The organism is Cryobacterium zongtaii (assembly GCF_002909375.1).
GTDB lineage: Bacteria > Actinomycetota > Actinomycetes > Actinomycetales > Microbacteriaceae > Cryobacterium > Cryobacterium zongtaii.
In genome coordinates this window covers 1-53,523 of sequence record NZ_PPXD01000030.1, presented here as the reverse complement: position 1 = coordinate 53,523, position 53,523 = coordinate 1, and the positions used below count along the sequence as shown (strand labels likewise).

Here is a 53,523-nt window from a genome sequence, read left to right as displayed (position 1 = left end):
GTTCTTGGCGGCGCGGGCGATGTCCAGTTCCTCGGCGACGGCGACAAAACGCCGGAGCAGTGTGGTGTCCACGGGCATCCTCTCTGCCGCACGCGCGAGTCGCGTGCCTCAGTACAGGCTACGCGGTCGTGACGGCCTTCACTCTTCGGGTCAGACGAAGAGCAGTACGATCCCCAGGATCGCCGAGCCGAGGCCGAGGCTGGTCAGGATCAAGCCGGTCAGCCGCAGGGCCTTGCCGTCGTGGTCCGGCGAATGGGTGCGGCATCGTTCAGGGGCCCTGGCATTGAACCACAGGGTCACGTCGTCGCCGGGCTCCAGGTGCACGGTCTCGTGGCTGTCGGCGCGGGCTTCGTGCACCTCGCCGGTCGTGTCGAACCAACGGATCACCGGGCCGGACGTGGTGGCCGCGACGACGCCATCCGCCTCGACCCACCGGCCGCCGAAGCCGCGCACCGATAGGCCGATGATGTAGAGCGGAACGCCCACCAGGAGCCCGACGATGGTGAAGATCTCGCTGAGCATCGAGACGATGTCGTGAAGGTCCACCCGTGCCGCCGTTTCCCGTCGTCTGCCTAGGGTGAAATGTTAGCGCGCGCGGCACCCCCCTGGGTCAGCGTGGAGCAGTCGCCTCGACGACCGCGATCTCGCGGGTGGCCGTCTCCCGGTCGCGGTCCTGCCGTGCCGCGTCGGCCTTCGCCGTGACGATGCGGATGGCCGAGGTGAGCGGATGGCCGTCGCCGCGGTGCCGCACGTGCAGCCGCGCGGTGCGCGGTGAGGTGCGGGGGCGGATGCGGACCCGCAGGCGCTGGTACCTGATCATCCAGAACAGCACCGCCGCCGCCGCGAGGAGGCCGGAGACCGCGGCGACGCCGATGGCCCAGCGCGGGCCGTACTGGTCGGCGACCCAGCCGACCAGTGGAGCGCCGAGCGGGGTGCCGCCGGCGAAGATGGCCATGTACAGCGCCATCACCCGGCCGCGCATGGCCGGCTCGGTGGTGGTCTGCACGTAGGCGTTCGCGGTGGTCATCAGGGTCAGCGAGGTGAGGCCCACGAAGGCGAGCGAAATCGCGAAGGTGATGTAGCTGGGCATCACGGCGGCGATGGCGCAGGTGAGGCCGAAGAAGAACGCGCCGCCCACCACCAGGCGCATCCGGGGTCGGCTGCGCCGGGCCGAGAGCAGGGCGCCGACCACGCTGCCCACCGCCATGATCGAGCTGAGCATGCCGAACTCGCTGGCGCCCATACCGAACTCCACGGTGGCCATGGTGGAGGTGAAGATGGCGAAGTTGAAGCCGAATGTGCCCACCAGGAACACCGTGATCAGCACCGCGACGATGTCGGGCCGATGCCAGACATAGCGGAAGCCGGCCATGAGTTGGCCCCGTTCCCGCGGTGCGCGGGGCTGCTTGCGGAGTTGCTTGGTGCGCAGCAGCGTCATGGCGGCGACGGTGAAGGCGAAGGTGACGGCGTTGATCATGAATACCCAGCCGGCGCCGACGGCGACGGTGAGGAGGCCGGCCGCGGCGGGGCCGATCAGCCGGGCGCCGTTGAACGAGGCCGAGTTCAGTGCCACGGCGTTCGAAAGGTTGTCGTCCGGCACCAGCTCGGAGACGAAGGTCTGCCGGGCGGGCGCGTCGATGGCGGCAACGACGCCCAGGCCGAGGGCGAAGAGGTAGACGTGCCAGAGCTCGACGACGCCGGTGATGGTGATCAGGCCGAGGCCCAGGGCGAGTGCGCCCATCAGGGCCTGGGTGAGCATCAGCAGCTTGCGGCGGTCGAACCTGTCGGCGATGAGGCCCGACCACGGCATCAGCACCAGCTGCGGCCCGAATTGCAGGGCCATCACGATGCCCACTGCGGTGGCGTTGTAGTCGGTGAGCTGGGTCAGCACGATCCAGTCCTGGGCCGTGCGCTGCATCCAGGTGCCCACATTGGACACCAGGGCGCCGGCGAACCAGATCCGGTAATTGACCACGCTCAGGGAGCGGAACATTGCACTCAACTGTTGGCGAGCTCCTTCATGATTTCGGTGGCGGACGCCAGGATCTGGCGTTGTTCGGGGGTGAGCCGCAGGATGCGCGTGGCTATCCAGTCGTCTCGGCGGCGGCGGGTCTCGCGCACCAGGGTCATCCCGGTGTCGGTGACGGTGAGCACCACCTTGCGGCCGTCCTCGGCGGAGCCGGCGCGGTTGACCAGGCCGGCCTCGACGAGGGCGTTCACGGTGCGGTTCATCGAGGGCGGGGTGACCCGTTCCTCTTCGCTGAGCGCGCTCAGGGTCATCGGGCCGAGTCTGAACACAGCGCCGAGGGCCGAGAACTGGCCGCTGGTGAGTTCGTTGTCGGCCTGCTCCTGGCGCACCCGGCGGGCCAGTCGGCCGTTGGCGAGCCTGAAGTCGTGGCTCAACTCGGCGACGGAGCGGCGCTTGGTGTGCGCGTGCGCCGCCGCGGGGGCCGGCGCTGGTGCGGGTGCGGGTGCGGGGGGACTGGGCGCAATGGGGCTCTCTGACATGATTACTTAGCCTAACAAATTAGCCATGCTAATGATTCCCAGCTCACCGAATCGCCACCGAATCGCCGCAACTGTTCCCGAAGCGGACAATTGCGCCGGGTGCGCCGGCCGCAAATGTCCGCACGGGCAACAGGTACGGCAGAATAAGCCCGTGCCCACCTTCATCGATGAACACGGCGTCCCGATCGTCTACTACGCCTGGCCGGTCGACAACCCGCGCGCCATCGTGCAGCTCGTGCACGGGGTCGGCGAACACGCCCTGCGCTACCGGGAGGTGGCCCGCGCGCTCAACGCGGCCGGCTACTCGGTCTACGCCGACGACCACCGCGGGCACGGCCAGACCGGGATGCTGCAGCACGGTGGCGACGCCGGCCAGCTCGGTCGGCTCGGCGTCGGCGGTCTGCGCGCGGCCGTCGCCGCCGTGCACGCCTTCACCGGCGTGATCCGGCAGGCCACCCGCCACCAGACCGTTGCGCGGGGCGAGGGACCGGCTGCGCAGGCCGGGCAACCGCAGGCACAGCCGGTGCCGCTGGTGCTGCTCGGGCACAGTTGGGGATCCTTCATGGCGCAGATGATCCTCAACCGGTATCCCCAGGACTACCAGGCGGTCGTGCTCACCGGCACCGCCTACCGCTGGCCCGGCTACCTCAACAGCGGGGATCTCAACGCCAGGCACAAGCACCTCGGCTCGACCGGTGCCGAGTGGCTCAGCCGGGACCCGGCGGTCGCGGCGGCTTTTGTTTCCGACCCGCTCACCACGAGCGTGCCGCTCGCCAAGCTATTCGGCCTGCGCGACGCCGCCCGCATCCTCGGTCGCCCCGCCCGGCGGCTCCCCGCGGACCTGCCCGTGCTTATCCAGGTCGGCGGCGACGACCCCGTGGGCGGGGCACGCAGCGCCCGCAAGCTTGTGGACGCCTTCCGGCGCCGGTCCGGCCTGCGGGATGTGCGCCTGATCGTGTACCCCGGCGCCCGGCACGAGGTCCTCAACGAGATCAACCGCGACGAGGTGTTGGCCGACCTGGTCGCCTGGCTCGACGCACATCTCCCGGCCGCCGTCTCCGAGTCCGCTGCCGACGATTAGGCTGATCACATGCATGGTGAATACAAGGTTCCAGGCGGCAAACTCGTTGTGGTCGATCTGAATGTCGTCGACAATCTCATCACCGATTTTCGCCTGGCCGGTGATTTCTTTCTCGAGCCGGACGACGCCCTCGAGGACATCAACGCAGCGGTGAACGGCCTCGCCGCCGACAGTGACGCCGCCACCATCGCGGCCGCGGTGCGAGCCGCGTTGCCGCCCCAGGCCACCCTGCTCGGGTTCTCCCCGGAGTCGGTCGCCGTCGCCATCCGTCGTTCGCTCGCCCACGCCAGCGGCTGGCGGGACTATGAGTGGCAGATCATCCACACCAAGGCCGTGCCCCCGGTCATGCAGATGGCTCTCGACGAGGTGCTCGCGGTCGAGGTCGGCGAGGGCCGCCGCAGCCCCACCCTGCGCATCTGGGAGTGGAATGAACCGGCCGTCGTGATCGGCAGCTTCCAGTCGCTGAAGAACGAGGTCGACCCCGTCAACGCCGAAAAGCACGGCTTCACGGTGGTGCGCCGGGTCTCCGGCGGCGGCGCCATGTTCATGGAGGCCGGTTCGGTGATCACGTATTCGATCTACGCTCCCACCGAGCTGGTGCATGGCATGAGCTTCGCCGACTCCTACGCCTTCCTCGACGAGTGGGTCATCACGGCGCTCAAGTCACTGGGCATCGACGCGCACTACCAGCCGCTCAACGACATCACGAGCCCCACCGGAAAGATCGGCGGGGCGGCCCAGAAGCGCCTCGGCAGCGGCGCCGTGCTGCACCACGTCACCATGAGCTACGACATGGACGGCGAGAAGATGGTGCAGGTGCTGCGCATCGGCCGGGAGAAGCTCAGCGACAAGGGCATCACCAGCGCCGCCAAGCGGGTGGATCCGCTCCGCAGCCAGACCGGGCTCAGCCGCGCCGAGATCATCGACCGCATGAAGCAGACGTTCACGAGCCTGTACGGGGCGAAACCCGGCGACATCACCGATGAGGAATACGCCAAGGCCGCCGACTTGGTGGAGAGCAAGTTCAGCACCGACGCCTGGATCGGCCGCGTGCCCTAACCAGGACGGCCCTGGCGAGCACAGGTCAGGTGCCGCGGATGAGCAGGTCCTGGTATTCGGCGTGCTGGTCGATCCAGTCCGCGACGAACGGGCAGGCCGCCACCACGGTGAGGTCGGTGCGCGTGCGCACGTCGTCGAGCGCCTGCTCGATGAGGATGCCCGCGAGCCCGTGTGCGCGCTTGGCCGGGTCGACCTCGGTGTGGGTGAAGGTCAGTGACTGGCCCGCCAGCCTGTAGTCGGCCAGGCCCACGGGCTCGCCGTCCTGCCACAGCGTGTAGCGCGAGAGGTCCGGTTCGTGCCTGACGTGCGCGGTGCTGTCGGCACGGGTCATCTCTTCACTTGTCATCGGAACAGCGTAGGCCGACTGACAGAATGAGGGAATGCCAAACGCGTGGACTCAGTCCTCTCCCAGCAGGGTCATCGAGGCGGACAACCTGGTTGTGCTGCCGACGCTGCCCGACGGCGCGTTCACCCTCATCTACCTCGACCCGCCGTTCAACACCGGCCGCAGCCAGAAGCGGCAGTCGACCACCTCGGTGCGGAGCACCCTGGCCGACGGCGCCCACGCCACCGGAACCATCACCGGGTTCAAGGGCCAGCGCTACGAGCGCATCAAGGGCGATCTGCTCGGCTACGACGACCAGTTCGAGGACTACTGGGCGTTCCTGGAGCCCCGTTTGATCGAGGCCTGGCGCCTGCTGGCCGATGACGGCACCCTCTACCTGCACCTGGACTACCGTGAGGCGCACTACGCCAAGGTGCTCCTCGACGCTCTCTTCGGCCGGGACTGCTTCCTCAACGAGCTGATCTGGGCCTACGACTACGGCGCCAAATCGAAGAACCGCTGGCCCACCAAGCACGACACGATCCTGGTCTACGTGAAGAACCCCAAGGGTTACTACTTCGACTCCAGCACCGTGGACCGGGAGCCCTACATGGCGCCGGGCCTGGTCACCCCCGAGAAGGTGGCCAAGGGCAAACTGCCCACGGATGTCTGGTGGCACACCATCGTCTCGCCCACGGGCAAGGAGAAAACCGGCTACCCCACCCAGAAGCCGGTCGGCATCCTGCGGCGCATGATCCAGGCCTCCAGCCGGGAGGGCGACTGGGTGCTGGACTTCTTCGCCGGCAGCGGCACGACGGGTGCCGTCGCGGCTGCCCTGGGGCGCAAGTTCCTTCTCATCGACCAGAACCCGGAGTCGCTCGCGGTGATGCACGAGAGGCTCGGCGCCCTGCCCGGCGTGGATTTCGTCGACGCCGAGCTGGAGACAAGACTGGGAGCATGAGACTCCGCATTTTCACCGAGCCCCAGCAGGGCGCCAGCTACGACGACCTCCTCGCGGTCGCGCAGGCCACCGAGACTCTCGGCTTCGACGCCTTCTTCCGCTCAGACCATTACCTCGCCATGGGCGATCACGTCTCGGGGCTGCCCGGGCCGACGGATGCCTGGACCACCCTGGCCGGACTGGCGCGCGAGACGCAGCGCATCCGCCTCGGCACCCTGGTGTCCTCGGTCACCTACCGTCCGCCGGGGGTCCTGGCGATCCAGGTCGCCCAGGTCGACCAGATGTCGGGCGGCCGCGTGGAACTGGGCCTGGGCACCGGCTGGTTCGAACAGGAACACCTGGCCTACGGCATCCCCTTCCCGGCCAAGCGGTTCGGCATGCTCGAGGAACAGCTCGAAGTGATCACCGGCCTGTGGGGAACGCCCGTCGGGGAGACCTACACTTTCGCCGGCGAGCACTACACCCTCGTCGACTCTCCCGCCCTGCCCAAGCCCACGCAGTCCCGCGTGCCGGTGATCGTGGGCGGCGGCGGAGCCAAGCGCACCCCGGCGATGGCCGCGCGGTTCGCCACCGAATTCAACCTGCCCTTCCCCGACTTCGCCGACATCCCCGCCAAGTTCGCCGGGGTGCGCGCAGCCTGCGAGGCCATCGGCCGCAACCCGCAGGAACTGGTCTACTCGACTGCGCTGATCGCGGTGGCCGGCGCCGACGAGGCCGAGTTCGCCCGCCGCGCTGCGGCCGTGGGCCGGGAGCCCGCCGAACTCCGCGAGCACGGGATCGCCGGGACCACCGGGGAGGTCGTCGACAGGCTGGGAGCCCTTGCCGCCGACGGCGTGGAGTGCGTCTACCTGCAGATCATGGACCTGGCCGACCTCGAGCACCTTGATTTTCTGGCCAGAGAGGTTATGCCGCAGCTCGACTGAGCGGATGGCCTGGGCGGCTCAGGCCGAGTCGCGAAAAACTAGGCGCGTCGGCATGAAGTTATGGTGCGGCACGGTCTCGTCGCCGGCGAGCAGGCGCAAGAGCAGGTCCGCCATCGCGAAGCCCATCTCCTTCGATGGCTGGCTCACCGTGGTCAGCGAGATCGGACCGGAGGTGGCGGCCGGGCTGTCGTCGAACGAGACCACCGCGATATCGCCGGGCACCGAGCGGCCCTGTTCGGCCAAGACCCCCATCGTGCCCACGGCCATGAGGTCGCTCGCGACGAACAAGGCATCCACGTGCGGGCTGTGTTCAAGAAGCCGGCGAGTTGCCGCGGCGGCGCCCGCGGCCGTGAAGTCGGCGTGCTCCACGGCATCTGACTCGAGCCCGGCGGCCGCGAGTGCGTGCCGGAAGCCATTGAGTCGGTCGATGCCGGCCGGCATGTCGACCGGTCCGGTGATGGTGCCAATGCGGTGCCGGCCGAGGTTGATGAGATGCTGCACGCCGCTGATGGCGCCGGCCACGTTGTCGACGTCCACGAAGTAATTGTCCGGGCCGGAGTGGTTCGTGGGTCGGCCACCGAAGACCACGGGCATGGTGGTCTCCAGGTTCGCCACGAAATCATCGCCGGTGTGGTGCGAGATGACGATGGCTCCATCGACGTTACCCGAGCGCAGGTAGCGCATGGTCTTGTGCCGGGGGTCGCTCGACGCGACGAGGAGGTTGAGCGTGTAGTCACTCTCGTCCAGGCGCTGAGTGATGCCCTGCACGACGGCGGCGAAGTACGGGTCGCCGAAGAACTTGGTCATGTCTTCCGGCACGACCAGGGCGACCGACTGGGTGTGGTGGCTGGCCAGTGACCTGGCGGCGCGGTTGGGTACATAGTTGAGTTGTTCGATCGCGGCGTTGACGGAATCGACGACCTCCTGCCTGACCTTGGGGGAGCCGTTGACAACCCGGCTGACCGTTGCTCTGGAGACTCCGGCCGCCGCGGCGACCATCTCGAGGGTCGGCTGGGGCGGACGCGCACTCCGGATTCCCATTGTCATGGGGTCAGTCTATTTGCGCTCGGGCCATTGGTCCCGCGTGAATCCGGTGCGCCCGTGCCCAGGCCGCCCTTCAGCGCCCCCGTTCGAGGTCACGACGCGCCGTCAAATCACCGGTGCGTCGTGGTCGTATTGACAAGCCTGCTTCTCCTGCTCTATGGTGACGGTGATTGATGAGAGCGCTCTCACGTTTGAATGAGAGCGCTCTCATTCCCGCACGTATGTCTTGCAATCGCACAAGCACACGCACACAAAGGAGTGAAAGTGAAGTTCTCACAACGCACCAAGGTTGGCGCCGCAGTAGCCTGCGCCGCATCCTTCGCCCTCATCGCCACAGGCTGTTCGTCGGCGGGCACCGACGGCGCCTCCGGCGGTGACATCGAGCTGACCGTCACCACGTTCGGCAGCATGGGTATGGCTGACCTGTACGCCGAGTATGAGGCAGCCAACCCCGGCATCACCATCAAGGCGAACAACATCGACACGGGTGGCAACGCTCGCACGGATGCCTTCACCAAAATTGCCGCCGGCAGCGGCCTCTCGGACGTTGTCGCCGTCGAGGAAGGCTGGCTGGGTTCGATCATGGCCGTCTCCGACCAGTTCGTCGACCTGTCGGAATACGGTGCCGACGACATCAAGGACCGCTGGGTTCCGTGGAAGCTCGAACAGGGCACCGACGCTGAAGGACGCATCATCGGTTACGGCACCGACATCGGCCCGGAGGGACTCTGCTACAACAGCGCAGCCTTCGAAGCCGCCGGGCTGCCCACCGACCGTGCCGAAGTAGCCACGCTTCTCGGCGGCGACGACGCAAGCTGGGAAAGCTACTTCGCCCTGGGCAAGAAGTACCAGGAGGCCACCGGCAAGGCGTGGTTCGACCAGTCCGGCTTCATCTGGAACTCCATGGTGAACCAGATGGACGAGGGCTACTACACCGCCGACGGCGAGCTCAACGTCGTTGACAACGCCGAGCTGAAGGCGGCCTGGACGCAGCTGGCCGACGCCAACGCGGCCGGCCTTTCCGGCAAGCAGGCTCAGTGGGACTGGAACAAGGGCTCGTCGTTCACCGACGGAACCTTCGCGACCTTCATGTGCCCGGGCTGGATGCTCGGAGTCGTTCAGGGCCAGGTCGAGACCGCCGGCGGCGACGCCACCGGCGCGACGGCCGGCTGGGACTTCGCCGACGTGTTCCCCGGCGGAGCGACCAACTGGGGCGGAACCTTCCTGACCGTCCCGACGCAGTCCAAGCACCCGCAGGAAGCCGCGGACCTGGCTGCCTGGCTGACCGAGGCCGACCAGCAGGTCGCCGAGTTCAAGGCCGAGGGCCCGTTCCCCAGCGTCACCGCTGCACAGACGGACCCCGCACTGTCTGAGGCGACCGGAGTCTCCGCGTTCTTCAACGACGCGCCGATCGCTGAAATCCTCACCAAGCGTGCCGACGGCGTGAAGGCCCAGTTCAAGGGTCCGGATGACTCCACGATCCAGGAGCAGGTCTTCGGCCCGTCCGCGATCGCGCTCGACCAGGGTGTCGCGGGTGACAAGGCATGGGACGACGCCATGACCCTGTTCGACCAGCTCATCGTCAACAAGTAGTAGCAGCACCAATCCGCTCTTGCCGGGCTTCCGGCGCCGCGACGCGGCACCGGAAGCCCGGCTCGAAGGCAGAAAGTCACCATGACACGCACACTTGAACCAGAGACCAGCGCTCCCGCGCCTCTCAAGCGTCCCGGCCGCGCGAGCGCCCTCACCTACAAGCACCGGCTGAGCCGCCTGGATGTGAAAGTCTCGCCCTACCTGTACGTCGCACCGTTCTTCGTGCTGTTCGGCCTGGTGGGCCTGTTCCCTCTCGTCTACACCTTTGTGGTGTCCCTGAACAACTGGAATCTGCTGAGCGGGCCGGGGGAGTGGGTCGGCTTCGATAACTACGCCGCAGAGCTCAGTGACCCCTTGTTCTGGAATTCACTGTTCAACACCATGAGTATCTTCCTGCTCTCGAGCATTCCGCAGCTCGTGGTGGCCACGGCCATCGCCGCGATCCTCGACCAGAACCTGCGCGCCAAGACCTTCTGGCGCATGAGCATCCTCATCCCCTACGTCGTGACCCCTGTCGCGGTCGCCCTCATCTTCTCCAGCATGTTCAGCGAGCAGAGCGGTCTAGTGAACCACCTGCTCAGCTTCGTCGGCGTGGACCCGATCCTTTGGAAAACCGATGTGTTGCCCAGCCACCTGGCCATCGCCGGCATGGTGAACTGGCGCTGGACCGGCTACAACGCCCTGATCCTGCTCGCCGCCATGCAGTCGGTGCCGCGGGACATCCACGAGTCCGCCGCCCTGGACGGCGCCGGGTTTGTCCGCCGCTTCTTCTCCATCACCCTGCCAAGCATCCGCCCCACCATGATCTTCGTCATTATCACGGCGACCATCGGTGGGCTGCAGATCTTCACCGAGCCGCGCCTGTACGACGCGACCAGCTCCACGGCCGGTGGCGCGCACCGACAGTTCCAGACCACGGTGCTCTACCTGTGGGAGATGGCCTTCCAGCGCCAGAACTTCGGCAAGGCCTCGGCGATCGCCCTGATCCTGTTCGTCATCATCGTGGCGTTCGGCGTGCTCAACTACCTGATCTCGCAACGGATCGCCACGGCAGACAGCCGGTCCGACGCCAAGAACAACAAACGCGCGGTTCGCCGCACGCTCCGAAACGGCGCGAAGGAGCCCCGAGCATGACCGACACCATCGCCCGCCCAGAAACCACCCCGGAGCTACCGGGTCAGACGGTCACCGTCAAGCGGGGCAAGACCAAGCACAAAGGCCTCGGCATCGACCGTCGTCCCGGCTTCCTGACCTACGGCATCCTGATCGCGCTCTTCGCCGGTGGAACCTACCCGCTCTGGTGGTCGGTCGTCGTCGGTGCGAGCCCGTCGTCTGTGCTGTCCCAGGATTGGCCGCCGCTTCTTCCTGGCGGGCAGTTCTGGACCAACGTCGCCGCGGTCTTCGACACCATTCCGTTTTGGCAGGCCCTGCTCAACAGCGTGATCGTGTCGACGATCATCACCGTGTCCGTCGTGTCGTTCTCGACTCTCGCCGGGTACGCGTTCGCCAAGCTCAAGTTCCGTGGCAGCAACGGGCTGATGGTTTTCGTCGTCGCGACGATGGCGATCCCCACCCAGCTGGGCATCATTCCGCTGTTCATCCTGATGCGCGAGTTCGGCTGGACCGGCTCCATCGGCGCGATCATCGTCCCGACCCTGGTGACGGCCTTCGGCGTGTTCTTCATGCGCCAGTACCTCGTCGACGTGATTCCGGACGAGCTCATTGAGGCGGCCCGCGTCGACGGCGCGAACATGATCACCACGTTCTGGAACGTCGCGGTTCCCGCCGCCCGTCCGGCGATGGCGATCCTGTCGCTCTTCACCTTCATGATGGCGTGGACGGACTTTCTCTGGCCGATGATCGTTTCGCCGCAGAACCCGACGCTGCAGGTGGCTCTCAGCCAGCTGCAGTCCGCACGATACATCGACTACTCGGTCGTACTCGCAGGTGCCGTGCTGGCAACGCTGCCGCTGCTCGTGCTCTTCGTGCTTGCGGGTAAGCAGCTCATCTCCGGCATCATGGCGGGCGCCGTCAAGGGCTGATCCAGCCGCCTCACGTCGCTCCCCTGAATCGGTCAGGGGAGCGACGTGTGTGGTGTCTCAGGCGAAAACGGCCACGGCCTTCGCCACCGGTGTCGGGCCGGAAATGAGGTGCAGCACCGTGTGGCTTCCTGCTCCGGTGCGGAGCAGCTCGGCCAGCACCGCTGCCACATCGGCCCGGGGCACGCTGCCCTGGGTCTCCGGCTGCACGGTTCCGCTCTCGTCGGGTCCCGTGCGCTCAAGCCGAACCGAGCCGATGGGGTCGTGATCGGTCAGGGTGCCCGGCCGCACGATGGTCCAGTCGAGGTCTCTGCCCGCGAGGTCTTCCTCTGCGCCGAGCTTGGCCTGGAGGTAGGCGACGAAGTCGGCGGGGACGCTGTCGGGGGTGGCTCCGTCACGCACCAGATCCGCTCCGGTGGAGGAGATCTGTACGAACCGGCGCACCCCGGCGGATTCGGCGGCATCCGCCAACAACACCGAAGCCCCCAGATCGACCGAGTTCTTACGTGCGTCGCCGCTGGCCGCACCCGCGCCGGCCGCGAAGACCGCGGCGTCGGCGTCGGCCATGACCTCGGCGACGGCGTCGACCGAGCTGTTCTCGAGATCGAGGACAACCGGTTGGGCTCCATCGAGGAGAAGGTCTTCCTTCTGCTCAGCGTTCCTGATCAGCCCGATCACAGTGTGTCCGTCGAGGGTCAACTCCCGGGTGAGGGACCGTGCAATTTTTCCGTGTGCTCCTGCTATAACAATTCGCATACGGGGTGAAACAGACTACGGGGCGCTGGAATTCCCCGGCGGCGATGATGCCGATGCCGGGGAGTGGCGTCGGCGCAGGATATGCTCGGCAGCGTGTCAGTTCAATCGCGCCGGGGGGCGTCGCCGCGCGTACGCCGTCGACGCGCACTCGTCGCGGCCGCCGCCGCACTGCTGCTGGTCGCCGGAGGTGGAGCCGTCATCCTGGGCCAGCACACCGGCCGCGCCGCATCGAGCGAGACCACGCCGACCACATCCGCCTCGCCCGGCCCGGCCAGTACGCCGACCGAACCACCTCGCCCGTCGCCGTCGGCCTCGCCTGACCCGGCTCCGGCGCCCACCTTCGACCGCGCTGCCCGGTCGATCGACGACCCGAACAGCATCTGGGTGGTCGTTGACAAGCTCCGCCCGCTCAACCCCACCGACTACGCTCCCGACGACCTCGTCGAAGTGCCGATCCCGTTCGCGAACCCCCCGCAGTTGCGGCAGGAGGCCTCCGACGCCGTCGTGGCCCTGTTCTCCGCCTTCACGGCCGAAACCGGCCTGGCCTTGCAATCGCAGAGCGCGTACCGCAGCTTCGACGCGCAAACCCGGGTCTACAACAACGATCTCGCGAACCTCGGTCAGGCCGGTGCCGACCTGAGCACCGCGCGGCCGGGTACGAGTGAACACCAGACCGGTCTCACCATCGACATCAGCGCCCAACCCGGACAGTGCTCCCTCAACGCCTGCTTCGCCGACACCCCACACGGCCAGTGGCTCGCCGCACACGCCTGGCGTTTCGGCTTCCTGCTGCGCTACCCCGCCGACAAGACCCCGGTGACCGGCTACGAGTTCGAGCCCTGGCACTTCCGGTACATCGGCATCGACCTGGCCACGGAAATGCACGACCAGGGCGTCACCACGCTCGAGGAGTTCTTCGGCCTACCGGCCGCACCGTCCTACGGCTAAAGGCCTGGGCTGAATTCACTCCCACGCGACCCCCACAGTCTCGGCGGATCGAGAAGACCCTGCCGGTGATGGGGTCTACTATGCCCTGGCACGCTCACGACCCCGCCCGAAGATCGGCGGCCGTTCCGGTCCCAGACTCTTCACCAAATAGTGTGGTTGGCTTGTGGTTTTCACCCCCCGAATAGAGGTAGTTGTGGCTGTAGCTCGACCAGCACGGATCGGCGTCATCGCCCTGATCCTCGGCGGACTCGTCGTGGGAACCGTGGCCCTGGCGACGTCCGGCGCGGATCGAACAGGTTCGGCTCAACGCGGGTCCACTGCGGCGGATGCCGCTGCCACGGCCGAGACCGCGCCACGCGAGACTCCGGCGATAACGGCCGCGCCCGTCGACGTTGACCCCGCCGTGCAGGCTCAGCTGAGTTACGCACTGGCGCACTGGAAGGATTACAACACCGACGAGTACGGTGTGGTCACCGGAAACGACTGCGTGAACTTCACCAGTCAGTCCCTGGTGGCCAGGGGCTGGGCCATGGACGAGACCTGGTGGACCAGCGGAACCGGCTCCGACTTCGAATTCTCCTCGCCTTGGGTGAGTTCGACCGCGTTCATGAACTACCTCGCGGACTCCGGCCGTGCCACCGCCCTGACCGACGACCAGCGCGATCAGGTGAAGCTCGGGGATGTCGTCCAGTTCGACTGGGACAACACGGGTGACCGTGACCACACGGCCGTCGTCTCCCGCATCGAGGGAACCGGCGACGACATCGTGATCTACTACGCCGGGCACACCGACGACACCGACTACCTCTCGGTGGACTTCGCGATCACCGAGAAGCACCCGGGCGGAACCGCGTACTACTGGAGCATCCCGTAGCCCACCGAGCCCGGTGACCGGTCGAGGCTAGCTGATCGCCGCGTCGACGATGGCCTTGGCCTCGATCTGCACCAGCTTGAGGTGCTCCGGGCCCTTGAACGACTCGGCGTAGATCTTGTAGACGTCTTCGGTGCCGCTCGGGCGGGCGGCGAACCAGGCGTATTCGGTGAAGACCTTCACCCCGCCGATGGCGGCGCCGTTGCCCGGGGCGTTGCTGAGCGCGCCGATGATCTTGTCACCGGCGAGCTCGGTGGCGGTGATTGCTGCGCCGTCGAGCTTGCCCAGGGCGGTCTTCTGCGCCGGCGTCGCGACGGCGTCGATGCGCTCGTACGCCGGGGCGCCGAAGTGCTCGGCCAGTTCGGCGTACCGCACGCTGGGCGACTTGCCGGTCACGGCGACGATCTCCGCGGCGAGCAGGGCCAGCAGGATGCCGTCCTTGTCGGTGGTCCAGACCGTGCCGTCGAAGCGCACGAAGCTCGCGCCGGCGCTCTCCTCGCCACCGAAGGCGACCGAGCCGTCGATCAGGCCGGGAACGAACCACTTGAAACCTACCGGGACCTCCCACAGCTCACGGCCGAGGAACCCGGCGACGCGGTCGATCATGGTGGAGGAGACCAGGGTCTTGCCGATCGCGGCATCCGCCCGCCAGCCGTCGCGGTGGCTGTAGAGGTATTCGATGGCCACGGCCAGGAAGTGGTTCGGGTTCATCAGGCCGGCGTCCGGCGTGACGATGCCGTGCCGGTCGGCGTCGGCGTCGTTGCCGGTGAGGATGTCGAAGTCGTCCTTGTGCGCCAGCACCGACGCCATCGCCGAGGGGCTGGACGGGTCCATCCGGATCTTGCCGTCCCAGTCCAGGGTCATGAAGGCCCAGGTCGGGTCGACCAGTGGGTTGACCACGGTGAGGTTGAGCTCGTAGCGGTCGCGGATGGCGCCCCAGTAGCCGACGCTCGCGCCGCCCAGCGGGTCGGCGCCGATACGGATGCCGCTCTTCTTGATGGCCGCCATGTCGATGATGTTCTCGAGGTCGTCGACGTACTGGCCGCGGAAGTCGTAGGTCTCCACGGCGCTGGGCTCGGCCATGAGCACAGCGCGCATCTCGTCGGCGATGATCTCATTGGCGCGATTGGCGATCCAGGAGGTGGCGTCGCTGTCGGCCGGTCCGCCGTGCGGCGGGTTGTACTTGAAGCCGCCGTCCATGGGCGGGTTGTGGCTCGGGGTGACGACGATGCCGTCGGCCTGGTCGTCGTGTCCGGCCCGGTTGTAGGCGAGGATCGCGTGCGACAGCGCCGGGGTGGGCACGAAGTCGTCGAACTCGTCGACCAGCACCCGCACGCCGTTGCCCACCAGAACCTCGAGGGCCGTGGTGGTGGCCGGGGCGCTGAGGGCGTGGGTGTCGGCGCCGATGAACAGCGGCCCGGTGATGCCCTGGGCGGCGCGGTACTCCACGATCGCCTGCGTTGTGGCCAGGATGTGGTTCTCGTTGAACGCGGTGTTCAGTGAACTGCCGCGGTGCCCGGAGGTGCCGAAGACGACCCGCTGGGCGGGCACCGACACATCCGGCTCGAGGTCGTAATACGCCCTGATGAGGGCCTCAACGTCGATCAGATCGGATTTCTGGGCCGGGGTGCCTGCGCGTGCGTTCATAGTGCCCAGTCTTGCACTCCAACTAGGCTGTGAGCCATGCCAGAGACTCCCGATGTGCACTACAGCTTCCTGGGACCGGCGGGAACCTTCACCGAGGCCGCCCTCGCCCAGGTTCCCCAGGCCAGGGGCTTGCCGTGGCGCGCGGTCAACAACGTGGGGGAGGCCTTCGCCGACGTCGTGAGCGGTCGCAGCGTCGCCGCCATGATCGCCATCGAGAATTCGGTCGACGGCGGGGTGAGTGCCACCCAGGACGCCCTGGCCAGCGTGCCGAACCTGCGGATCATCGGCGAATACCTGGTACCGGTCAACTTTGTGCTCGTCGCCAGGCCTGGAACCGCCCTCGAGGACGTCAAGATCGTCAACGCGCATCCGGTGGCCTACGCGCAGTGCCGCAGCTGGCTCGAAACAACACTGCCCAGGCACGGGCACATCCCCTCGTCGAGCAATGTCTCCGCCGCCGCCGCCCTGTTCGAGCCGGGACCAGCGGATGCCGCCGTCGCGCCGCCCGGCATCGAGAAGCACCACGACCTGGTCGTGCTCGCCCGCAACATCGGTGACAACCCCAACGCCGTCACCCGGTTCGTGCTCGTCGGACGCACCACCGTGATCCCGGAGCCGACCGGCGCCGACAAGACCAGCGTGATCGTGGAGCTCCCGGAGGACCGGGCCGGCGCCCTGCTGGAGATGCTCGAGCAGTTCGCTACCCGCGGCGTCAATCTCAGCCTGATCCAGTCCCGGCCGATCGGTGACTCCCTCGGCCGGTACCGGTTCGTCATCGACGCCGACGGGCACATCCTCGACGAACGGGTGGCGGACGCCCTGCTGGGGTTGCGACGGTTCAGCCCCAAGGTGATCTTCCTCGGTTCGTATCCGCGAGCCGACAAAGCGGCCAACGTGTTCACCGACCGGTACGACGACGGTGTTTTCATCGAAGCCAGGGACTGGCTGCGCGGTCTGGTCTCGGGGGAGCCGACAGCGTGACCGAGCCTGGGGGGCTCGACCGACCGGCGTTCGACCCGCGGCACGACGCCAGGTTCCAACGCGGCTACCAGCCCGGTGATGCACCCCGGCCCGCCGCTCGCCCCGGGCTGATCGGCGCGCCGCCGGCGAAACCTGCCGCCGCGGCCGGCGGAGCCGCGGCGCCGTTCGAGGACCTCGTCGTCGGCACCGACGGTGCATTCGACGATCTCGACGCCCTGGCCTTCGACGGCGACACCTTCCAGGACGAGCTGGAGCCCTCGAGGTGGAACCCATTCATCGCGCTGCTCTGGGTGGTGGCCCTCGCGCTTCCGGCGGGTGGCATGGTGTTGCAGTGGCAGGCCGTGAGCGGAATGTTCGGGAACAATTCGTATACGGGAAACGGGGAACCGCCGGTCGCGTTCGTCCTCCAGCAGTTCAGCTACCTGGTCGCGCCACCCCTGATCTCGAGCGGGATCGTGATTCTCGGTGGCCTGCTGTTCTGGCACGCCTGGGGCTGGCGGGCTCGCCGGCGCCGAAGCGCCCAGGGCCTCTGACGGATCACCGGACTCCCGCGGATCCGTCCGTCGGCATCGGCCGTCCGGCCGGCACCCGCACCAGCAGGGCGCCGGCATCCGCCCGGAGGAACACGCTTGTCACCAGCCCGAATTCGTCGCCGTCCAGCTCGAATTGCTGCGGGTGGTCCGGCACGATCCGGATGTCGGTGCCGACCAGCGTCGTCATCGCACGTTCGCTGTCGGTATCGGTGAGCTCGATGATCCGCCGGCCCACGGCGGAGCGCCGCAGCACCCCGTTCTGCCAGGTCACCCGGCGCCAGATCATGAGCCAGCCGAGCACGCCCTTGGGCTGCAACACGGCGATGTCCAGGACGCCGTCGTCGAGGAGGGCGTCGGGCAGGAATTGGATGTTTCCGGGCAGCACCCCGCAGTTGGCGATCAGGATGGTGCTCACCAGCGCCTGGTGCTCGCTGCGGGTGCCCAGGCTGTAGCGGATGCGGAACGGTTCGGCCTTGGGGATGGCGCGCATCCCCGCATCCACGTAGGCCAGCCAACCCACTTGCTTCTTCAGGTCCGGGCGCGTCTCGGCGATCATCTGGGCGTCGAGGCCGAGCCCGGCCATCACCAGGAAGACATGGTCGTTGATGCTGTTGTCGGCGTAGGTGACCGAGGCCACGCCGAGGTCGATGGCCTTGTCGGCCCCGCCGAAGGCGATGCTGATGGCGTCGTCGAGGCTGTTCAGGGGCAGCTGAAGGTTGCGGGCCAGCAGGTTGCCGGTGCCCACCGGCAGGATGCCCAGGCTCACCTCCGACCCACGCAGCGCCTCGGCCACCGCCCGCACGGTGCCGTCGCCACCCGCAGCGAGCACCATGGTCACACCCTGGCGCAGCGCCTGCCGGGTGACCCGCTGGCCGGGGTCGGCCACGGAGGTCGCCAACCAGAGCGGTTCGGCCCAGCCCGCCGCGGCGGCCGCGGCGTTCACGCCGAGGCGAAGCCTGTCGACATCCGTCTTCACGGGGTTGAAGACCACCGCGGCACGGCGCAAATTCGAGGGGATGTCGCTGGGTCCGGAACTGGAGGCTGGCACCCGCTCAGGCTAGCAAGGGGGCAACGGCTGGCGCTTGTAGACTGACCGAGTGATTGATCCGGTGCTGCTACGCGAAAATCCCGACCTCGTCAAGCGATCGCAGGAGGCGCGGGGCGACTCTGTCGAGGCCGTCGACGCCGCGCTCGCCGCGGACGCCGACCGGCGATCCTCGATCACCACCTTCGAGGCCCTGCGTGCCTCGCAGAACGCCTTCGGCAAGACCGTGGCTCAGGCGCCGCCCGCCGAGAAGAAGGCCCTCGTCGCCCAGGCGCAGAGCTTGGCCGCGGAGGTCAAGGCGGCCGGTGTGACCGCCGCGGAGGCCGAGGCGCGTTTCACGAGCGTGATGCGCACCATCGCCAACCCGATCATCGACGGTGTGCCCGCCGGCGGCGAAGACAACTTCGCCACCCTGCGCACCCACGGCGAGATCCCCACCTTCGACTTCGAGGCCCGCGACCACCTCGAACTGGGCGAGATGCTCGGCGCCATCGACATGGCCCGCGGCGCCAAGGTCTCCGGTGCCCGGTTCTACTTCCTGCGCGGCATCGGCGCCCGGCTCGAGATCGCGCTGATGAACATGGCGTTGGACCACGCTCTCGCGGCCGATTTCATCCCGATGATCACGCCCACCCTGGTGCGCCCGGAGATCATGGACGGCACCGGGTTCCTCGGCGAGCACGCCGACGAGATCTACCACCTGCCCGCCGACGACCTCTACCTCACCGGCACCAGCGAGGTTGCCCTCGCCGGCTACCACAGCGACGAGATCCTTGACCTGTCCGACGGTCCGCTGCGCTACGCAGGCTGGTCCACCTGCTACCGCCGCGAGGCCGGGTCGGGCGGCAAGGACACCCGCGGCATCATCCGGGTGCACCAGTTCAACAAGCTCGAGATGTTCACCTACGTGCTGCCCGAAAACGCCGAGGCCGAGCACAACCGCCTCGTCGCCCTGCAGGAGGGCATGCTGCAGGCCCTCGGCCTGAGCTACCGGGTCATCGACGTCGCCGCGGGCGACCTGGGTTCCAGCGCCGCCCGTAAGTACGACATCGAGGCCTGGGTGCCCACCCAGGGCGCCTACCGGGAGCTCACCAGCACCAGTAATTGCACGACCTTCCAGGCCCGGCGCCTCGACATCCGTTACCGCACCGAGTCGGGCAAGACCGCCCCGGTCGCCACCCTCAACGGCACCCTCGCCACGACCCGGTGGATCGTCGCCATCCTGGAAACGCACCAGCAGGCCGACGGTTCGGTTCTCGTGCCGGAAGCACTGCGCCCCTACCTCGGCGGGCTCGACGTCCTCACACCCATCCGATGAGCCCCACCACCGACGCGCCCTGGCTGGTCGCCCTCGACATCGACGGCACCACCCTGCACGAGGACGGCACCATCAGCGAGGCCGTGATCCGCCAGGTGCGCCGGGTGCACCAGGCGGGCCACGAGATCATGCTGGCAACCGGCAGAAGCGCCGCCGCCACCCTCCCGGTGCTCGAGCGTCTCGGGATCACGCCGCAATTCGTGGTCTGCTCCAACGGCGCCATCACTCTGCACCGAGACGCGGATGCCCCGACCGGGTACCGCCGCGAATGGGTCGAGACCTTCGACCCCAGCGATGTGCTGCTCTCCATCCGCTCGCACCTCACGGATGCCCGGTACGCGGTGGAGGACGAGCACGGCTTCTACCGGTACACGGAGGTGTTTCCCGATGCCACGATCGGCATCGACAGTGAGCACGTCGCCTTCGACGAGCTGCTGCGCCACGACGCCACCCGCGTCGTCGTCGTCTCGCCGGACCACGACATGGAGGACTTCCTCGCGGTGGTCGAGCAGATGGGTCTGAACCGGGTGAGCTACGCGATCGGCTGGACCGCCTGGCTCGATATCGCCCCCGACGGTGTGAACAAGGCCACCGCCATGGAGCGGGTGCGTGCCGAGTGCGGCATCCCGCGCAGCCGGGTGATGGCCGTCGGCGACGGGCGCAACGACATCGACATGCTGCTCTGGGCCGGCGCGGAGGGCCGCGGTGTCGCCATGGGCCAGTCCCCGGACGACGTCCTTGAGGCCGCCAGCGAGCTCACAGTCAGCGTGCAGGACGACGGCCTGGCCGTGGTCCTGAGCAGCCTCTAGCGCTCCAATACGCACCGCAATTCGCGGGGGTCGGCCGCCGTGCAGGGCGTTGCCAGTTTCGCGTGTCAGGCTACTTATTCCGTGATCGGCTAAGATCGGGCGAAGTTCGATGTTGGATCCGGCCCGTCACGGGGCGGTCCCGCGTTGAATCGGGAGGGCTGTCCGAGCGGCCGATGGAGCCAGTCTTGAAAACTGGTGGGCAGAAATGTCTCGTGGGTTCGAATCCCACGCCCTCCGCGCCGCGAGGCGCTGCACCTGCATAACGACGAAAGGATCTGCGTGAGCGACCAATTGCGCCCCCGCTCGAAACGATCGAAGCAGACCAGCCCGATCGCCCGGCACGGCAGGCTCAAGCGGTCCAACGCATTCGCCAACATCGCCAAGGTGCTCGCCGCCGCCCTCGCCGTGGTCATGGTCAGCGGTGTCTCGGTCGCGGCCCTCGCCACCCTCAACGTGGCCACCAGCGTCAAGGAACCCATCCGCCTGGACAGCGAGACCGCGGGTCCGATCCCGCAGATCAGCTCCATCGACGGTGGGGCCAACCTGCTCCTCGTCGGCAGCGACAGCCGTGTCGGCCAGGGCGGCGGCTACGGCGATCCCGACGAAGAGACCGCGGTCCTCAACGACGTCACCATGCTGCTGCACATCGCCGAAGACCACAGCAGTGCCACCGTGGTCAGCTTCCCCAGGGACACCTACGTGCCCATCCCGGAATGCACCGGCCCCGACGGGGAAACCTACTCGGCCATGAGCAGCCAGAAGATCAATACCACCCTCAGCTACGGCGGGCTCAACTGCACGGTGTCGACGGTCGAGGAACTCACCGGCCTGCCGATCCAGTACGCCGCCGTCGTGCAGTTCAACGGCGTGGCGGCCATGTCAGAGGCCGTCGGCGGGGTGCCCGTCTGTATCGCGGAGCCCATCGTCGACGAACACACCGACCTGGACCTCGCGGCCGGCGAGCACGAGCTCAAGGGCCTGGAGGCACTGCAGTTCCTGCGCACCCGTTACGGCGTCGGCGATGGTAGCGACCTCGGTCGTATCAGCAACCAGCAGGTTTTCCTGTCCTCGCTCGTGCGCACCCTCAAGAGCGCCGAGACGCTGAGCGACCCGATCAAGCTGTACTCGATCGCCAAGGCCGCCGTGGACAATATGGAGCTGTCGACCTCGCTGCAGAGCATGGACACCATGGTCTCCATCGCGATGGCGCTGAAGGACATTCCGCTGGAGAAGGTCGTGTTCGTGCAGTACCCGGTCTACAACGTCGACGGGGGCGTCGAACCCGACGAGTCCGCCGCCGACGATCTGATGGCGTCCATCCTCGCCGACGCGTCGCCGACCCTGGCACCCGGTGAAGCCGACTTCCGCTCCGTGGCAGACCCTGCCGCCGCCGCGACCGAAGCGCCCGTTGAGCCGGTTGACCCTGCCGTGCCCGCGCCGACCGATCCCGCCGCGACCGATCCGGCCACCACCGAAGAGGCGCTGCCGAGCAATGTTTACGGGCAGGACGCGTCCCAGTACACCTGCTCGGCCGGGCGCACTCTGGCCGACCAGTAGCACCGTCGGCACCCGCCTGCGGGGATGGTGTTCAAACTGACGCCGCGGTGCGGTTAGTATGGTGGATGTGTGTTTGCGCAAGCAGGCATCCGGGAGACGTCGCATAGCCCGGCTTAGTGCACCACCCTGCTAAGGTGGAGTGCCCTTCACAGGGCACCGAGGGTTCAAATCCCTCCGTCTCCGCACTTCGAAAAGCCCGCCAGACCCCCGGTCAGGCGGGCTTTTCCGCGTTCCGTTCAGGGAACTGTCGAGAGCTTCACGATGGTGGCCGGGGTCAGATCGACGGTCACCCTCTCGGGATGGATCCCCGCCGCCGCGAGGGCGGCCTGCAGCGCGGCGGTGTCGGGCACCGGCGGTGCGCCCACCACCCGCAGGGTCACCTCGGCGCCTCGGGTGGAGACGCCGGTGACCGTCCAACCGACGCTTGCGGCCCACTTCTCGCCCACGGTCTGCACGGTACCCTCCACGTTGCTGCGGGCCGTGACCTCGACGCTGGTGAGAGTGAGGGGGATGCCGATCAGCAGCAGCATCACGGCGAGCACCGCCACCGGGCGCAGCAGGCCGGGCGCCTCGGTGTCGCCGGGTGCTTTCCGGCGAGTGAGTCGGCTCACCCCGTAGACCGACATCACCACGATGCCGGTGCCGAGGATGGCGACGACGTTGGTGACGAAGAGCAGCAGCGCCCCCAGGAACTGGGGGACGGAGCCCGACTCGAGGACCAGGCCGGCCACGGTCAGCGGCGGGACCAGGGAAATGGCTATCGCGACGCCGGGCAGCGTGTCGGAGATGTCCCGGCGCACCAGCGCCACCGAACCGACGACACCGGTGCCGAGGGCGGCCAGCAGATCGATCAGACGGGGATTCACCCTGGCCGAGACCTGGGCATTCGTGCTGGCGAGCACGTCGGTCTGCACGAGGAGGCCGACCGCGAAGCCGATCACCACGGCCGCGGCGGCGCCGCCCAGCACCAACACCAGGGAGCGGATGAGGTTCGTCCGGTCGCCGAGCACCGTAGCGAGCATCGTGCCGAGGATGGGCGTCATCAGCGGAGCGACGATCATCGCGCCGATCACCGTGGCGGTGGAATCGCCCACGATGCCCGCCGAGGCGATGATCGACGCGAGCACCAGCAGCATCCAGAATCTGGAGTACCGCGCGCTGGACGCCGGCCCGTCGAAGAAGACGGAGTCGCGCATGCTCTCGGTGGTGTTGAATCGGTCGGCCACGCTGCGAACCTAGCCCTCGTGCGAATCCGACGGTAGGCGGGGCAGAATGGGGCATGGCCACCAGACTTCTGCTGATCTCCGATACGCACGTTCCCCAGCGGGCCCGGCGGCTGCCCGAGCAGGTCTGGCGGGCTGTCGCCGAGGCCGACCTCGTGCTGCACGCCGGGGACTGGGTCGACCTCAGCCTGTACGAGGAGCTGACCCGCCGGGCACCGGCGCTGTTGGGCGTGTTCGGCAACAACGACGGCGCCGACCTGCGCCGTGTGCTGCCGGAGATCGCCCGGGACACCATCGAGGGCGTCCGCTTTGCGATGATCCACGAAACCGGTGCCGCCACAGGGCGCCAGAAGCGCATGGACGAGGCCTTTCCGGACACCGATGTGCTCGTCTTCGGGCACAGCCACATCCCCTGGGACAGCGTGTCGCCCCGGGGTCTGCGGCTGCTGAACCCGGGGTCACCGACTGACCGCCGGCGGCAACCGGCACACACCTACCTGACGGCTGTCGCCGACAACGGGCAGCTCACCGACGTCACCCTCGTGCCGGTTCTGCCGGACGAGGTCAGGCGCGGGTAACGGGCTGGACGAGGAACCTGGCCACGAACTCGTCGGCGGCCACGGGCCGCGAATACAGGTAGCCCTGCGCGAGCAGGCAACCGCGCTCCCGCAGCCACTCAGCTTGCGCCTCGGTTTCGACACCCTCGGCGATCACCTGCAGTCCGAGGGTCGCCGCCAGTTTTATCGTCAGTTCCGCGACGGGGGATTCCCGTTCGGTCTCGATCACGGCCACGAAGGACTGGTCGATCTTGATCACGTCGAGTTCGATCTCGGTGAGCCTGGACAGGCTGGAGTGGCCGGTGCCGAAATCATCCATCGAAATGATCACTCCGGCGCCGCGCAGCACCCGGATGTTGTCGCGAACGGCCGCGGCATCGCTGCCGAAGTGGGTCTCGGTCACCTCGATGTGCACCAGGGCGGCCGGCAGACCCACATTGGCGCACTCGGTGAGAACAAACTCTCCGTAGCCGGCCGAGGTCAGTTCGCGCGCCGAGGCGTTGATCGCCACGCTCACCGGGTCGTCCTCCCCGCGCAGCCGGCGCCAGCGTGCGGCCTCCGCGACCGACTCGCGGACGACCCACTCCCCGAGGACCACGATGGACCCGCTCGCCTCGCAGAGCGGGATGAACTCGGCGGGGGGCACCAGCCCCCTGGTGGGGTGTTGCCAGCGCACCAGGGCCTCTGCGCCGATTGCGGCGCCGGTGGCCAGGTCGACCACGGCCTGGAAGCGCAGAAAGAATTCGCCGTTCCGCAGGCCGTCCAGCACGGCTGCCGGGGAGGCGTAGTAGCCGCCGTGGATGATCATCTTGCCGTGGCCTCCCACGCGCTGGGCCTCGAAGAGCGCCTTGCCGGCCCGGCCGAAGAGCTCGCTCTCGGACTCGCTGCCCTCCCTGGCTGAGATGCCGGCCGAGAACTTGGCCACCTGGACTTGCACCCGCACCATCAGGTCGCAGGCGTCGCCGGCGGTGAACCCGGGCAGCAGGATCGCAAACGCATCGCCCTCCACGCGGCCCATGGTCGCCGCACTCGGGAGAGCCTTGACCACATCGGCGACGAATCTCATGATGGCCAGGTCGCCGCCCTCCCGGCCACGTCGCCTGTTCACCAGGGCGAATTCGTTGATATCCAGTCGCACCAGGGAGAGCGGCTCGGTGGGAGCGGCGTCCCGCATGGCGGCGCTGAGCACCTGTTCGAATCCGGCGAAATTGTGGATGCCGGTGAGCTCATCTGTCTCCGCGAGGAGGGCGCTGCGGGCGAACCAGGTGAGCCCCAGGCCGGTCGCCAGCATGAGGAGCGACGACATGGCGACATCCGCCGGGTCGGCGCCAGGTTGCACCGCAAGCACGATGAGCGACAAGGGGATGAAGACCGCCGGATAGATCAGGGATTGCGCGGCGGGGAGCACCGCGAATGCGACCAAGGCCAGCATGCTGGGGGTCCAGGCGAAGGTGAGGGTGATCGGCTCGGCGCCGGTGGCCGCCTGGCAGAGCAGGTCCATGACGCCTATCCAGCACAAGGCGAGATGGCGCAGCGGCACCCGCATCCTGTTGCGGAACCCGGCGGAGAGCGCTCCCGTGACGATGAGGACTGCTCCGACGCACAGGAGCACGAGCATCGGTTCATCGTTCTGCACCCACTTGTACCAGGCGTACAGGAGCAGGGGCAGGCCGAAGCCGGCCTGAGCCACGCCGAGCAGGAGGCCCGCCGACTCGTTGGCGTTGAAGAGCCCGGGGCGGTAGCCCGCGGCCAGACGTTGCGCAGAGCGCGCCATTCACCCACCCCCTGCCCCACAGTTGTCGGCGTCATCGCCGGGTTGTGTACAATCTACCCCGCCGCCCCCCGAAGGCGTGACACGCGACTACTCCGCCGGTTTGAGGACCTCGTTCGTGAACCCCTCGAGACGGGCCAGCAACCCGGCACCCCTGGAGGTGATCATCTCGGCGGGGTTGGGTTGCATTTGCGACGGTGGCGGCAGGATGCGGATGAGCGTGGAGCAGGCCAGGTCGGAGCAGATGTAGGTTCCGACGGTGTTGCCGTCCCGACCGGCCTGGCCGGCCTTGGGCACGCTGAACAGGCTCACCTGGTGCGCCGGCTGCTGCGTGCGGCACAGCGAACAGAACGCAGACATCGACCGACCGGCCCCCCGCGCCGCGGCCCGCAGCATCATGCCCAACGGAGCATCGCCCCGCCAGAACACAATGTAGCCGCGGTGTGCGGCCTGCGGGTCACGCCAACCCAGGTACTCACGTTCGTCCCAGATGGTTTCGTGCAGCCCGGGGAGCGGCATCCGGGCGATCTCGTCGGTGGTGGCGTTCACGATGGAATCCCGGATCTCGGTAGCAGAAAGCGGTTTCATGATCTCCCTCCGATAATTCGTACAGCGTAGTCGAGGCCTCCGGCGGGCTCAATGGCTCCGCCCCCGGCGCAGGGCGCGCCGGGGACGGAGGCTCAGAGCGGCGGCAACACCGCCGCAGGGGGTTACGCGACCGCGCGCAGACCGTCCAGCAACGGAGTGGTGGGGTGGCCGATCAGGGTGGCCAGGTCGCTCGACCCGCCGGCCAGCAGGCCGTCGCGGGTGTTGCCGTCCAGGGCCACCACAAAGCCGACGGTGCCGCCGTCCAGGCCGGCGCCGGTGAGGATGGCCGTGTGCTCCTCTGGGGAGACCGGGGTGAAGACGACAGGCCGGCCGACGACCTCGGTGAGGGCGGCAGCCATGTCGGTGCCGGTCCAGGCGATGTCTCCGGCGAGCTCATAGACGGCGTTCTCGTGGCCGGGGGTGGTGAGCACCACGGCTGCGGCTTCGGCGTAGTCGCTGCGCGAGGCGCTGGCCACCCGGCCCGCACCGGTGCTGGTGAGGTAGACGCCCGTCTCCCGGGCCTGCTGCACGGCGGCCGCGTAGTTCTCGGTGTACCAACCGTTGCGAAGGATCGTGAACGGAACGCCGGACGCCAGCAGTGCCTCCTCGGTGGCCTTGTGTTCGGGGGCGAGGATCAGGGCCGAGGTGTCGGCCTTCGAGGCGCTCGTGTACACGATGCGGCCCACTCCGGCGGCGACCGCGGCGGTGATGGCGTTGCTGTGCTGCGCGACGCGCTGCCCCACCTCGCTGCCGGAGACGAGCATCAGCACGTCGGCGCCGGTGAACGCGGCGGCCAGGCTGGCCGGTTCGGCGTAGTCGATGACCGCCGTGGCCACGCCCATCCCGGCCAGGTCGGCCAGACGCGCTGTGTTCCGGCCGACGGCGGTGATCTCGGCCGGGGTGACGCCGCGGTTGATGAGGTGCTCGACGATGAGGTGCCCGAGCTGGCCGGTTGCTCCGGTGACGACGATAGACATTGGATGTTCCCTTCGCGACCCGCAAGATGCGTGCCTTCTGGTCGGTGCAACCCGCCGGCCCGCCCAATACTTCCCAACCGCAGGTACCCACCTTTAGGTAAGCTGGTTCCATGACCGCTGCTCTGTCCACCCCGGCCGCCCCGTCCACCGCCGACGCAGTCGTGCGGGAGCGCCTCGCCCAGTTGGTCGGCGATCCGGCACCGGCCGGGGCCGGGATGCCGGCGGCGAACGTTTTCGCGGCCGGCTGCGCCAGCCGGGTGGTGCTGGACCACGTCACCAGCAAGTGGGGCGTGCTCGTGATCGTGGCGCTCACCGAGACCAGCCTGCGCTGGGGCGAACTGCGCCGCGGTATCGAGGGCATCAGCGAGAAGATGCTCGCGCAGACCCTGCGCACCCTCGAGGCCGACGGTCTCGTGCACCGCGACGCGCAGCCCACCATCCCGCCCCGGGTGGACTACAGCCTCACCGACCGTGGCCACGAGCTCGCCGCACATCTCCTGCCGCTGGTGCGCTGGGTGGGCGTGAACGCCGGCGACATCGTGGGCGGTCGCTGAGCCGGCGGGGTCGGCGGCGGCTACAGGTTGGGCAGGAACTGCAGCCAGGCCATCCGGCGCTCGCCGCGGGGGTCGGATTCCACCCGGTCCTCCTCGTCGAAAATGAGGGTCAGGCGATCGCCCTCGGTGTAGACCGGCCAGCCCGGCCCGGTGAGGCCGGTGGCCGCAAAATGCAGCCAGTGCTCGCGCATCCGGTCGCCGGTGCGCAGAAAACTCGCCCGGCCGCCCAGTGCCGTGAGTTTGCGCAGCTGACTGTCGGTGGCCGACGTGGAGAGGGCGAGCAGTTCGAGTCCGTGCGTGGCGTCGAAGCCGAGGAGGCGTAGCAGCCGGGGAGCCAGGTCGAAGCGGTAGAGGTAAACCGGTGCCGACCGGGAGTGCAGCTCGGCGACCTGCACGCTGGGAAACCAGAACGCATAGTCGCCGCTGAAGTCCACTTCGGCGCGCAGGGCAGGCAGGGCGGAGTACACCGCCCGCATGTCCTGATGGGAGCCGGGCGGGGCCTCGTCGAAGAGCGACTGGATGCGCTGGATCGACCGCGGCAAGATGTCGATCCGGCCGCGGAACATCGAGCCCTCCCTGTCGTTGGTGCCGATGATCAGCGGCACCGGATGAGCGTGCCCCTGGCGGAAAGCGTCGAGGGGGCGTTCGGGCAAAAAGCTCCCGTCGACGACGGGGGCCATGCAGAAGGTGCCCGGGTCGACATCCGGGGTGCGTCGTTGCAGCACGAGGGCGGCACGGACCAGGGCGGGCCACGTGGCGGTGTCCAGCAATTCGGCGGCGGGCCGCCGGCCGCCGGCCAGCTCCGGCGCGCGGCCCTGCCGCAGCACCTCGATGAACTCGGAGGCCCAGCGGCCGGCCAACGCGGGGGAGTACGCCGCGTTCGACGGCGGGCTCTGGGCGATCGCCCTGGCGAACAGTCCACGGGCTGCGGGCGTCGCGAGCAGCGTCACCACGGCATTGCCGCCGGCAGACTCGCCGATCACGGTGACGTTGCCAGGGTCGCCGCCGAACGACCGGATGTTGTCCCGCACCCATTCCAGGGCGGCCACCTGGTCCCGCAGCCCGAGATTGCTCTCAAAGGGACGGTTGGGGGTGCTGAACCGGCTGAAGTCGAGGTAGCCGAGGGCGCCCAGCCGGTAGTTGAGGGCGACGTAGACCGTGCGGCCGCTCCGCACGATGGTCTGGCTGCGTTCCGTGAAGTCCTGTGAGGAACCGGAGGCGTAGCCGCCGCCGTGGATGAAGACCATCACCGGCAGATCGGCCTCGTCCGGCCGGTCGGCGGGCCGCTGCACGTTCAGGCTGAGACAGTCCTCGCCCATGCGGGTGCGGCGGCTGACGCCCTTGAACTGGGTGCCCCGGTCTTGCGGGGCGACGGGGCCGTAGCTGCCGGCGTCGCGGACGCCCGCCCACGGGATCACCCGCTGGGGTGCGCGGAACCGCAGCGGCCCGACCGGCGGGGCCGCGTAGGGGATTCCGCGCCAGGTCTGCACCCCCGCGACGGGGTGGCTGCCCCGAACCAGGCCGCCGGCGACGAGAACCTCCAGGGGCCAGGGCCGGGATGCGGACGGTGACTGGTGCGCCGGGGCGTTGTCCGGCAGGGGGCGGAGCATCGTGTGTCCCTCCTGCCCCGGTTCGCGTGCTCGGGGCCTGTCGTGGCCTAGCGGTACTTACGGATTCGGTTCGAACCCGAAGCGTTCGCCGGCGTCCCACTCCTGACGCAGGTTGCCGTAGGCGGGGATGCCGCGGTTGGCCTTGAGGATCGCGGCCAGGTGCATCAGGTTCCAGGTCATGAACGTGGTGTTGCGGTTGGTGAACTCGTTGTCAGGGCCGCCGGAGCCCGCATCCAGGTAGCTCGGCCCTGGACCGATCTCGCCGATCCAGCCGGCATCCGCTGCGGGCGGGATCGTGTAGCCGATGTGCTGCAGGCTGTACAGGATGTTGGACGAGCAGTGCTTCACGCCGTCCTCGTTGCCGGTGACGATGGCGCCGCCCACCTTGCCGTAGTAGATGTACTGGCCCTTGTCGTTGTACTCGGACGACATCGCGTAAAGCCGTTCGATGACCCGTTTGGTGACCGAGCTGTTGTCGCCGAGCCAGATGGGCCCGCCGAGCACGAGGATGTCGGCGGCCGCGACCTTGTCGAACAGGGCCGGCCAGGCATCCGTCGCCCAGCCGTGCTCGGTCATGTCGGGGTAGACGCCGGTGGCGATGTCGTGATCGATGGCGCGGATGACCTCGACGTGCACACCCTGCTCGCGCATGAGGTGTGCGCTGAGGGAAATGATGCCCTGGGTGTTGCTGATCTCCGGGCTCCGCTTGAGGGTGCAGTTGATGAACAGGGCGCGCAGGCCCTGATATTCGAACGAGGCCTGCGTGTTTCTGAGCGTGTGCACCATGGGGGCAGTCAAGCACCTGGCCCGGGCAGCGTCTAGCCCGGTCTCTGCGCGGAAGTGCGGGCCGGGCGCGGCGCGAACCGCCGGGCCAGGAACAGCACCGGGATGAGCAGCGCCATCGGCAGCAGGAACGCCTGGGCGAGTCCGGTGGAGTCGGCGAGGAGACCCACCAGCACGGCGCCGAGCACCGCCCCGGCGTAGTTGAACAGGTTGACCCTGGCGATCACCTCGTCGCTGCGGGCCTCGTGCAGCTCGCCCGCCGCGCTGAATGCCAGCGGCACCAGGGCACCGACCCCGAACCCGGCCAGGGCGAAGCCGGCCACGGCGGCCCAGGTGACGGGCACCGTCGCCACGACCAGACAGCCGAGGATCGCCAGCACCGTGGTGCAGGCGGCCAACACGACCCGGCCGAACCGGCGCACCAGCACGTCGGCGCCGATGCGGGTGACCAGGATGGCGGCCTGGTAGGCGGCGTAGCCGAGCGGAGCGATCGCGGCGCCGGTGAGAAGCACATCGTGCAGGTACACGGTGCTCCAAGTGCTCACGGCGGAGTCCACCACGAAGGCGGCCAGCACCACGGTGCCGAACAACACGATGCCGCGGCGAGGCAGCTTGCCGTGCGGAGCCGCATTCGGGGCCGGTGGAAGTTTGGTACGCCGCGGGTCGAAGCCGCGCAGACCCACGACGGCGACGGCGAGGGCGACGACGGCGCCCGCAACCAGGGCGATGCCGGCGTTGGCCGCGGTGCCGGCAACGGCCGACATGAGCAGGGCGCCGGCGATGGCGGCGCCGGTGTACCAGGCGAAGAATCCGGCCATCACGGAGACGCCGATGCGCTGCTGCACCAGCACGCCCTGCATGGCGCCGGCGGCATCGACGATGCCCAGGCCCGCGCCGTAGATCGCGAACGCGGCGATGAACGCGGGCAGCCCCACCGGGGAGGCGATCAGCGGCAGGGCCACGGCCTCGAGGAGCAGTCCCACCACCAGGGCCACCCTGCTGCCCCAGCGCACCGCGAGTCGATCGGCCAGCAGCGAACCGCCGGCCGCTGTGAGGCAGACCAGCAGAACGATGAGCGACACCACGGTGTCGTCGATGCCGTACCGGGTCTTCAGGTCGGGCAGCGAGGTGACGACCACCGCGTAACCGAAGCCCTGCGCGGCGTAGCTGGCGCTCACCGCCACCCGGGAACGACGGATGCCGACCACGGGGCGGATGGTGGTCGGTGCGCTCATGCGGTCGGCTCCAGATCGTCGGTGGTCGGGCCGCACGAGGACGATGGCGCATCGGTGCAACAGGGCGGTGCCCGGAGGTTATCAGGGTGCAGCCGTGTTCGGCGGTTGCAGTGGAGATGTCGGTGGAAACAACGCCGAGAGCGGGACTCGGCGGCATAACCTGCCGGAAACATCCGCCTCGTACGCTGTGGGGTCTCGGCTTCGCGCGGTGCGGCGCCTCTGACGGAAGGTCCCTATGGAAACCACATTCACCCTGGCACTGCCGTCATGGTTGACCGAGCTGATGCCCGGACTCCCGCAGACGCTGCCGACCCTGGACGGGCGGATGGCCCTGGTGAATTCGCTCGCCGCACGGAACTACCGGGAGGGCAACGGCGGACCGTTTGCCGCCATCGTCGTCGATGCCGGTACGGGCGAGCTCGTGTCGGTTGGAGTGAACGTGGTGCTGTCCACCGGCGTGGCCGGAGCTCATGCCGAGGTCGTGGCCCTCGGGCTGGCGCAACGTGCGACAGGCTCCTGGGACCTTGGCGCCGATCCGGCCCGTCCCCTGGAACTCGTGGTCAACTGGCGCCCCTGCGTGATGTGTTACGGCGCAACGATGTGGTCGGGGGTGCGCCGACTGGTCGTGGCCGGGTCCGGCGCCGAGCTGGAAACTCTGACCGGCTTCGATGAGGGCCCGATGCGTGAGGACTGGGCGGAGCAATTCGAGGCCCGGGGCATCACCGTGGTGCAGGACATCGGCCGCGACGAGGCGCTACGGGTGTTCCGGGAGTACGGCGCGGCGGATGTGCTGGTGTACAACGCGCGCGGTGGTGTTGACTGATCGGGTGACCTCCAGCCAACGGCGCATTCTGATTGTGGCCATCCTGTCGTCATTCGTGGCGTTCCTGGACGGCTCGATCATCAACGTCGCGCTGCCGGCCATCTCCAGGGAACTCGGCGGCGGCCTGCCGCTGCAGCAGTGGGTGGTCGACGGTTACCTGCTCAGCCTGGGCGCGCTGATCCTGGTGGCCGGGTCGCTCTCCGACACCTTCGGCCGGGTGCGGGTGCTGCGCGCGGGCCTGATCTGGTTCGGGATCACCTCCCTGGCCTGCGGATTGGCGCCCACCGGAGTCCTCCTCGTTATCGCCCGACTGCTTCAGGGGGTGGCGGCGGCGCTGCTGGTTCCCAGTTCGCTGGCCCTGATCACCTCCACCTTCCGCGGTGTCGCGCAGGGCAAGGCCATCGGCGCCTGGACCGGCTGGACCGGGGTCGCCGGCATCGCCGGCCCGTTGCTCGGCGGCATCCTGGTGGATGCGGTGAGTTGGCGGCTGGTCTTCTTCATCAACGTCATTCCGATCGCCGTCACGATGTTCCTGCTGCGGCGCGTTCAGGAACCGACCCGGCCTGCCGTAGGCGCCCGCGTCGACGTGCTCGGCGCCTGCCTGGCCGTCGTGGGGTTGGGCGGGCCGGTCTTCGCCCTGATCGAACAGGGCCGGTTCGGCTGGGGCAGCCCGGTCGTCTACCTCCCGATGGCCATCGGCCTGATCGCGTTCGCGGCCTTCCTCTGGTGGGAGGCGCGGGCCCCGCAGCCGATGATGCCGCTGGGCCTCTTCAGGGTGCGCAACTTCGCCGTGGGCAACATCGCCACCGTCGGGATCTACGCCGCGCTTAACCTGGGCTTCTTCCTCTTCGCCCTCTACCTCCAGGAGGTCGGCGGTTTCTCCGCCACCCTCGCAGGGCTCGCCGGCATCCCGGCCACCGTGATGATGCTGCTCTTCGCCACCCTCTTCGGCACCTTGGCCGGTAAATACGGGCCGCGGCTGTTCATGACGATCGGCCCGTTCGTGGCCGGTGCCGGCTTCCTGCTGGTGACCACGGCGGTACCGCCGGTCAACTTCGCCCTGCAGGTGCTGCCGGGAATCGTGCTGGTGGGACTCGGCCTGGCGATCACGGTGGCGCCGCTCACCTCGGCCGTGCTCGGCTCCATCCACTCCGGCCAGGCGGGCATCGGCTCGGCGATCAACAACGCCGTTGCCCGTGTCGCCGGCCTCGTCGCGATCGCCCTGACCGGCACCATCGTCGGGTCTGCGCTGGATGTCGCCGGCTTCCAGCGCGCGATGGTGCTGGTGGCCGCGTTGATGTTCGCGGGCGGCATCGTTTCCTGGCTGGGTATCCGCACGGCCGTGCCCACAACGGATGCGCCGGTCGCGGCTGTCGGGGAGCCCGGGTAGTCATGGAGCATCCGCTGCTCTTCGACGGACCGGATGCCGCGTTGGAGCGCCTGCGCGCCCTGTGCCTGGCCTTCCCCGAGGCCGTCGAGGTGCTCGCCTGGGGGCGGCCCACCTTCCGTGCCGGCAAGAAGATCTTCGTCACCGTCGGTGCGAGCATGGACCGGCCGCACAGCATGGTCTTCAAGCCCGACCCCGAGGAGCGGCGGGCCCTCGTGCAGGACGCGCGCTTCTTCATCCCGCCCTATTTCGGCCCGGCCGGCTGGCTCGCCATCGACTTCGACACACCCCGGGCCGACTGGGTGGAGTTGGCGGAACTGGTGGAGACCTCGTATCGACAGGTCGCCCTGAAGCGCCAACTGGCGCAATTGGACCGCTGGAGGGCCCCAGGCGCACCAGAGGGCTCAAAATAGCTGTTATAGTTTCTAAGTTGTCTTCGAGGGTTTCGGTCCCGAATTCATCACTGCGCCCGTAGCTCAACGGATAGAGCATCTGACTACGGATCAGAAGGTTGGGGGTTCGAATCCCTTCGGGCGCACAGATTGAAAGCGGTTCACTTCGGTGGGCCGCTTTCGTCGTTTCCGGCCGTGACAGGATGGGTTGATGAGCCGCTCCTCGGACCCTCGCACATACGACCTCGATTCGCTCCGTGACCGGGTGGTCTCCGAAGCCGGGGGAGCGGTCGATGACAGCATCCCTCAGTTGGCCGACGCCGACCCGGGGTTGTGCGGAATCGCGCTCGTGCTGCCGGACGGCACCGTGCGGAGCAGTGCGCAGGCCGACGTGCTCTTCAGTGTGCAGTCGGCCGTGAAGCCCTTCCTCTTCGCCCTGGCCCTGCTGGACACCCACGGCGAAGCGTTTGATCGCATCGGCATCGAACCGACCGGTGAGGCCTTCGACGCCATCAAGCTCGAAAGCGGCACCGGCCGCCCACCGAATCCCATGGTCAACGCCGGGGCGCTGCTCACCGCCGCCCTCGTCGACGGTGACGACGTCGCCGCCCGGAACGACCGCATCCTGCGGGGCCTGTCGGCTTTCGCCGGGCGCCCGCTCGAGGTGGACGAGGGCATCGCCCGCACCGAACACCTACTCGGCGACCGCAACCACGCTCTGGCGCACCTGATGCGGTCGGAGGGCACCCTGCGGGTCAGCGCCGACGACGCCGTGGAAGTGTACGCCAGGGCCTGCGCCGTGCTCGTCGACGCCCGGGCCCTCGCGGTGATGGGCGCAACCTTGGCCTGCCGAGGCGTGAACCCCGTTACCGGCGAGCGGGTGGTGCCGGCCGGGATCGCCCGCGACGTCGTGTCGGTGATGGCCACCTGCGGGGTCTACGACGGGTCGGGCCGGTGGATGCAGAGTGTCGGGATTCCGGCGAAGTCGAGCGTCTCCGGCGCCATCGTGCTGGCAGCACCCGGCCGGCTCGGCGCCGCCGTGGTCAGCCCGCCGCTGGACGCGCAGGGCACCAGTGTGCGCGGGCGTCTCGTGAGCGATCGGCTCAGCGTCGACCTCGGCCTCCACGCCTTCGGCTGACCCCCACCCGGTCGGCGCTTAGTGCGTCGCCCGCTGCCGGTGGCCGAGCTCGGCGAGCACACCGGCCAGGCGGAGCGCGAACTGCGGGGGAACGTTCTGCGGCAGCGCATCCACCGGCCACCACGCGACATCGTCGCTTTCGTCGCTCGCCACCGGGGCGGCCTCCGGTCTGGCGATCGCCGCAAAGCCCACGTCCCAGTGCGTACGGCAGCTGAAGCCGTCACCGAGGTTGTGCCGGTCCAGATCCAGGATGCCGCCGCCGACCGGATCGAGGTCGTCGATTCCGCATTCCTCGCGGGCTTCCCTGAGGGCGGTGTCGACAACGGAGCCGTCGGCCGCCTCGACGTGACCGCCCAATTGCACCCAGAACCGGCCCTTCTTGTGAAAGCACAGCAGCACCTGCGCCAGGTCGGGGGTGAAGACGAAGCAGCTCCCGGTGACGTGTTCGGGGCCGCCGTGGCGTTCCAGCGCTGCCTCGGGCGAGCCGAGGACGAACCCGAGGTACTCGTCCCGCAGCACGGCCTGCCCGGGTGCGAGCGGCATCCAGGCCCGAAGCCGGTCGATCAGATCGTCAGCGCGCGCGGCGACGGGTCCGCCGGCCGGATCGGTGGCGGGGGAGCGGAGGTCGGGATCGGGCATACCTGAGGGTAGCCGCCGGCAACTGGTGCCCGTGCGGACAACTGCGCCCGGTACGCCGGGCGCAGTTGTCCGCTGCGGCAACGGTTGCGCCGGTCAGCGGGCGTGCTCGACCACGAAGTCGGTGCCGGGGAAGACCAGGGTCTCGTGACCGTCGTCGAAGGAGACCAGGTAGGGCGGCTCGCCCTCGGGGCCGCGGACCTCGCGAATGGTGCCGTGCCGGTCAGGCGTTGAATCGGTTTTGCCGCGGATGATGATCCGGTCGTTCTCTGCTGCGCGCATAACGCACCTCCTGTCGGGGAGATTACGCTCGCGGCCTCCGCCTGCACAGGGGCGGTGGCGCTCGGCGAGATTCCCGCAGCGCCGCAGCGGGCACAAAACTGAGCTAACCTTAGTTTTGTCCAACGCGCCACACGGATTCTCAGTCAGGCAGCGTTCGGGTCGTCTGGCCGAGATGGCAGTCCTGCAAGGGAGTGCCACGGCGAGGTGAGGGGTAGGGCCCTTACCTCGCCGCCACCCGCGGCGGCTCAGACCGGCTGGTCCGGTCCCAGCCGTAGCCGGTCGCACAGGGCGGTGAGCTGCAGGAGTTCATCGTCGCTCAGGCTGTCGCCCACCCGCGTGCTGATCGAGCCCATGTGGTCCAGCGCCACCCGCCGAAAGAGCGCGAAGCCGGCATCCGTCAGCTGCACGATGGCGCCGCGACCGTCGTCGGGGTCGGCGTGCTTGAGCACGTAGCCCCTGGACGCCAGGCGGTCCACCAGCCGGCTCACGCTGGGCTGGGTGAGCAACACATGCTTGTTCAACTCCCGCAACCGGATGCTGCGTTCGGGCTGGCGGGACAGATTGAACATCACGTCGTACTCGTTGAAGGAGATCTCGCGGGACGGGAAGTCCTCGGCCAGGCTGCGCATGATGGCGACCTGGGCGCGAAACAGCGACTCCCACGCGCCGACGGCTATTGCACGATCGACCATGTTGCCTCCTCACCGTGCCCCCGGGCATCCCGTGTTCAACAATATGGGATCGGCGCGGCGTCCCCGGCAGCCTAGCCCGGTCGATCGCGCATTGCCGCCCGTGCGGCCGGACCGTTCTATAGTGCGCGTATGGATGCCTCGCGAAGTCGAACCCCGTCCGTCGCCGTCGTCATCAATCCGAGCAAGTTCCCGGATCTTGAGGAAACGAAGGCTCGGGTTGGCGCCGCCGCGAGCCGCCTCGGCTGGGATGACCCCCTGTGGTTCGAGACGAACAGGGATGATTCGGGCGTCGCCGCGGCCCGGTCGGCACTGGCGCTTGCCCCGGACCTCGTCTGCATCATGGGCGGCGACGGCACGGTGCGGGCGGCAGCGGGCGTGCTGCGCGGCACCTCGGTGCCGTGCGGTCTGCTCCCCAGCGGCACGGGAAACCTGCTCGCCCGCAACCTGGGCATCCCGGTCGATTCTCTCGATGACGCCCTGGAGATCGCGTTCCTGGGGCAGAACCACGCCATCGACGTGGGACTGGCTACCTTCGACGATGGCGAAGAACGGGTGTTCGTCGTCATGGGCGGAGTCGGCCTGGACGCCGACATCATGGCGCAGACCGATGATGGCCTCAAGAAGAAGGTGGGCTGGGGTGCCTATGTCGTCGCCGGTGGAGCGACGATGTTCCGCGAGGGATTCGGGGTGACCCTGTCTGTCGACGGTGAGGAGCACACGAGCCACGAGTGCCTCATGGTGTTGGCCTGCAACTGCAGCTCGGTGGTGGCCAACATCGAACTCGCCACCGGCGCGAAGGTCGACGATGAACGACTGGACCTGGTGGTGCTGCGGCCCAACGTCGTTGCCGGTTGGCTGGGCGTGGCGGTCGAGGTCGCCGCGCGGATCCGCAACGGGGCCGCATCGCTGCGCCAATGGTCGGGTCGCGACTTCGGGTTTCAGCTCGACCGCCCGGTGCTCGCCGAGATCGACGGTGACCCCGTCGGCGAGACCCGTGCCGGTCGGTTCAGTGTTGATCCTGGCGCCCTGGTCGTGCGGCTGCCCGTTCCCGCCAGGCTCGGCCGTCGCTGAGCGGCTTCGGATCAGGCATCCCGACGACCGAAGAGCACGAACGCGGGAGCCAGGAGCAGGACGACCCAGGCGACCATGACGACACCACCGGGGAGTGGCTCGAGCAGCCCCATGCCCGGGTACCGCGAGATGAGTTGCAGCCCCGCGAGGTCGGGGGCGAACTTCAGCCAGGGGAGCAGACCGACCAGCGCCACCCCGAGCCCCAGGACCAGGGGGATTAGGACGATCACCGGAAGCAGGATGGACCTGGCGAGAACCGTCAGCGCGGCCGAGATGAGGCTGATGCAGGTCCAGTTCAGGCCGACCATGAGCAGGTTCAGCGTCATCGCCGGGGTGAGCTCCAGCTCGGCGATGCCCGCTCCCCCGGTCGATACCTGACGCACGGCGACGCCGAACCCGACGGCGACGACCGCCAGCAGGAAGGCGAGGGCGGCGACGACGATCGCCTTCGCGCCCAGGAGCCGCAGCCGGTTCGGGACGGCCAGCTGGGAACTGCGAAGCAGACCGTTCTGGTACTCGCAGCCGACGATGAGTGCAGCGAGCAGGATGACGAGCGGTTGGCCGAAGCCGGCGACCTCGAACCCGCCCGTGTCGTCGCCGGTCGCGGCCGGTGAACGGGAGGCGGCGACATTCAGCCCCATCGCGAAAGACAGCGCCGGCGGCAGCACGAGGGCGGCGCTGATCGTCGCCAGGGCGGCGGGGAGCGTGCGGATCTTCGTCAGCTCCGCGGCGATCGCTCGATACATGAGCGCTCCGCCCCGGCTACGCATCACGGCGCCGGAACACGATGCCGGCCAGTGTGAGGCTAGCGACAACCCACGCGACCAGCACGATCGCGCCGGCCGCGGCGCCAAGGTGGGTGCCGTCCGCCGGCGTGTACAGGCTGGCGCCGGCGGCCGGCGGGACGAATCGTGCGGGTGCCCACAGGGTGGTGAGAAAGTCGCCCAGGCCTACCGACAGCGGCACGATGACGACCAGCGGCAGGATCGCGTTGCGGGCCAGCACGCCGATCGCGAACGCCAGCAGGGCGAGTGCCGTCCAGGTCAGCGCGACGCCGGCGATGTTTCGCCACACGAGCGGCGGAAAGGCCAGCGGGTCCAGGCCTTGGTCGCCGAGCGCGAGGTGCCGGAGCACGGTGCCGCCACCCATCGCCGCGCTGGCGGTCACCGCGACCACGAGAGCGAGAACCGTTGTCCGGGTAGCGAAGAGTCGGAGCCGGTGCGGGTCAGCGACGAGGGAGCTGCGGAGCAGCCCGGTGCGGAGCAGCCCGGTGCGGTACTCGCTGCCGGCATACAGTGCGCCGAGCGCGATCATCAGGATGAGCCCGATGTTCATCATGTCGAACCCCTGATACTCCACGGGCAGCGGCTGAGCGGAGTACAGCTGCGGGTTGGTCGCCGAGGTTGCCCCGGCCAGGTCGCCCCCGGTAGCCGCCACCTCCGAGCGGCCCGCGAGGTAGGTCAACGAACCGGTGAGGGCGATGGTCAGCACGGGCAGCATCCACAGCGCCGTGGTTGTGGTGAATTTGACCACCTCGGCCCCGACCCGGTTCCCGGACGCCCCCAGGAGAAGGCCGTTCACGGGAGGAGACCGGGGTCGGTCAGGGCGAAGAACGCGTGTTCCAGAGAGGGCCGGCTGCCGCGCACGGCGGCGACACTCCCGGTTGCAACGATGCTCCCGTCGTTGATGACCACCACGTCGTCCGCGAGATCGGCCATCTCCGTGATGAGGTGGCTGGACACCAGAACCGTGTGCCCGGCGTTGGCCTGGCCTCTCAGGAATGATCGCAGCCAGCGCAGCCCGTCGGGGTCGAGGCCGTTCGTGGGCTCGTCGAGCACCAGGGTCGCCGGTGATCCGAGCAGCGCAGACGCGATCCCCAGCCGCTGCCCCATTCCGAGCGAGAACGTGCCGACCTTGTCCTTTGCGTGGCGCTCAAGCCCCACGATCGCGAGCACCTCCGGCACCCGGCTCGGCGCGATGCCATTGCTCGTGCACATCCACCGGAGGTGGTCCCGTGCGGAGCGCCCGGCACTGGCACCCGGGCCGTCGAACATCGCACCCACCGTCCTCATGGGGCGGTCGAGGTCGCGGTAGCGTTTTCCGTCGATCAGCGCGAGACCGGATGTGGCCCGGTCCAGACCGAGCAGGATTCTCAACGCCGAGCTCTTCCCGGCGCCGTTCGGGCCGAGGAACGCGGTGACCCGTGCGGGCCGGGCCTGGAAGCTGATGCCGTGAAGCACCTCCCGTCGGCCATGCGATTTGCGAATGTGCTCGATGCTGATCATGCCTGCCTCTCTGCCCGGGGAACGGCCGGTCCTTTCAGTGAAGTGGGCCTCAGCGCGGCACGCATCCGACCCAGGGCGGCGCTGTGCAGCTGCCGGCGGCCCCAGGACTGTCAGACCTGGGTCCGATGCCCCCGACTCGGCCGCTCAGTAGACTCGGGCGCATGACACTGGGGGAGCGTCCGGCACGGCGATCCCGGGCGGCGCCCCTCGCGATCGCCGCATTGACAGCCGTGCTCCTCGTCTCCGTCACATTCGGTGTGACGGGCGCGCTCGCGGTCAGCCTCCCGATCGGGATCATCGCCGCCACCGTGACGATTTCGGTGTGGGCACTTGTCACCCTTCGCGCCGAGCGCGATGCCCACGAGGCCGCGCTCACCGAGTGGGCAGCGTCGAGCGCTGTGGCGGTCGAACGCCTCCAGATTGCCCGTGACCTGCACGACATCGTCTCGCACGGGCTGGGCCTGATCACCGTTCGCGCGGCCACCGCCAAGCACCTCGACGACCACGGTGAGAGCCGTGCCACCCTGCTGCAGGCGCTGGGGGACATCGAGACGGCCAGCCGGGAAGCGACGGTGGAATTGCGCCGCATGCTCGGGGTGCTGCGCCGCACCGACGACCCCGCGCCGCGGCTGCCGGTGGACAGCCTCGAATCCCTGCCCGGACTCATCGCCGGAGCGACCCGAAACGGCCTGGCCGTCGTGTTCGACGGTGGAAACCTCGGCGACGTGTCGCCGGGCGTGCAGCTCGCGATCACCGTCATCGTGCGCGAAGCACTCGCCAACACGCTCCGGCACTCCGGGCCGACGGCCGTCCGGGTGCGGCTGGTTCGCAGCGGATCCGTCATCACGCTGACGGTGACCGATGTGGGGTCCACACCAGCATGGCTGGCTGTCCCGGGTGCCGGGCAGGGGCTCGTCGGGCTCCGGGAACGCACCCAGAGCCTCGGCGGCACTCTGGTGGCCGAACCACACGGGCGCGGATTCCGCCTCGAGGCCCGGCTGCCCGACCGGGACGAACCATGACCGCGCCCGCCCGGCCCATCAGGGTGGTCCTGGTCGACGACCAGCTGCTCCTGCGCCGTAGTCTTGCCCAGGTCATCAACGCCGCGGTCGGACTCCTGGTCGTCGGCGAGGCGGGTGATGGGTTCGAGGCCGTCGACGTCGCTGAGGCCACCCTCCCCGACGTGATCCTCATGGACGTGCGCATGCCCCGGCTGGACGGCATCGAGGCCACCAGACGAATCTGCTCGAACCCCGCTCTCCGCGGCGCCAGGGTGCTGATGCTGAGCATGTTCGAGCTCGACGAATACGTGTTTGACGCGTTGCGGGCCGGAGCAAGCGGCTTTGTGCTCAAGGACAGCAAGCCGGGCGATCTCATCGACGCCATCGTCCGCACCAGCACGGGCGAGGCGCTCTTCGCCCCGTCTGTTCTCACCCGGCTCGTGGCGCACTTCCTGAACCGCGCGCCCGAAGCCGCGGGAGCAGCGGCCAAGCGCGGGGCGGCAGCCGCACTCACCGACCGCGAGGTCGAAGTCCTGGGGTTGATCGGTCGGGGTCTCTCCAACGACCAGCTGGCCGTGCACCTCACAATTTCGGTCAAGACGGTGAAATCACACATCTCGCACCTGCTGAGCAAACTAGCCGCGCGGGACCGCGCGCAGCTGGTCATCGCCGCCTACGACAACGGGCTCGTGCTGCCGAGGAGGCTCTAGGAGTCACCCCCTGGACAACTCCCTCGGGCGGCGATGGTGGGGTTAGCCCGCCTGCGAGTACGGGAGCCAGCTCGATGGTGCGTGCTGGAGCGCATCCGTAGCGTCGGAGACAGACGAAGTCCCGCCTCACCGCCATCGCTCTGAGGTGGACTTCCCGGCAGATCGGATCCTTGTGGAGACGCTCAACGAGCTCATACTTTCCTGGGCGGCATCCCCCTTCGTGCTCGTCGTGGTTCTGCTGCTCGTGGCCCTCGACGGGTTCTTTCCGCCCATGCCCAGTGAGCCCGTCGTGGTGGCCGTCGCCGCGATCGGGGTTGCCACCGGGACCCCGAATCCCTGGGCGGTGTTTCTGGTGGCGGCCATCGGATCGTTCGTCGGTGACAACCTGGCGTTCTCCCTCGGCCGCCGGGTTGACCTCGAACGCTTCCGCTGGACACGCGGGCCGAGAGCGTCCCGGCTGCTCGATCGTGCGCGCCGCGCCCTCGACCGGCGTGCGGCGTCCGTCATCCTCACGGCTCGATTCGTGCCGGTCGGCCGGGTTGCGGTGAACGTCATGGCCGGCTCGAGCGGGTTTGCCCGACGCCGTTTCGTGCCGCTCAGCGCCGTGTCTGGGGTGGCATGGGCCGGCTACTCGGTCCTCGTCGGCGTCTTCGCCGGCGCCTGGTTACGGGATCAACCGGTGCTGGGCGCCGTGGTCGCGGTCGCGGTCGCGCTCGCCGGAGGCGTGATCATCGACCTGGTGGTCAGAAGGGCCCGTCGGTCGCGTGACCGCCGGTCCTATGACGGCAGTTTGGCCGCGATCACGCTTACTTCGATGAGGGCTCCCGGTACTCCCAGTCCCGCCACCCGTGCCGCGGTCACCAGCGGTGGGACACCGGGCCCGACGAGCCGCGGCGCGATGGCGCCGTAGGCGGCGCCCAGATCGGCATCCGCGGCGATCAATACAGTCCACTGCACGACGTCGACAAGGGATGCGCCGGCCGCTCCGAGCGCGACAACGACGTTGTCGACCGCCCGGCTGGTTTGCTCGGCGATATCCGCGGAGATGACAGTGCCGGTGTCGTCAACGCCGTTCTGACCGCCCACATAGATGGTCGTGGCGCCCGCGGGAACGATCGCGACGTGACTGAACGCCGGACTCTTGACGAGTCCGGCGGGTTGCAAGCGGATGATGTCCACGGTGTTTCCTCCGATTCTTCCTGGACGACACGCTACGCCCGCAACCGCGAGGGCGGACGCGCAGCCTGCCGGCACGCAGGGGGCATTTATCGCGATCCAAGCGAACGCACTGTGAACTCGCAGGAAAATAACGATTGGATAACTGGCGCTCCGTTACCTCTTCGTTATATATTCGTAGTGCGTCAACCGTTTGCTGTGGCGGAAGATGCGAATGTGATTGCAGGACACTCTTGGTGCAAGGGAAGAGGGTCGGTCGTTTGCCTCTACGACCGGCCCTCAATCACGTTAACGGCCGGTGAGTGCGCCCGTTGCTCGAGCGTGGCGAGACCTCGCGGGTCGACCTCGGCAAACGAGCGGGTGCGACCCAGCGGCCGGCGACGGTTAGAAGCGGTCGGGGCTGGGCGTGCTGGCCTGGCGGATCGATACGTCGGCGTGACGGTCGAAGCGGTAGCCCACGCCGCGCACAGTGCGCACGATGTCTTCGTAGCGGCCCAGCTTGGCGCGCAGACGACGCACGTGCACGTCGATGGTGCGCTCGTTAGGCGCATCCTCTTCGCTCTCGGCGTCCCACAGCTTGGCGATGAGCTCGGCGCGCTCGATGGTGCGGCCCTCGCGCAGCACCAGGTACTGCAGCAGCTCGAACTCCTTGTAGGTGAGCGCGGCGGTCTCGTTGTCGAGGATCACGCGCTTGCGGGAGATGTCAACGACCACGCCGCCGGGCGCCCGGTCGGCGTCGTCGGCCGTGGTGCGGCGCTTGGCGAGGGCGGCCGGGTCCTGCAGGGCCAGGCGCACGACGTCCACGTCCCGGCCGCCGACGCCGTCGGGAGCCAGGGCCACGGCGGCGTGAGTCTCGGACGAGGGGGCGATCGCCTGGGTCAGCTTCTTGAGTTCTTCGACGATGCGGTGCAGGCTCGTGCCCGCCGCTGCGGCCTTGGCCTCATCGATACCGACGTAGAGCACGAACCCACGGGCCTGGCTGCCGTCGGGTACGGCGCGGATGCGCGGTGCGGCCGGTGCGGGCGCCGGGGCCAGGGTGAGCTCGGGGCGGTAGGACTGGACGGAGCGGGCTGAGTCGATGTGTGCGAGTGACATGATCGGAATCCTTGGGGGTGATGATGCGCAGGGAACCCGGCGCATCCGCGCTCATGGGTTCGAGAAAGGGCGGCCTAAGCGGCCGGTGGAGCGGGCGGCCTCGGTAGCGAGGGCCCTGGAGTCTCCCTGCCGCGATGGCGGCGTCCTCAGCGGCTGCAGATCAGCGGGTGAGGGGCGAGTGACTCGGCGAGAGTGCCTGTCTGGTCTAGCGGCACATTCGGCAACACGCCATAACACTGCCGGGCATCATCATGCCGGCAGTCCCCAAAGCCTCGGCGGAGGTCGGGATGCGTGTGGTGGAAGTCATGAGTGTGAGTAAAGCCGACTGTGACAAGTTGTGTCAATTCAGTGACGGCGGAAAGCGCCCGGTGGCCTGCATCAGGTTCACGAGGGGCTGTACGAGTTCGTAGGATCTCGCACGAAACGGCGATCCATCAAAGAAATCCACCGAGAAGCGAACTATTTCAAAGTTTTGTGAATCTAACCGCGGTCGGCGCGCCGCGCGTCGCAGGATCTGCGTACTGCGGGCGCGCCGAATGTGACGATGCCCGCAGCCGGTTGAACAGACCGGGCCGGATCAGACCAGGCCGTAGAGCCTGTCGCCTGCGTCGCCGAGGCCGGGCACGATGTAGCCGTGCTCGTCGAGGCGTTCGTCGACGGCGCCCAGAACGATGGTGACCTCACGGCCGGCCAAAGCGGCCTCGACGGCGGCTAGACCTTCGGGGGCGGCCAAGATGCAGATGGCGGTGACATCGACGGCGCCGCGGTCGAAGAGGAACTCGATGGCCGCGATCAGCGAGCCGCCGGTAGCCAGCATCGGGTCGAGCACAAAACACTGACGGTCGGACAGGTCGTCCGGCAGGCGCTCCGCATAGGTGGTCGGCTGCAGGGTCTCTTCGTTGCGTGCCATGCCCAGGAAGCCCACTTCAGCGGTGGGGAGCAGCTTGACCATGCCCTCGAGCATGCCCAGGCCCGCGCGGAGGATTGGCACCACGAGCGGCTTCGGGTCGCTGATCTTGACGCCGCGGGCGATCGCCACCGGGGTCTGCACGGTGACCTCGTCGACGCGCACGCCTCGAGTGCCCTCGTAGGCCAGCAGCGTCATCAGCTCTTCCACCAGCGCCCGGAACATCGGTGACGAGGTGCTCTGATCACGCAGCACGGTGAGCTTGTGGGTGATGAGCGGATGGTCGGCTACGTGGACTCGCATAGGCTCAATCTACTAGCTCAACGGGCATCCGGCTCTCGTGGGCTACTCGGAAATGGGGTGGGGTGGTGCGGCAGAGCGAGGAACACCTGGCCTGGATGCGGCTGGCCCTCCACGAAGCGCACGGCGCCCTGGCCAGCGGCGACGTTCCGGTCGGCGCTGTCGTGCTGGACGCCGCCGGCCGGGTGATCGGTCGGGGACGCAATGAACGGGAACTCCACCAGGACCCGACCCTGCACGCCGAGGTTGTCGCCATCCGTGAGGCAGCCGCCGCCACCGGGGACTGGCACCTGACCGGTTGCACCCTCGTGGTGACTCTGGAGCCCTGTGTGATGTGCGCCGGCGCGATCGTGGCGGCCCGTATCCCCCTCGTGGTCTTCGGGGCCTGGGACGAGAAGGCCGGCGCCGCCGGCTCGCTCTACGACGTGCTGCGGGACCGCCGGCTCAACCACCGGGTCGAGGTGGTGTCCGGGGTGGCCGAGGGCGAGTGCGGCCTTCTGCTCACCGAGTTCTTTGAGGACCCGCTGCGTCGCCCGGCAGGGCCGACAGCCACTCGCTGAACATCGCGCTGGACGCCTGCTGCATGGCAGCGGAGTGCTGGGCGCGTTCCTGCCGCAGGGCGTCGGGCTCCAGACCCTCAGCGCGGACCTCGGCCTCGGAGGAGCTCAGCCAGGTCTCGTGCATCTCCGCGGTCACCTCGGGGTGGAACTGCACGGCCAGGGCCCAGTCGTCGATGGCGAAAGCCTCGTTGCCGTAGGCGGCCGACCCCGCCAGGCGGATGGTGCCCGCCGGCAGGTCGAAGGTGTCACTGTGCCACTGCATCATCGGGATGCCGCTGACATGGCGGAGCGGGGAGGCCTGGCCGGCCTCGGTGGGCTCCACCAGGCGGAAACCGATCTCGTTGCTCTGGCCTCGGTAGACCGGGGAGCCGAGGGCGCTGGCCATCAGCTGGGCGCCCAGGCAGACGCCGAAGACCGGGCGGCGGGCGGCGAGCCGGCGGGTGAGCAACTCGATCTCGTCGGTGAGTACCGGATAACTCTCGGTCTCGTATGCGCCCATCTCACCGCCGAGCACCACCAGGAGGTCGGCCGCGGCCGGGTCGATGCCGCGCAGGCCGTCGGCGCCGAGGGTGTCGATGTAGTGCACGGTGTAGTCGTGGTCGAGAAGCACCTGCTCCAGGTTGCCCAGGTGGATATCGTCGGCGTGCCGCAGGACGACGGCGATACGGCTCGCACTCATTCGCGTCCCTTGATGAAGATCGTGTCGGTGGGCGGGTTGACCGTGGCCGGGTCGATGTAGAGGTCGGGCTCGAGGTAAACCACCCTGGCGCTGGGCACGGCCTCGCGGATGCGGGCCTCGATGGTGTCGATCCCGGCGGCCACGTCGGAGAACCGCTGAGCGGAGTCGAAGGAGAGCTTGGCGGCCACGAGGAGTTCGTCCGGGCCCAGGTAGAGGGTCTTGAGGTGGATGAGGTTCTTGGTCTCCGGGCCGGCCAGGATGGCGGCCTTGATGGCGTCGACATCCTTGTCGCTGGCGCCCTCGCCCACCAGCAGGCTCTTGGTCTCGATGCCCAGGACGATGGCCACCAGCACGAGCAGCACGCCGATCGCGAGGGTGCCGACGGCGTCCCAGGTGGCGTCACCGGTGAGCACGGTCAGGCCCACGCCGCCCAGGGCCAGCGTCAGGCCGGTCAACGCCGCAACGTCTTCGAGCAGCACCACGGGAAGCTCGGGGGCCTTGGCGTGCCGAATGAACTGCACCCAGGTCTCGCCCTTGCGGGTGTGGTTGGACTCCTTCACGGCGGTGCGCAGCGAGAACGACTCCAGGCCGATCGCAACCAGGAGCACCAGGATCGGCAACCAGGCGTTCTCGAGTTCGTGCGGGTTCTGGAGTTTCTCGATGCCCTCGTAGATCGAGAACACGCCACCGACGGAGAACAAAATGATCGACACCACGAACGCGTACACGTAGCGTTCACGCCCGTAGCCGAACGGATGCTCGGTGTCGGCGGCCTTCTTCGACTTGCGTCCGCCGATCAGCAGCAGGACCTGGTTGCCGGAGTCTGCGAGCGAGTGCACGCCCTCGGCCAGCATCGAGGAGGACCCCGAGACGAACCAGGCGATGAACTTGGTGATCGCGATACCGAGATTGGCGAGCAGCGCCGCCACAATCGCCTTGTTTCCGCCTGATGCGCTCATGCGACCAATCCTAGAACCGTCCATCTTCTCGATCGGCCAGATGCCCCGGGTAGGCCTGGCGCGAAAAACTACACTGGGGGGATGACCTCGACCGCACCCGTCACCCTGCCCGCCATCGCCTTCCTGGGCGCCGGATCGATGGCCAGGGCCGTCCTGGCCGGACTGCTCAAGCCCACCGTGACGGTGGACGGCGGCATCCGCACCACCAACCGGTCAGCCGCCAAGGCTGCCGAACTCGCCGGCACCGCCGGGGTGACCGCATGGGCGACCGAGACCGAACCGAACGCCAACAGACTCGCGGTGAAGGGGGCCGGCATCGTCATCGTGGCCGTCAAGCCCGCGATGGTGCCCGACCTGCTCGCCGAGATCGCCGACAGCCTCGAGCCCGGCACCCTCGTCGTGAGTGTGGCCGCCGGAGTCACCATCGCCACCTTCGAAACGCACCTGCCCGACGGGGTTGCCGTGATTCGGTCGATGCCGAACACTCCAGCCGTGGTGGGCATGGCCGTCACCGGGCTGAGCGCCGGCACCCGCTCGACGGCGGTGCAGATGGAGCTGGCGACCGCCCTGTTCGAGACGGTGGGTGAGGTGCTGGTGGTGCCAGAGGACAAGATCGACGCTCTGAGCACCATTTCAGGATCCGGCCCGGCCTACGTCTTCTACCTCATCGAACAGCTCACCCAGACGGCCATCGACAAGGGCTTCACCCCCGCCCAGGCGGCGACCATGGTCAACGGCACCTTCCTCGGCGCGAGCGCACTCCTGGCCGTGTCCGACCTGACCCCCACCGAGCTGCGCCGCCAGGTGACCAGCCCCAAGGGCACCACGGAGCGGGCCGTGCAGCAACTCGAAACCGGCGACGTCAAGGGCCTGTTCGACCGGGCGACGGATGCCGCGCTCGCGCGGGCCCGGGAACTCGCCGCCTCCTAACCCCCACTCGCCTCGCCCGCCCATCTCGTCGGTCGATTCAGGTATTGGCGTCAGTCCGGTACAGGTTGCCTAATTGCCGTTCGACCGGCACGGTGCCCTCTACGATCACATCCCCGGTGTGAGCGGTGGTTACCGTCTCGATGAGGACGATGTGCACTTCCTCGTCTGCGACAGGGTTGTGCTGCACGCCGCGGGGGACGATGTAAAACTGTCCCGGCGTGAGCACAACCTCCTGGTCGTCCGGCAGTTGGATTCGAAGCCGACCCGAGACGACGATGAACATTTCGTCCTCGGCGTCGTGCGCGTGCCAAACCAGCTCGCCGAGAAGCTTCGCAACCTTAACGTACTGATCGTTCACCCGCCCGACGACTCGTGGCGTCCAATGCGCTTCAACCTGCCGGAGTTCTGCCTCGAGGTCGATGCCGGAGAGGAGTGTCATGGAACCATTCTGCGTCAACCAGCGTGTGTTCGGTTAGGAGCCGAGGGCCGCGAAACGTTCGATGTCGCCCTCGGTGCCGGCGACGATGATGAGGTCATGGTCGGAGACCACCGTCTCGGCCGTGGCATAGGTGAACGGGCGCCCAGGGCTCTTCACGCCCACGACGGTCACGTGATGCTTGGTGCGCACCCCGGACTCGGTGAGGTTCAGGCCGCGGATCGGCTTGGGCGGGTACATCTTCACCAGGGCGAAGTCGTCGTCGAATTCGATGAAGTCCAGCATCCGCCCCGATACCAGGTGGGCGACGCGTTCGCCGGAATCGGCCTCGGGGTAGATCACGTGATTAGCGCCGATGCGTTCGAGGATCTTGCCGTGCGACTGCGAAATGGCTTTGGCCCAGATCTGCGGGATCTTGAGGTCGACCAGGTTCGCGACGATCAGCACACTGGCCTCAATCGAGGAGCCAACGGCGCAGACCGCAACGGAGAAGTCCTGGGCGCCGATCTGGCGTAACGCGTCGATGGACTTGGCGTCGGCCTGCACGGCGTGAGTGACTCGTTCCGACCACTTCTGCACGAGCGCCTCGCTGCTATCCACGGCGAGCACTTCGCGGCCCAACCGATCGAGCTTGCCCGCGGTCGCCGCGCCGAAACGGCCCAGCCCGATGATGAGCACGGGAGCGTTCTGCTTGATCCGGTCAACCAACTATCGGCCTTTCCTCGGGGCGTTTGAACAACTGTCTGCTCTGGCTCGCTGCCAGCGCCGCCGCGAGAGTCACTGTACCAACCCGGCCCATGAACATCGTTGCCGCCAGCACATAGACCCCCTCAGGGGGGAGCTCGGCCGTGAGACCCGTCGACAGCCCGACGGTGGCGAACGCCGAGATGACATCGAACAGCACCACATCCAGTGCCTCCTTGGAGATGTGCAGGATCAGGATGCTCGACACGGCCACGGTGGTCGCTCCCCAGAGCACCACACTCACCGCCAGGCGCAGGATGTCGCTGGGGATGCGGCGGCCGAAGGCCTCCATCTGCTCCTTGCCCTGGGCCTCGGCGAACGCGGCCAGGAACAGCACCGCAAGGGTGGTGACCTTGATGCCGCCGGCGGTGGAGGCCGAGCCGCCACCGATGAACATCAGCATGTCGCTGAGCAGCAGGCTGGAGCCGTGCAGGTCGGCGATGTCGATGGTGGCGAATCCGCCGGACCTGGTCATCACCGACATGAACAGGGACTGGAAGATCGTGTCGCCGGCGTTCAGGGACCCGAAGGTCTTCGGGTTGTCGAACTCCAGGATGATATAGAAAATCATGCCCGACACCATCAGCAGCGTGGTCGTCCAGAGCGTGAGCTTTACGTGCACAGACCATCGGCGGGGTGTGCGCCAACTGCGGGCGAAGGTCATCAGCACCGGGAAGCCCAGGCTGCCCAGGAACACGCCGACCATCAGCGCGCCGAGGAACCAGTAATCGTTGGCGAACTGACCGATGCCGCCGGCGTTCGGGCTGAACCCGGTGTTGGTGAACGCCATCGCCGCGTAGTAGATGCTCTGCCAGAGCGCCTCACCGGTGGGCACGCCGTCAATCAGCATCCGGGGGAACAGCAGCAGGGCGACCGCCGCCTCGATGACCAGGGTGCTGATGGCCACGGTCAGCAGCAGGCTGCCGACCTCGCCGAGGCGCACGGCCTGGCCCTCGTTGACCGGGCCCATATGGATGCGCGACGGGTTCGAGTCGCTGGCCGCCATGAGCTTGGCGCGCAGGCCCAGCCGGCGGGAGATGACCAGGCCCATCAGGGAGGCCAGGGTCAGCACGCCGACGCCGCCGATGTTGACACCGATGACCACCAGGGCATTGCCGAACGGCGACCAGTGCGTTGCCATGTCCACGGTGCTGAGTCCGGTGACGCAGATCACCGACACCGCGGTGAACACGGCGTCATGCAGCGGGGTGTCGGTATCGCCGGCCGAGGCGATCGGCAGGGAGAACAACAGGGTGAAGAGCAGGATCAGCGAGGTGAAGACGAGAAGCGCGAACCTGGACGGGGACCTGCGCACCAGGCCGTCGACCGAGTCCCGGAGGTGCCCGTACCAGGTGTTGGAATGCTGCGTGAAACGTGCGGTGGGGGCCTGCGTTTTCATTCGAATCGCCTTGCCTGACCTGGGGTCGCTGACAACTTGTCATAGCACCCGCACCCGGAATGACTAGCCTTGGGGCATGGCAGACATCTTTGGCGTAGTGGCGGACTCGACCCGACGCGATATCTTACGCATTCTCCTCGAGCGCTACAACCAGTCCAGTGCCGCCCAGGGGGAGCTGAGTGTCTCCGACATCGTCAGTTCGCTCGGGTTGAGCCAGCCGACGGTGTCCAAGCACCTCAAGGTGCTGCGTGAGGCCGGGCTGGTCGGCGTGCGCGAAGAGGGCCAGCACCGCTACTACCACCTCGACTATGCCCCGCTCGAAGTGATCGAGGATTGGCTGATCCCGTTCCTCAGTATCGACGTGGACACCGTGCTCGCGGGGGTCGTCGATGACACCGAGGTCCTCAAGGATGAGCAGCGCGCCTTCGCTGCGGCGATCGGTAAGGCTTTCGCCGATACCTCCTTCCAGATGCAGCACGTGGTCAAGGACTCCGGGGTGAAGAAGAGCGTCAAGAAGTGGCGCAAAAGCGACTAGCGGGCGGCCGGGCTTCGCCTTACAGTGACGGGCACACGCACTCGTCGATAGCAGGGAGCCGCCATGTCACGTGCGCTTCCCGACTCGCGACTCGACGATCTGCGCTTCCTCACCGTCGCCGAGGTCGCCGAGGTCATGAGGGTGTCCAGGATGACCGTGTACCGCATGGTGCATGCCGGTGAGCTGCCCGCCGTGCGCTTCGGACGCTCCTTCCGGGTGCCGGAATCGGCGGTCCTGAGGGCAATCGAACCCACTCTCGGAGGAAGTGAGTCGGACGGGACTTTCTTTATCCGTTAGAATGGGGTTTTCGTGTCGGTCGCGAATCCCGCGGCTAAACCAAATCTTTGTGAGGTCCGTGTGGGTTCTGTAATCAAGAAGCGACGCAAGCGTATGGCGAAGAAGAAGCACCGCAAGCTGCTTCGTAAGACTCGCCACCAGCGTCGTAATAAGAAGTAGACGGTCTCGACCGTTTACCTGAAAAAGCGCTAGGTCACTGACCTAGCGCTTTTTGCTTGCGTGTGCGGCTTTGATCTGTGCGATCTTCATGTGCATGATCGGCCAACCGCGTGCCAGTGCGTAGCGCCGCAGCGTGGTGTCCGGATTGACGGCAACGGGGTTGCCGACGAGTTCGAGCAACGGAATGTCGTTGTGCGAATCGGAGTACGCCCAGCAGAGTGCCAGGTCGATGCCGCGATCCTCGGCGAGCCCGCGAGCGACGACGGCCTTGCGGCTGCCGTGGCAGATGCCGTCGACGAGCTGACCCGTGAAGATGCCATCGACGGTGGCGAGCCTGGTGCCGAGCGCGCCGGTGAGGTCCAGGCGTTCCGCGATCACATCAGCGACCTCCTGGGCCGTCGCGGTGACCAGCCACACCTCGCGCCCTGCCTTGAGATGGGCGTGCGCCACGGCGACGGTCTCCGGCCAGAGCCGATGGATGAGCCGGCTGTCGAAGATGTCGTGGCTGAGGCCGACGAGTTCGTCCCTGGTGTGCCCGGTGATGATGTCCATGGCCCGCATCCGGAGCCGGGCGATATCGACCCCGTCTTCGCCGACCGCCAGGAACCGGGTCTGATTCCAACCGAACGCGAGAATGTCGGCGAGCGAGATGAACCGCATCCGCCAGGCGCCGACGCCCAGGTGATAGAGGCTCGCGCCGCGCAGAAGCGTGTTGTCCACGTCGAAGAACGCGATAGCGCGGGGACCGGATTCGTCGGACATTGCGCTTGAGTCTACTCACGGTGACCGCACAGCAGCGGCCTAGGCTGGGGGTATGTCCACCGCGCACCTCACCCTGATCGGCAAGCCGGGATGCCACCTCTGCGACGACGCTCTGGGCGTGGTCACCACGGTGCTCGCGGAGCTGGCTGCCGAACCCGGCTCGCCGACCGTGCTGCTCGAGGAGAAGTCGATTCTCGATGACCCTGAGCTGCACGAACTGTATGTCGAAGACATCCCGGTGCTGCTCATCAACGGGCTGGTGCACAACTACTGGCGGATCGACCCGGCGCGCCTGCGCACCGCACTCCTGGAGGTCCGATGACCATTCTGCATATCGTGTCCTGGAAGCTGGCGGCCACTGATCCTGCCGAAAAGGCCGAAAACGCCGCCCAGATGGCGGCTCGGCTCGGCGCTCTCGTGGGAGTGGTCGACGAGATCCGCTCGCTTCGCATCGGACCGGACGTGGTCGGCGGCGCCAACTGGGACGTGGCCCTCGTCGCGAAGTTCGACGACGAGGCGGCGCTAGGTCGTTACCAGGCGCATCCGGCCCACGTGACAGCGGGCGCCTACGTGCGCTCGGTCACCGCCGAACGGATGGCCGTGGACCTCGTCGTCTGACTGACGCTCGGTCCCGCCCCGAGGCCACGAGAGCGGGGTCGTGGTTGCTTCGGGGCGCTGTGGTGAGCGTTGGGCCGCTTTCGCGGGAGGTGCCTTTCGCGAGAGCGGTGGTGTGGTTGCTTCAGGGGTGTTGTGGTGACCGGTTGGCCGCTTTCGCGGTCTGGGCACGGGGTGCGTGGTGCTTGTGGCGCGAAAAAACGGCCGAGCTGGTGCTCGGCCGTTTTTCGTGTGGTGCGGGGGTGTTACTTGGTGTT

61 protein-coding genes, 3 tRNA genes and 1 pseudogene (1 of these 65 only partly in view) are annotated in these 53,523 nt (G+C 68.1%); 34 read left to right on the top strand and 31 right to left on the bottom strand.

Features of this window, described 5'->3' with window-relative positions:
• The 4 genes from C3B61_RS19025 to C3B61_RS19010 all read right to left on the bottom strand — a co-directional run.
• Nucleotides 1-78: the 5' end (the start) of a helix-turn-helix domain-containing protein gene (locus C3B61_RS19025; protein WP_243399055.1), read on the bottom strand. The gene continues 294 nt to the left of window position 1, outside the view; the window shows 78 of its 372 coding nt (coding positions 1-78); it begins with the start codon at nucleotides 76-78; the stop codon falls past the left edge of the window.
• A 72-nt stretch (nucleotides 79-150) separates the two neighbouring features.
• Complete coding sequence (locus C3B61_RS19020; RefSeq protein ID WP_244286011.1) at nucleotides 151-546, bottom strand: DUF3592 domain-containing protein; 396 nt, start codon at nucleotides 544-546, stop codon at nucleotides 151-153.
• A gap of 64 nt (nucleotides 547-610) precedes the next feature.
• Nucleotides 611-2,002, bottom strand: a complete 1,392-nt coding sequence (locus C3B61_RS19015; RefSeq protein ID WP_165791228.1) for an MFS transporter — start codon at nucleotides 2,000-2,002, stop codon at nucleotides 611-613.
• The gene (locus C3B61_RS19010; protein ID WP_103462020.1) at nucleotides 1,999-2,508 is read right to left on the bottom strand and encodes a MarR family winged helix-turn-helix transcriptional regulator; all 510 of its coding nucleotides are present in this window, start codon (nucleotides 2,506-2,508) and stop codon (nucleotides 1,999-2,001) included. The genes C3B61_RS19015 and C3B61_RS19010 overlap by 4 nt, the downstream gene beginning before the upstream one ends.
• 151 nt (nucleotides 2,509-2,659) lie before the next feature.
• Here C3B61_RS19010 and C3B61_RS19005 point away from each other — a divergent pair, with 151 nt between their 5' ends.
• A complete protein-coding gene (locus tag C3B61_RS19005) occupies nucleotides 2,660-3,589 on the top strand; it encodes an alpha/beta fold hydrolase (protein ID WP_244286010.1) in 930 nt (309 codons plus the stop codon).
• A 9-nt stretch (nucleotides 3,590-3,598) separates the two neighbouring features.
• A complete protein-coding gene (lplAB, locus tag C3B61_RS19000; protein WP_088454901.1) occupies nucleotides 3,599-4,648 on the top strand; it encodes a lipoate-protein ligase LplAB in 1,050 nt (349 codons plus the stop codon).
• Nucleotides 4,649-4,673: 25 nt separating this feature from the next.
• Here the strand turns inward: lplAB and C3B61_RS18995 are convergent, their stop codons facing one another.
• Complete coding sequence (locus tag C3B61_RS18995; protein WP_244286009.1) at nucleotides 4,674-4,994, bottom strand: GNAT family N-acetyltransferase; 321 nt, start codon at nucleotides 4,992-4,994, stop codon at nucleotides 4,674-4,676.
• Between the two features lie 34 nt (nucleotides 4,995-5,028).
• On the opposite strand from C3B61_RS18995, the gene C3B61_RS18990 reads away from it, so the two are divergent.
• Nucleotides 5,029-5,934 carry a DNA-methyltransferase gene (locus tag C3B61_RS18990; RefSeq protein ID WP_103462017.1) on the top strand — a complete coding sequence of 302 codons (906 nt, stop codon included), beginning with the start codon at nucleotides 5,029-5,031 and terminating at the stop codon, nucleotides 5,932-5,934.
• Nucleotides 5,931-6,857, top strand: coding sequence for an LLM class F420-dependent oxidoreductase (locus C3B61_RS18985; RefSeq protein ID WP_103462016.1), 927 nt, complete (start codon nucleotides 5,931-5,933; stop codon nucleotides 6,855-6,857). Before C3B61_RS18990 ends, C3B61_RS18985 begins: the two co-directional genes overlap by 4 nt.
• 18 nt (nucleotides 6,858-6,875) lie before the next feature.
• Here C3B61_RS18985 and C3B61_RS18980 read toward each other — a convergent pair whose 3' ends face one another.
• Complete coding sequence (locus C3B61_RS18980) at nucleotides 6,876-7,904, bottom strand: LacI family DNA-binding transcriptional regulator (RefSeq protein WP_103462015.1); 1,029 nt, start codon at nucleotides 7,902-7,904, stop codon at nucleotides 6,876-6,878.
• A 261-nt stretch (nucleotides 7,905-8,165) separates the two neighbouring features.
• On the opposite strand from C3B61_RS18980, the gene C3B61_RS18975 reads away from it, so the two are divergent.
• The 3 genes from C3B61_RS18975 (at nucleotide 8,166) to C3B61_RS18965 (ending at nucleotide 11,536) form a co-directional block, all read left to right on the top strand.
• Nucleotides 8,166-9,494, top strand: coding sequence for an ABC transporter substrate-binding protein (locus tag C3B61_RS18975; protein WP_088454906.1), 1,329 nt, complete (start codon nucleotides 8,166-8,168; stop codon nucleotides 9,492-9,494).
• Nucleotides 9,495-9,575: 81 nt separating this feature from the next.
• A complete protein-coding gene (locus tag C3B61_RS18970) occupies nucleotides 9,576-10,628 on the top strand; it encodes a carbohydrate ABC transporter permease (protein ID WP_103430255.1) in 1,053 nt (350 codons plus the stop codon).
• Nucleotides 10,625-11,536: a carbohydrate ABC transporter permease gene (locus C3B61_RS18965; RefSeq protein WP_103462014.1), complete on the top strand. Its 912-nt coding sequence runs from the start codon at nucleotides 10,625-10,627 to the stop codon at nucleotides 11,534-11,536. The genes C3B61_RS18970 and C3B61_RS18965 overlap by 4 nt, the downstream gene beginning before the upstream one ends.
• A gap of 57 nt (nucleotides 11,537-11,593) precedes the next feature.
• Here C3B61_RS18965 and C3B61_RS18960 read toward each other — a convergent pair whose 3' ends face one another.
• Nucleotides 11,594-12,289: an NAD(P)H-binding protein gene (locus C3B61_RS18960; RefSeq protein ID WP_103462013.1), complete on the bottom strand. Its 696-nt coding sequence runs from the start codon at nucleotides 12,287-12,289 to the stop codon at nucleotides 11,594-11,596.
• 93 nt (nucleotides 12,290-12,382) lie between these two features.
• Here C3B61_RS18960 and C3B61_RS18955 point away from each other — a divergent pair, with 93 nt between their 5' ends.
• Together C3B61_RS18955 and C3B61_RS18950 are read left to right on the top strand one after the other, a co-directional pair.
• Nucleotides 12,383-13,237 carry a M15 family metallopeptidase gene (locus C3B61_RS18955; RefSeq protein ID WP_244286008.1) on the top strand — a complete coding sequence of 285 codons (855 nt, stop codon included), beginning with the start codon at nucleotides 12,383-12,385 and terminating at the stop codon, nucleotides 13,235-13,237.
• A 193-nt stretch (nucleotides 13,238-13,430) separates the two neighbouring features.
• On the top strand, nucleotides 13,431-14,111 hold the full coding sequence (locus C3B61_RS18950) for an amidase domain-containing protein (RefSeq protein WP_165788990.1): 681 nt from the start codon (nucleotides 13,431-13,433) through the stop codon (nucleotides 14,109-14,111).
• Nucleotides 14,112-14,138: 27 nt separating this feature from the next.
• Here the strand turns inward: C3B61_RS18950 and pgm are convergent, their stop codons facing one another.
• A complete protein-coding gene (pgm, locus tag C3B61_RS18945; RefSeq protein ID WP_103462012.1) occupies nucleotides 14,139-15,755 on the bottom strand; it encodes a phosphoglucomutase (alpha-D-glucose-1,6-bisphosphate-dependent) in 1,617 nt (538 codons plus the stop codon).
• A 36-nt stretch (nucleotides 15,756-15,791) separates the two neighbouring features.
• On the opposite strand from pgm, the gene pheA reads away from it, so the two are divergent.
• Nucleotides 15,792-16,736, top strand: coding sequence for a prephenate dehydratase (pheA, locus tag C3B61_RS18940; RefSeq protein WP_088454912.1), 945 nt, complete (start codon nucleotides 15,792-15,794; stop codon nucleotides 16,734-16,736).
• Nucleotides 16,733-17,269, top strand: a complete 537-nt coding sequence (locus C3B61_RS18935; protein ID WP_103462011.1) for a hypothetical protein — start codon at nucleotides 16,733-16,735, stop codon at nucleotides 17,267-17,269. The genes pheA and C3B61_RS18935 overlap by 4 nt, the downstream gene beginning before the upstream one ends.
• Nucleotides 17,270-17,273: 4 nt before the next feature.
• Here C3B61_RS18935 and C3B61_RS18930 read toward each other — a convergent pair whose 3' ends face one another.
• Nucleotides 17,274-18,317: a diacylglycerol/lipid kinase family protein gene (locus tag C3B61_RS18930; protein WP_208858863.1), complete on the bottom strand. Its 1,044-nt coding sequence runs from the start codon at nucleotides 18,315-18,317 to the stop codon at nucleotides 17,274-17,276.
• 49 nt (nucleotides 18,318-18,366) lie between these two features.
• On the opposite strand from C3B61_RS18930, the gene serS reads away from it, so the two are divergent.
• From serS to C3B61_RS18905, 5 genes are all read left to right on the top strand, one after another.
• Nucleotides 18,367-19,632, top strand: coding sequence for a serine--tRNA ligase (serS, locus tag C3B61_RS18925; protein WP_088454914.1), 1,266 nt, complete (start codon nucleotides 18,367-18,369; stop codon nucleotides 19,630-19,632).
• Nucleotides 19,629-20,441, top strand: a complete 813-nt coding sequence (locus C3B61_RS18920) for an HAD family hydrolase (RefSeq protein ID WP_088454915.1) — start codon at nucleotides 19,629-19,631, stop codon at nucleotides 20,439-20,441. Before serS ends, C3B61_RS18920 begins: the two co-directional genes overlap by 4 nt.
• A gap of 152 nt (nucleotides 20,442-20,593) precedes the next feature.
• A tRNA-Ser gene (locus C3B61_RS18915) sits at nucleotides 20,594-20,678 on the top strand.
• 42 nt (nucleotides 20,679-20,720) lie between these two features.
• Complete coding sequence (locus tag C3B61_RS18910; RefSeq protein WP_244286007.1) at nucleotides 20,721-21,998, top strand: LCP family protein; 1,278 nt, start codon at nucleotides 20,721-20,723, stop codon at nucleotides 21,996-21,998.
• A 92-nt stretch (nucleotides 21,999-22,090) separates the two neighbouring features.
• A tRNA-Ser gene (locus C3B61_RS18905) sits at nucleotides 22,091-22,181 on the top strand.
• A 53-nt stretch (nucleotides 22,182-22,234) separates the two neighbouring features.
• On the opposite strand, the gene C3B61_RS18900 is transcribed toward C3B61_RS18905, so the two are convergent.
• Entirely contained in the window at nucleotides 22,235-23,224 is a 990-nt protein-coding gene (locus C3B61_RS18900; protein ID WP_208858862.1) for a DUF389 domain-containing protein, read from the bottom strand.
• A gap of 53 nt (nucleotides 23,225-23,277) precedes the next feature.
• On the opposite strand from C3B61_RS18900, the gene C3B61_RS18895 reads away from it, so the two are divergent.
• Complete coding sequence (locus C3B61_RS18895; RefSeq protein WP_103462010.1) at nucleotides 23,278-23,799, top strand: metallophosphoesterase family protein; 522 nt, start codon at nucleotides 23,278-23,280, stop codon at nucleotides 23,797-23,799.
• Here the strand turns inward: C3B61_RS18895 and C3B61_RS18890 are convergent.
• From C3B61_RS18890 to C3B61_RS18880, 3 genes are all read right to left on the bottom strand, one after another.
• Nucleotides 23,786-25,552: a putative bifunctional diguanylate cyclase/phosphodiesterase gene (locus C3B61_RS18890; protein WP_103462009.1), complete on the bottom strand. Its 1,767-nt coding sequence runs from the start codon at nucleotides 25,550-25,552 to the stop codon at nucleotides 23,786-23,788. The two genes, C3B61_RS18895 and C3B61_RS18890, sit on opposite strands and share 14 nt — an antisense overlap.
• Nucleotides 25,553-25,639: 87 nt before the next feature.
• A complete protein-coding gene (locus C3B61_RS18885; RefSeq protein ID WP_103462008.1) occupies nucleotides 25,640-26,137 on the bottom strand; it encodes an FBP domain-containing protein in 498 nt (165 codons plus the stop codon).
• Nucleotides 26,138-26,259: 122 nt separating this feature from the next.
• Nucleotides 26,260-27,114 carry an SDR family oxidoreductase gene (locus C3B61_RS18880; RefSeq protein ID WP_103462007.1) on the bottom strand — a complete coding sequence of 285 codons (855 nt, stop codon included), beginning with the start codon at nucleotides 27,112-27,114 and terminating at the stop codon, nucleotides 26,260-26,262.
• Nucleotides 27,115-27,329: 215 nt separating this feature from the next.
• Here C3B61_RS18880 and C3B61_RS18875 point away from each other — a divergent pair, with 215 nt between their 5' ends.
• Nucleotides 27,330-27,668, top strand: coding sequence for a winged helix-turn-helix transcriptional regulator (locus C3B61_RS18875; RefSeq protein ID WP_103462032.1), 339 nt, complete (start codon nucleotides 27,330-27,332; stop codon nucleotides 27,666-27,668).
• Between the two features lie 20 nt (nucleotides 27,669-27,688).
• Here C3B61_RS18875 and C3B61_RS18870 read toward each other — a convergent pair whose 3' ends face one another.
• The 3 genes from C3B61_RS18870 to C3B61_RS18860 are packed head-to-tail and all read right to left on the bottom strand — an operon-like array spanning nucleotide 27,689 to nucleotide 31,296.
• On the bottom strand, nucleotides 27,689-29,278 hold the full coding sequence (locus C3B61_RS18870) for a carboxylesterase/lipase family protein (protein ID WP_103462006.1): 1,590 nt from the start codon (nucleotides 29,276-29,278) through the stop codon (nucleotides 27,689-27,691).
• Between the two features lie 57 nt (nucleotides 29,279-29,335).
• Nucleotides 29,336-30,064 carry a flavodoxin family protein gene (locus C3B61_RS18865; protein ID WP_103462005.1) on the bottom strand — a complete coding sequence of 243 codons (729 nt, stop codon included), beginning with the start codon at nucleotides 30,062-30,064 and terminating at the stop codon, nucleotides 29,336-29,338.
• Nucleotides 30,065-30,096: 32 nt separating this feature from the next.
• Nucleotides 30,097-31,296 (bottom strand): MFS transporter, encoded by a 1,200-nt coding sequence (locus tag C3B61_RS18860; protein WP_103462004.1) that lies wholly within the window; start codon nucleotides 31,294-31,296, stop codon nucleotides 30,097-30,099.
• 235 nt (nucleotides 31,297-31,531) lie between these two features.
• Between C3B61_RS18860 and C3B61_RS18855 the strand changes: the two genes are divergently transcribed.
• From C3B61_RS18855 to glsA, 5 genes are all read left to right on the top strand, one after another.
• On the top strand, nucleotides 31,532-32,119 hold the full coding sequence (locus C3B61_RS18855) for a nucleoside deaminase (protein ID WP_103462003.1): 588 nt from the start codon (nucleotides 31,532-31,534) through the stop codon (nucleotides 32,117-32,119).
• 4 nt (nucleotides 32,120-32,123) lie between these two features.
• On the top strand, nucleotides 32,124-33,509 hold the full coding sequence (locus tag C3B61_RS18850; protein WP_241980018.1) for an MFS transporter: 1,386 nt from the start codon (nucleotides 32,124-32,126) through the stop codon (nucleotides 33,507-33,509).
• A 2-nt stretch (nucleotides 33,510-33,511) separates the two neighbouring features.
• Nucleotides 33,512-33,919: an MmcQ/YjbR family DNA-binding protein gene (locus C3B61_RS18845; RefSeq protein ID WP_103462001.1), complete on the top strand. Its 408-nt coding sequence runs from the start codon at nucleotides 33,512-33,514 to the stop codon at nucleotides 33,917-33,919.
• A 52-nt stretch (nucleotides 33,920-33,971) separates the two neighbouring features.
• Nucleotides 33,972-34,044 (top strand) — tRNA-Arg (locus C3B61_RS18840).
• A 65-nt stretch (nucleotides 34,045-34,109) separates the two neighbouring features.
• Nucleotides 34,110-35,036, top strand: a complete 927-nt coding sequence (gene glsA, locus C3B61_RS18835; RefSeq protein WP_088454929.1) for a glutaminase A — start codon at nucleotides 34,110-34,112, stop codon at nucleotides 35,034-35,036.
• Between the two features lie 18 nt (nucleotides 35,037-35,054).
• Here the strand turns inward: glsA and C3B61_RS18830 are convergent, their stop codons facing one another.
• The 3 genes from C3B61_RS18830 to C3B61_RS18820 form a co-directional block, all read right to left on the bottom strand.
• On the bottom strand, nucleotides 35,055-35,675 hold the full coding sequence (locus C3B61_RS18830) for an NUDIX hydrolase (protein ID WP_244286006.1): 621 nt from the start codon (nucleotides 35,673-35,675) through the stop codon (nucleotides 35,055-35,057).
• Between the two features lie 93 nt (nucleotides 35,676-35,768).
• On the bottom strand, nucleotides 35,769-35,954 hold the full coding sequence (locus C3B61_RS18825; protein ID WP_088454930.1) for a DUF1918 domain-containing protein: 186 nt from the start codon (nucleotides 35,952-35,954) through the stop codon (nucleotides 35,769-35,771).
• A 245-nt stretch (nucleotides 35,955-36,199) separates the two neighbouring features.
• Complete coding sequence (locus C3B61_RS18820) at nucleotides 36,200-36,646, bottom strand: MarR family winged helix-turn-helix transcriptional regulator (protein WP_088454931.1); 447 nt, start codon at nucleotides 36,644-36,646, stop codon at nucleotides 36,200-36,202.
• A 129-nt stretch (nucleotides 36,647-36,775) separates the two neighbouring features.
• Here C3B61_RS18820 and C3B61_RS18815 point away from each other — a divergent pair, with 129 nt between their 5' ends.
• Nucleotides 36,776-37,717, top strand: a complete 942-nt coding sequence (locus tag C3B61_RS18815; RefSeq protein ID WP_103462000.1) for a diacylglycerol/lipid kinase family protein — start codon at nucleotides 36,776-36,778, stop codon at nucleotides 37,715-37,717.
• An 11-nt stretch (nucleotides 37,718-37,728) separates the two neighbouring features.
• On the opposite strand, the gene C3B61_RS18810 is transcribed toward C3B61_RS18815, so the two are convergent.
• From C3B61_RS18810 to C3B61_RS18800, 3 genes are read right to left on the bottom strand one after another with little or no spacing between them, the layout of a single operon-like run.
• A complete protein-coding gene (locus C3B61_RS18810; protein ID WP_165791227.1) occupies nucleotides 37,729-38,463 on the bottom strand; it encodes an ABC transporter permease in 735 nt (244 codons plus the stop codon).
• Between the two features lie 16 nt (nucleotides 38,464-38,479).
• A complete protein-coding gene (locus C3B61_RS18805; protein WP_103461998.1) occupies nucleotides 38,480-39,298 on the bottom strand; it encodes a hypothetical protein in 819 nt (272 codons plus the stop codon).
• Entirely contained in the window at nucleotides 39,295-40,002 is a 708-nt protein-coding gene (locus C3B61_RS18800) for an ABC transporter ATP-binding protein (RefSeq protein ID WP_103461997.1), read from the bottom strand. Before C3B61_RS18800 ends, C3B61_RS18805 begins: the two co-directional genes overlap by 4 nt.
• Before the next feature lie 161 nt (nucleotides 40,003-40,163).
• On the opposite strand from C3B61_RS18800, the gene C3B61_RS18795 reads away from it, so the two are divergent.
• From C3B61_RS18795 to C3B61_RS20140, 3 genes and pseudogenes are all read left to right on the top strand, one after another.
• Complete coding sequence (locus tag C3B61_RS18795; protein WP_103461996.1) at nucleotides 40,164-41,024, top strand: sensor histidine kinase; 861 nt, start codon at nucleotides 40,164-40,166, stop codon at nucleotides 41,022-41,024.
• Nucleotides 41,021-41,713, top strand: coding sequence for a response regulator transcription factor (locus tag C3B61_RS18790; protein WP_103461995.1), 693 nt, complete (start codon nucleotides 41,021-41,023; stop codon nucleotides 41,711-41,713). Before C3B61_RS18795 ends, C3B61_RS18790 begins: the two co-directional genes overlap by 4 nt.
• 271 nt (nucleotides 41,714-41,984) lie before the next feature.
• A pseudogene (locus C3B61_RS20140) lies at nucleotides 41,985-42,347 on the top strand (DedA family protein); the annotation flags it as partial.
• Nucleotides 42,348-42,490: 143 nt separating this feature from the next.
• Here C3B61_RS20140 and C3B61_RS18780 read toward each other — a convergent pair.
• The 3 genes from C3B61_RS18780 to upp form a co-directional block, all read right to left on the bottom strand.
• On the bottom strand, nucleotides 42,491-42,892 hold the full coding sequence (locus C3B61_RS18780; protein WP_103461994.1) for a RidA family protein: 402 nt from the start codon (nucleotides 42,890-42,892) through the stop codon (nucleotides 42,491-42,493).
• Nucleotides 42,893-43,273: 381 nt separating this feature from the next.
• Entirely contained in the window at nucleotides 43,274-43,984 is a 711-nt protein-coding gene (locus C3B61_RS18775) for a winged helix-turn-helix domain-containing protein (protein ID WP_103461993.1), read from the bottom strand.
• Nucleotides 43,985-44,561: 577 nt separating this feature from the next.
• Complete coding sequence (upp, locus tag C3B61_RS18770; protein WP_088454956.1) at nucleotides 44,562-45,194, bottom strand: uracil phosphoribosyltransferase; 633 nt, start codon at nucleotides 45,192-45,194, stop codon at nucleotides 44,562-44,564.
• Nucleotides 45,195-45,289: 95 nt separating this feature from the next.
• Here upp and tadA point away from each other — a divergent pair, with 95 nt between their 5' ends.
• A complete protein-coding gene (tadA, locus tag C3B61_RS18765; protein ID WP_103462030.1) occupies nucleotides 45,290-45,751 on the top strand; it encodes a tRNA adenosine(34) deaminase TadA in 462 nt (153 codons plus the stop codon).
• Here tadA and C3B61_RS18760 read toward each other — a convergent pair.
• Both C3B61_RS18760 and C3B61_RS18755 read right to left on the bottom strand, forming a co-directional pair.
• Nucleotides 45,693-46,430 (bottom strand): glutamine amidotransferase, encoded by a 738-nt coding sequence (locus C3B61_RS18760; protein WP_103461992.1) that lies wholly within the window; start codon nucleotides 46,428-46,430, stop codon nucleotides 45,693-45,695. The genes tadA and C3B61_RS18760 overlap by 59 nt on opposite strands.
• The gene (locus tag C3B61_RS18755) at nucleotides 46,427-47,389 is read right to left on the bottom strand and encodes a cation diffusion facilitator family transporter (protein ID WP_103461991.1); all 963 of its coding nucleotides are present in this window, start codon (nucleotides 47,387-47,389) and stop codon (nucleotides 46,427-46,429) included. Before C3B61_RS18755 ends, C3B61_RS18760 begins: the two co-directional genes overlap by 4 nt.
• A gap of 81 nt (nucleotides 47,390-47,470) precedes the next feature.
• Between C3B61_RS18755 and proC the strand changes: the two genes are divergently transcribed.
• A complete protein-coding gene (proC, locus tag C3B61_RS18750) occupies nucleotides 47,471-48,319 on the top strand; it encodes a pyrroline-5-carboxylate reductase (RefSeq protein WP_088454959.1) in 849 nt (282 codons plus the stop codon).
• A gap of 37 nt (nucleotides 48,320-48,356) precedes the next feature.
• Here the strand turns inward: proC and C3B61_RS18745 are convergent, their stop codons facing one another.
• Genes C3B61_RS18745 through C3B61_RS18735 form a run of 3 tightly spaced genes read right to left on the bottom strand, consistent with a single transcriptional unit; the run spans nucleotide 48,357 to nucleotide 50,898 of the window.
• Complete coding sequence (locus tag C3B61_RS18745) at nucleotides 48,357-48,758, bottom strand: cupin domain-containing protein (RefSeq protein ID WP_088454960.1); 402 nt, start codon at nucleotides 48,756-48,758, stop codon at nucleotides 48,357-48,359.
• A 33-nt stretch (nucleotides 48,759-48,791) separates the two neighbouring features.
• Nucleotides 48,792-49,463 carry a potassium channel family protein gene (locus C3B61_RS18740; RefSeq protein ID WP_088454961.1) on the bottom strand — a complete coding sequence of 224 codons (672 nt, stop codon included), beginning with the start codon at nucleotides 49,461-49,463 and terminating at the stop codon, nucleotides 48,792-48,794.
• Complete coding sequence (locus tag C3B61_RS18735) at nucleotides 49,456-50,898, bottom strand: TrkH family potassium uptake protein (RefSeq protein ID WP_088454962.1); 1,443 nt, start codon at nucleotides 50,896-50,898, stop codon at nucleotides 49,456-49,458. The genes C3B61_RS18740 and C3B61_RS18735 overlap by 8 nt, the downstream gene beginning before the upstream one ends.
• A 76-nt stretch (nucleotides 50,899-50,974) precedes the next feature.
• Between C3B61_RS18735 and C3B61_RS18730 the strand changes: the two genes are divergently transcribed.
• The 3 genes from C3B61_RS18730 to C3B61_RS18720 all read left to right on the top strand — a co-directional run bounded on the left by C3B61_RS18730 (nucleotide 50,975) and on the right by C3B61_RS18720 (nucleotide 51,889).
• Entirely contained in the window at nucleotides 50,975-51,433 is a 459-nt protein-coding gene (locus C3B61_RS18730; RefSeq protein ID WP_088454963.1) for an ArsR/SmtB family transcription factor, read from the top strand.
• 63 nt (nucleotides 51,434-51,496) lie between these two features.
• Complete coding sequence (locus tag C3B61_RS18725; RefSeq protein ID WP_088454964.1) at nucleotides 51,497-51,730, top strand: helix-turn-helix domain-containing protein; 234 nt, start codon at nucleotides 51,497-51,499, stop codon at nucleotides 51,728-51,730.
• 60 nt (nucleotides 51,731-51,790) lie between these two features.
• Nucleotides 51,791-51,889, top strand: a complete 99-nt coding sequence (locus tag C3B61_RS18720; RefSeq protein WP_003792170.1) for a 30S ribosomal protein bS22 — start codon at nucleotides 51,791-51,793, stop codon at nucleotides 51,887-51,889.
• Between the two features lie 42 nt (nucleotides 51,890-51,931).
• On the opposite strand, the gene C3B61_RS18715 is transcribed toward C3B61_RS18720, so the two are convergent.
• Entirely contained in the window at nucleotides 51,932-52,651 is a 720-nt protein-coding gene (locus tag C3B61_RS18715) for an HAD family hydrolase (RefSeq protein ID WP_103461990.1), read from the bottom strand.
• A 52-nt stretch (nucleotides 52,652-52,703) separates the two neighbouring features.
• Here C3B61_RS18715 and C3B61_RS18710 point away from each other — a divergent pair, with 52 nt between their 5' ends.
• Nucleotides 52,704-52,973: a glutaredoxin family protein gene (locus C3B61_RS18710; protein WP_088454966.1), complete on the top strand. Its 270-nt coding sequence runs from the start codon at nucleotides 52,704-52,706 to the stop codon at nucleotides 52,971-52,973.
• Nucleotides 52,970-53,269 (top strand): Dabb family protein, encoded by a 300-nt coding sequence (locus C3B61_RS18705; protein WP_103461989.1) that lies wholly within the window; start codon nucleotides 52,970-52,972, stop codon nucleotides 53,267-53,269. The genes C3B61_RS18710 and C3B61_RS18705 overlap by 4 nt, the downstream gene beginning before the upstream one ends.
• Nucleotides 53,270-53,523 lie beyond the last annotated feature (254 nt).

Excerpts from the sequence above, each read along its gene's own strand:
- C3B61_RS19010 (WP_103462020.1), bottom strand. The coding sequence starts at position 2,508 with ATGTCAGAGAGCCCCATTGCGCCCAGTCCCCCCGCACCCGCACCCGCA.
- lplAB (WP_088454901.1), top strand. The coding sequence starts at position 3,599 with ATGCATGGTGAATACAAGGTTCCAGGCGGCAAACTCGTTGTGGTCGAT.
- C3B61_RS18995 (WP_244286009.1), bottom strand. The coding sequence starts at position 4,994 with ATGACAAGTGAAGAGATGACCCGTGCCGACAGCACCGCGCACGTCAGG.
- C3B61_RS18990 (WP_103462017.1), top strand. The coding sequence starts at position 5,029 with ATGCCAAACGCGTGGACTCAGTCCTCTCCCAGCAGGGTCATCGAGGCG.
- C3B61_RS18985 (WP_103462016.1), top strand. The coding sequence starts at position 5,931 with ATGAGACTCCGCATTTTCACCGAGCCCCAGCAGGGCGCCAGCTACGAC.
- C3B61_RS18980 (WP_103462015.1), bottom strand. The coding sequence starts at position 7,904 with ATGACAATGGGAATCCGGAGTGCGCGTCCGCCCCAGCCGACCCTCGAG.
- C3B61_RS18970 (WP_103430255.1), top strand. The coding sequence starts at position 9,576 with ATGACACGCACACTTGAACCAGAGACCAGCGCTCCCGCGCCTCTCAAG.
- C3B61_RS18965 (WP_103462014.1), top strand. The coding sequence starts at position 10,625 with ATGACCGACACCATCGCCCGCCCAGAAACCACCCCGGAGCTACCGGGT.
- C3B61_RS18960 (WP_103462013.1), bottom strand. The coding sequence starts at position 12,289 with ATGCGAATTGTTATAGCAGGAGCACACGGAAAAATTGCACGGTCCCTC.
- pgm (WP_103462012.1), bottom strand. The coding sequence starts at position 15,755 with ATGAACGCACGCGCAGGCACCCCGGCCCAGAAATCCGATCTGATCGAC.
- pheA (WP_088454912.1), top strand. The coding sequence starts at position 15,792 with ATGCCAGAGACTCCCGATGTGCACTACAGCTTCCTGGGACCGGCGGGA.
- C3B61_RS18920 (WP_088454915.1), top strand. The coding sequence starts at position 19,629 with ATGAGCCCCACCACCGACGCGCCCTGGCTGGTCGCCCTCGACATCGAC.
- C3B61_RS18895 (WP_103462010.1), top strand. The coding sequence starts at position 23,278 with ATGGCCACCAGACTTCTGCTGATCTCCGATACGCACGTTCCCCAGCGG.
- C3B61_RS18890 (WP_103462009.1), bottom strand. The coding sequence starts at position 25,552 with ATGGCGCGCTCTGCGCAACGTCTGGCCGCGGGCTACCGCCCCGGGCTC.
- C3B61_RS18885 (WP_103462008.1), bottom strand. The coding sequence starts at position 26,137 with ATGAAACCGCTTTCTGCTACCGAGATCCGGGATTCCATCGTGAACGCC.
- C3B61_RS18880 (WP_103462007.1), bottom strand. The coding sequence starts at position 27,114 with ATGTCTATCGTCGTCACCGGAGCAACCGGCCAGCTCGGGCACCTCATC.
- C3B61_RS18875 (WP_103462032.1), top strand. The coding sequence starts at position 27,330 with ATGCCGGCGGCGAACGTTTTCGCGGCCGGCTGCGCCAGCCGGGTGGTG.
- C3B61_RS18870 (WP_103462006.1), bottom strand. The coding sequence starts at position 29,278 with ATGCTCCGCCCCCTGCCGGACAACGCCCCGGCGCACCAGTCACCGTCC.
- C3B61_RS18865 (WP_103462005.1), bottom strand. The coding sequence starts at position 30,064 with ATGGTGCACACGCTCAGAAACACGCAGGCCTCGTTCGAATATCAGGGC.
- C3B61_RS18860 (WP_103462004.1), bottom strand. The coding sequence starts at position 31,296 with ATGAGCGCACCGACCACCATCCGCCCCGTGGTCGGCATCCGTCGTTCC.
- C3B61_RS18855 (WP_103462003.1), top strand. The coding sequence starts at position 31,532 with ATGGAAACCACATTCACCCTGGCACTGCCGTCATGGTTGACCGAGCTG.
- C3B61_RS18845 (WP_103462001.1), top strand. The coding sequence starts at position 33,512 with ATGGAGCATCCGCTGCTCTTCGACGGACCGGATGCCGCGTTGGAGCGC.
- glsA (WP_088454929.1), top strand. The coding sequence starts at position 34,110 with ATGAGCCGCTCCTCGGACCCTCGCACATACGACCTCGATTCGCTCCGT.
- C3B61_RS18830 (WP_244286006.1), bottom strand. The coding sequence starts at position 35,675 with ATGCCCGATCCCGACCTCCGCTCCCCCGCCACCGATCCGGCCGGCGGA.
- C3B61_RS18825 (WP_088454930.1), bottom strand. The coding sequence starts at position 35,954 with ATGCGCGCAGCAGAGAACGACCGGATCATCATCCGCGGCAAAACCGAT.
- C3B61_RS18820 (WP_088454931.1), bottom strand. The coding sequence starts at position 36,646 with ATGGTCGATCGTGCAATAGCCGTCGGCGCGTGGGAGTCGCTGTTTCGC.
- C3B61_RS18815 (WP_103462000.1), top strand. The coding sequence starts at position 36,776 with ATGGATGCCTCGCGAAGTCGAACCCCGTCCGTCGCCGTCGTCATCAAT.
- C3B61_RS18810 (WP_165791227.1), bottom strand. The coding sequence starts at position 38,463 with ATGTATCGAGCGATCGCCGCGGAGCTGACGAAGATCCGCACGCTCCCC.
- C3B61_RS18800 (WP_103461997.1), bottom strand. The coding sequence starts at position 40,002 with ATGATCAGCATCGAGCACATTCGCAAATCGCATGGCCGACGGGAGGTG.
- C3B61_RS18795 (WP_103461996.1), top strand. The coding sequence starts at position 40,164 with ATGACACTGGGGGAGCGTCCGGCACGGCGATCCCGGGCGGCGCCCCTC.
- C3B61_RS18790 (WP_103461995.1), top strand. The coding sequence starts at position 41,021 with ATGACCGCGCCCGCCCGGCCCATCAGGGTGGTCCTGGTCGACGACCAG.
- C3B61_RS18775 (WP_103461993.1), bottom strand. The coding sequence starts at position 43,984 with ATGTCACTCGCACACATCGACTCAGCCCGCTCCGTCCAGTCCTACCGC.
- upp (WP_088454956.1), bottom strand. The coding sequence starts at position 45,194 with ATGCGAGTCCACGTAGCCGACCATCCGCTCATCACCCACAAGCTCACC.
- tadA (WP_103462030.1), top strand. The coding sequence starts at position 45,290 with ATGCGGCTGGCCCTCCACGAAGCGCACGGCGCCCTGGCCAGCGGCGAC.
- C3B61_RS18760 (WP_103461992.1), bottom strand. The coding sequence starts at position 46,430 with ATGAGTGCGAGCCGTATCGCCGTCGTCCTGCGGCACGCCGACGATATC.
- C3B61_RS18755 (WP_103461991.1), bottom strand. The coding sequence starts at position 47,389 with ATGAGCGCATCAGGCGGAAACAAGGCGATTGTGGCGGCGCTGCTCGCC.
- proC (WP_088454959.1), top strand. The coding sequence starts at position 47,471 with ATGACCTCGACCGCACCCGTCACCCTGCCCGCCATCGCCTTCCTGGGC.
- C3B61_RS18745 (WP_088454960.1), bottom strand. The coding sequence starts at position 48,758 with ATGACACTCCTCTCCGGCATCGACCTCGAGGCAGAACTCCGGCAGGTT.
- C3B61_RS18735 (WP_088454962.1), bottom strand. The coding sequence starts at position 50,898 with ATGAAAACGCAGGCCCCCACCGCACGTTTCACGCAGCATTCCAACACC.
- C3B61_RS18730 (WP_088454963.1), top strand. The coding sequence starts at position 50,975 with ATGGCAGACATCTTTGGCGTAGTGGCGGACTCGACCCGACGCGATATC.
- C3B61_RS18725 (WP_088454964.1), top strand. The coding sequence starts at position 51,497 with ATGTCACGTGCGCTTCCCGACTCGCGACTCGACGATCTGCGCTTCCTC.
- C3B61_RS18715 (WP_103461990.1), bottom strand. The coding sequence starts at position 52,651 with ATGTCCGACGAATCCGGTCCCCGCGCTATCGCGTTCTTCGACGTGGAC.
- C3B61_RS18710 (WP_088454966.1), top strand. The coding sequence starts at position 52,704 with ATGTCCACCGCGCACCTCACCCTGATCGGCAAGCCGGGATGCCACCTC.
- C3B61_RS18705 (WP_103461989.1), top strand. The coding sequence starts at position 52,970 with ATGACCATTCTGCATATCGTGTCCTGGAAGCTGGCGGCCACTGATCCT.